At 49.1% G+C, this 57,671-nt stretch carries 44 protein-coding genes and 1 riboswitch (1 of these 45 running past the window's edge); of the genes, 12 read left to right on the forward strand and 32 right to left on the reverse strand.

Going from position 1 to position 57,671, the window contains the following annotated elements; translation table 11 throughout:
• Positions 1-443: 443 nt before the first annotated feature.
• From GON05_RS26325 to bcp, 7 genes are all read right to left on the reverse strand, one after another.
• Complete coding sequence (locus tag GON05_RS26325; protein ID WP_157323364.1) at positions 444-1,847, reverse strand: NCS2 family permease; 1,404 nt, start codon at positions 1,845-1,847, stop codon at positions 444-446.
• A gap of 142 nt (positions 1,848-1,989) precedes the next feature.
• Positions 1,990-2,090, reverse strand: a riboswitch (purine riboswitch).
• Between the two features lie 89 nt (positions 2,091-2,179).
• Entirely contained in the window at positions 2,180-3,718 is a 1,539-nt protein-coding gene (gene guaA / locus GON05_RS26330; protein WP_157323366.1) for a glutamine-hydrolyzing GMP synthase, read from the reverse strand.
• A 111-nt stretch (positions 3,719-3,829) separates the two neighbouring features.
• Positions 3,830-6,190 carry a transglutaminase-like domain-containing protein gene (locus GON05_RS26335; protein ID WP_157323368.1) on the reverse strand — a complete coding sequence of 787 codons (2,361 nt, stop codon included), beginning with the start codon at positions 6,188-6,190 and terminating at the stop codon, positions 3,830-3,832.
• Positions 6,177-7,391 carry a DUF58 domain-containing protein gene (locus GON05_RS26340; protein ID WP_157323370.1) on the reverse strand — a complete coding sequence of 405 codons (1,215 nt, stop codon included), beginning with the start codon at positions 7,389-7,391 and terminating at the stop codon, positions 6,177-6,179. Before GON05_RS26340 ends, GON05_RS26335 begins: the two co-directional genes overlap by 14 nt.
• 11 nt (positions 7,392-7,402) lie before the next feature.
• Positions 7,403-8,380, reverse strand: coding sequence for an AAA family ATPase (locus GON05_RS26345; RefSeq protein ID WP_157323372.1), 978 nt, complete (start codon positions 8,378-8,380; stop codon positions 7,403-7,405).
• 65 nt (positions 8,381-8,445) lie between these two features.
• Entirely contained in the window at positions 8,446-9,840 is a 1,395-nt protein-coding gene (locus GON05_RS26350; protein WP_221435265.1) for a polysaccharide deacetylase family protein, read from the reverse strand.
• Positions 9,841-10,975: 1,135 nt separating this feature from the next.
• Positions 10,976-11,455 (reverse strand): thioredoxin-dependent thiol peroxidase, encoded by a 480-nt coding sequence (gene bcp / locus GON05_RS26355; protein ID WP_157323375.1) that lies wholly within the window; start codon positions 11,453-11,455, stop codon positions 10,976-10,978.
• 157 nt (positions 11,456-11,612) lie between these two features.
• Between bcp and GON05_RS26360 the strand changes: the two genes are divergently transcribed.
• The 5 genes from GON05_RS26360 to GON05_RS26380 all read left to right on the forward strand — a co-directional run bounded on the left by GON05_RS26360 (position 11,613) and on the right by GON05_RS26380 (position 17,516).
• The gene (locus GON05_RS26360) at positions 11,613-12,878 is read left to right on the forward strand and encodes an S-layer homology domain-containing protein (RefSeq protein WP_157323378.1); all 1,266 of its coding nucleotides are present in this window, start codon (positions 11,613-11,615) and stop codon (positions 12,876-12,878) included.
• A 143-nt stretch (positions 12,879-13,021) separates the two neighbouring features.
• Entirely contained in the window at positions 13,022-13,717 is a 696-nt protein-coding gene (locus GON05_RS26365) for a response regulator transcription factor (RefSeq protein WP_157323380.1), read from the forward strand.
• A complete protein-coding gene (locus tag GON05_RS26370; RefSeq protein WP_157323382.1) occupies positions 13,710-14,720 on the forward strand; it encodes a sensor histidine kinase in 1,011 nt (336 codons plus the stop codon). The genes GON05_RS26365 and GON05_RS26370 overlap by 8 nt, the downstream gene beginning before the upstream one ends.
• Positions 14,721-14,818: 98 nt before the next feature.
• Positions 14,819-15,580 carry an ABC transporter ATP-binding protein gene (locus GON05_RS26375; protein WP_157323384.1) on the forward strand — a complete coding sequence of 254 codons (762 nt, stop codon included), beginning with the start codon at positions 14,819-14,821 and terminating at the stop codon, positions 15,578-15,580.
• A complete protein-coding gene (locus GON05_RS26380) occupies positions 15,570-17,516 on the forward strand; it encodes an ABC transporter permease (protein WP_157323386.1) in 1,947 nt (648 codons plus the stop codon). Before GON05_RS26375 ends, GON05_RS26380 begins: the two co-directional genes overlap by 11 nt.
• 20 nt (positions 17,517-17,536) lie before the next feature.
• Here GON05_RS26380 and GON05_RS26385 read toward each other — a convergent pair whose 3' ends face one another.
• From GON05_RS26385 to GON05_RS26405, 5 genes are all read right to left on the reverse strand, one after another.
• On the reverse strand, positions 17,537-18,457 hold the full coding sequence (locus GON05_RS26385; RefSeq protein ID WP_157323388.1) for an RNA polymerase sigma-70 factor: 921 nt from the start codon (positions 18,455-18,457) through the stop codon (positions 17,537-17,539).
• Positions 18,458-18,484: 27 nt separating this feature from the next.
• On the reverse strand, positions 18,485-19,783 hold the full coding sequence (locus tag GON05_RS26390; protein WP_157323390.1) for a phytoene desaturase family protein: 1,299 nt from the start codon (positions 19,781-19,783) through the stop codon (positions 18,485-18,487).
• A 137-nt stretch (positions 19,784-19,920) separates the two neighbouring features.
• The gene (locus tag GON05_RS26395; RefSeq protein ID WP_157323392.1) at positions 19,921-20,709 is read right to left on the reverse strand and encodes an ABC transporter permease; all 789 of its coding nucleotides are present in this window, start codon (positions 20,707-20,709) and stop codon (positions 19,921-19,923) included.
• A gap of 3 nt (positions 20,710-20,712) precedes the next feature.
• Complete coding sequence (locus GON05_RS26400; protein ID WP_157323394.1) at positions 20,713-21,507, reverse strand: ABC transporter permease; 795 nt, start codon at positions 21,505-21,507, stop codon at positions 20,713-20,715.
• Complete coding sequence (locus tag GON05_RS26405; protein WP_157323397.1) at positions 21,500-22,555, reverse strand: ABC transporter ATP-binding protein; 1,056 nt, start codon at positions 22,553-22,555, stop codon at positions 21,500-21,502. Before GON05_RS26405 ends, GON05_RS26400 begins: the two co-directional genes overlap by 8 nt.
• Before the next feature lie 205 nt (positions 22,556-22,760).
• Between GON05_RS26405 and GON05_RS26410 the strand changes: the two genes are divergently transcribed.
• From GON05_RS26410 to GON05_RS39075, 4 genes are all read left to right on the forward strand, one after another.
• The gene (locus GON05_RS26410; RefSeq protein ID WP_157323399.1) at positions 22,761-23,798 is read left to right on the forward strand and encodes an LCP family protein; all 1,038 of its coding nucleotides are present in this window, start codon (positions 22,761-22,763) and stop codon (positions 23,796-23,798) included.
• Positions 23,799-24,088: 290 nt separating this feature from the next.
• Positions 24,089-25,435 carry a glutamate-1-semialdehyde 2,1-aminomutase gene (locus tag GON05_RS26415; RefSeq protein ID WP_157323400.1) on the forward strand — a complete coding sequence of 449 codons (1,347 nt, stop codon included), beginning with the start codon at positions 24,089-24,091 and terminating at the stop codon, positions 25,433-25,435.
• A 624-nt stretch (positions 25,436-26,059) separates the two neighbouring features.
• The gene (locus GON05_RS26420) at positions 26,060-30,610 is read left to right on the forward strand and encodes a glutamate synthase-related protein (RefSeq protein WP_246239479.1); all 4,551 of its coding nucleotides are present in this window, start codon (positions 26,060-26,062) and stop codon (positions 30,608-30,610) included.
• A gap of 122 nt (positions 30,611-30,732) precedes the next feature.
• Positions 30,733-30,858 (forward strand): DUF6254 family protein, encoded by a 126-nt coding sequence (locus GON05_RS39075; RefSeq protein WP_220138883.1) that lies wholly within the window; start codon positions 30,733-30,735, stop codon positions 30,856-30,858.
• Positions 30,859-32,532: 1,674 nt separating this feature from the next.
• Here the strand turns inward: GON05_RS39075 and helD are convergent.
• The 11 genes from helD to GON05_RS26475 all read right to left on the reverse strand — a co-directional run bounded on the left by helD (position 32,533) and on the right by GON05_RS26475 (position 44,773).
• Entirely contained in the window at positions 32,533-34,938 is a 2,406-nt protein-coding gene (helD, locus tag GON05_RS26425) for an RNA polymerase recycling motor HelD (protein WP_157323402.1), read from the reverse strand.
• Between the two features lie 221 nt (positions 34,939-35,159).
• Positions 35,160-36,041, reverse strand: coding sequence for a DinB family protein (locus tag GON05_RS26430; protein ID WP_157323404.1), 882 nt, complete (start codon positions 36,039-36,041; stop codon positions 35,160-35,162).
• A 4-nt stretch (positions 36,042-36,045) separates the two neighbouring features.
• Positions 36,046-36,708 (reverse strand): bifunctional 2-keto-4-hydroxyglutarate aldolase/2-keto-3-deoxy-6-phosphogluconate aldolase, encoded by a 663-nt coding sequence (locus GON05_RS26435; protein ID WP_157323405.1) that lies wholly within the window; start codon positions 36,706-36,708, stop codon positions 36,046-36,048.
• Between the two features lie 32 nt (positions 36,709-36,740).
• A complete protein-coding gene (locus GON05_RS26440) occupies positions 36,741-37,718 on the reverse strand; it encodes a sugar kinase (protein WP_157323407.1) in 978 nt (325 codons plus the stop codon).
• A gap of 197 nt (positions 37,719-37,915) precedes the next feature.
• The gene (locus GON05_RS26445) at positions 37,916-38,776 is read right to left on the reverse strand and encodes an inositol monophosphatase family protein (protein WP_127455091.1); all 861 of its coding nucleotides are present in this window, start codon (positions 38,774-38,776) and stop codon (positions 37,916-37,918) included.
• 218 nt (positions 38,777-38,994) lie between these two features.
• Positions 38,995-39,765 (reverse strand): enoyl-ACP reductase FabI, encoded by a 771-nt coding sequence (gene fabI / locus GON05_RS26450; RefSeq protein ID WP_157323409.1) that lies wholly within the window; start codon positions 39,763-39,765, stop codon positions 38,995-38,997.
• Positions 39,766-39,866: 101 nt separating this feature from the next.
• A complete protein-coding gene (uvsE, locus tag GON05_RS26455; RefSeq protein WP_157323411.1) occupies positions 39,867-40,823 on the reverse strand; it encodes a UV DNA damage repair endonuclease UvsE in 957 nt (318 codons plus the stop codon).
• Between the two features lie 83 nt (positions 40,824-40,906).
• Entirely contained in the window at positions 40,907-41,197 is a 291-nt protein-coding gene (locus tag GON05_RS26460; protein ID WP_157323413.1) for a hypothetical protein, read from the reverse strand.
• 1,042 nt (positions 41,198-42,239) lie between these two features.
• Positions 42,240-42,557: a hypothetical protein gene (locus tag GON05_RS26465; RefSeq protein WP_157323415.1), complete on the reverse strand. Its 318-nt coding sequence runs from the start codon at positions 42,555-42,557 to the stop codon at positions 42,240-42,242.
• Between the two features lie 6 nt (positions 42,558-42,563).
• Positions 42,564-43,709 carry a D-alanine--D-alanine ligase gene (locus tag GON05_RS26470; protein ID WP_157323416.1) on the reverse strand — a complete coding sequence of 382 codons (1,146 nt, stop codon included), beginning with the start codon at positions 43,707-43,709 and terminating at the stop codon, positions 42,564-42,566.
• A 44-nt stretch (positions 43,710-43,753) separates the two neighbouring features.
• On the reverse strand, positions 43,754-44,773 hold the full coding sequence (locus tag GON05_RS26475) for an amidase domain-containing protein (protein WP_157323418.1): 1,020 nt from the start codon (positions 44,771-44,773) through the stop codon (positions 43,754-43,756).
• 322 nt (positions 44,774-45,095) lie between these two features.
• Here GON05_RS26475 and acnA point away from each other — a divergent pair, with 322 nt between their 5' ends.
• The gene (gene acnA, locus GON05_RS26480) at positions 45,096-47,813 is read left to right on the forward strand and encodes an aconitate hydratase AcnA (protein ID WP_157323419.1); all 2,718 of its coding nucleotides are present in this window, start codon (positions 45,096-45,098) and stop codon (positions 47,811-47,813) included.
• Positions 47,814-48,008: 195 nt separating this feature from the next.
• On the forward strand, positions 48,009-48,671 hold the full coding sequence (sleB, locus tag GON05_RS26485; RefSeq protein ID WP_127455076.1) for a spore cortex-lytic enzyme: 663 nt from the start codon (positions 48,009-48,011) through the stop codon (positions 48,669-48,671).
• 75 nt (positions 48,672-48,746) lie between these two features.
• Here sleB and GON05_RS26490 read toward each other — a convergent pair whose 3' ends face one another.
• Positions 48,747-49,637, reverse strand: a complete 891-nt coding sequence (locus tag GON05_RS26490; RefSeq protein ID WP_157323421.1) for a cation diffusion facilitator family transporter — start codon at positions 49,635-49,637, stop codon at positions 48,747-48,749.
• 93 nt (positions 49,638-49,730) lie between these two features.
• Positions 49,731-50,474 carry an IclR family transcriptional regulator gene (locus GON05_RS26495; protein ID WP_127455072.1) on the reverse strand — a complete coding sequence of 248 codons (744 nt, stop codon included), beginning with the start codon at positions 50,472-50,474 and terminating at the stop codon, positions 49,731-49,733.
• A 310-nt stretch (positions 50,475-50,784) separates the two neighbouring features.
• Here GON05_RS26495 and GON05_RS26500 point away from each other — a divergent pair, with 310 nt between their 5' ends.
• The gene (locus GON05_RS26500; protein ID WP_127455070.1) at positions 50,785-51,783 is read left to right on the forward strand and encodes an alpha/beta hydrolase; all 999 of its coding nucleotides are present in this window, start codon (positions 50,785-50,787) and stop codon (positions 51,781-51,783) included.
• Positions 51,784-51,843: 60 nt separating this feature from the next.
• Here the strand turns inward: GON05_RS26500 and GON05_RS26505 are convergent, their stop codons facing one another.
• The 7 genes from GON05_RS26505 to queG all read right to left on the reverse strand — a co-directional run.
• Positions 51,844-53,163, reverse strand: coding sequence for a deoxyguanosinetriphosphate triphosphohydrolase family protein (locus GON05_RS26505; protein WP_127455068.1), 1,320 nt, complete (start codon positions 53,161-53,163; stop codon positions 51,844-51,846).
• A 242-nt stretch (positions 53,164-53,405) separates the two neighbouring features.
• The gene (folE, locus tag GON05_RS26510; protein WP_127455066.1) at positions 53,406-53,996 is read right to left on the reverse strand and encodes a GTP cyclohydrolase I FolE; all 591 of its coding nucleotides are present in this window, start codon (positions 53,994-53,996) and stop codon (positions 53,406-53,408) included.
• 27 nt (positions 53,997-54,023) lie between these two features.
• Positions 54,024-54,602 (reverse strand): TetR/AcrR family transcriptional regulator, encoded by a 579-nt coding sequence (locus GON05_RS26515; RefSeq protein ID WP_157323423.1) that lies wholly within the window; start codon positions 54,600-54,602, stop codon positions 54,024-54,026.
• Between the two features lie 133 nt (positions 54,603-54,735).
• Entirely contained in the window at positions 54,736-54,945 is a 210-nt protein-coding gene (locus tag GON05_RS26520; RefSeq protein WP_127455063.1) for a YneF family protein, read from the reverse strand.
• A 90-nt stretch (positions 54,946-55,035) separates the two neighbouring features.
• On the reverse strand, positions 55,036-56,067 hold the full coding sequence (locus GON05_RS26525) for an HD-GYP domain-containing protein (protein ID WP_157323425.1): 1,032 nt from the start codon (positions 56,065-56,067) through the stop codon (positions 55,036-55,038).
• A gap of 15 nt (positions 56,068-56,082) precedes the next feature.
• On the reverse strand, positions 56,083-56,646 hold the full coding sequence (locus GON05_RS39805) for a methylated-DNA--[protein]-cysteine S-methyltransferase (RefSeq protein ID WP_157323427.1): 564 nt from the start codon (positions 56,644-56,646) through the stop codon (positions 56,083-56,085).
• Positions 56,643-57,671, reverse strand: the 3' portion of a protein-coding gene (queG, locus tag GON05_RS26535) for a tRNA epoxyqueuosine(34) reductase QueG (RefSeq protein ID WP_397370864.1). It continues 165 nt past the right edge of the window; the window shows 1,029 of its 1,194 coding nt (coding positions 166-1,194); its start codon lies off the right edge, out of view — the gene reads right to left on this strand; it ends in the stop codon at positions 56,643-56,645. Before queG ends, GON05_RS39805 begins: the two co-directional genes overlap by 4 nt.

The following is a 57,671-nucleotide window of genomic DNA, read 5'->3' on the forward strand; positions in this document are numbered from 1 at the left end:
CACGCCGCCAGCGTTCGTCCTGAGCCAGGATCAAACTCTCCATAAAGGTACCCAAAAAAAGTGACGTTAACCTCCGAAGAGAATTCCGATTACTTTCCCGGGTCCATATTTTAAGCTGAATAGCTCATTGACTTGCTAGCGAGATTTTACAATCTCATTTATAGTCGATTACTCGACTGTGCTTACTCACTCGTTGTTCAGTTTTCAAAGATCAATGACTTCCTTATTCATCCATCGCCTTCAAAAGCGACCTGATCAATATACCACATCAGCCTATTCGATTGCAAGAACTTTTTTTCAGTTACTTTCGTTCTTTCGTTCGACCGCCGAAGCGACAAGAAGTAATATAACAAATACGCAAAGGCATTGCAAGTCTTTATCTAATTGTAAAAAATGGTAACAAAAAAAGCCCCGGCGCGTCATGCACCAGAGCTTAAAGCTTTTTAACCTTGACTTCCTATAAAGATGTAACGAGCTAGAACAAGAATCGCCAATACCCACATAAGCCAGTGAATAGAATAACGCTTCTCACTTTTACCACCCAAGTTCGCTGCTGCTGCCAATACCACATAAGTAACAATCCCAAAGGAAATACCATTCGCAATATTGTAAGTGAAAGGCATCAATACAATTGTAAGGAACGCTGGAATAGCAATAACGAAGTCTTGGAAATCAATCTCACGAATCGATTGCACCATTAGAACACCAACAACGATCAAAGCAGCCGCCGTAGCGGAACCAGGAATCAACATTGCAATTGGAGCTAGGAACAGAGCAAGCAAGAAACATACGCCCGTAGTTACGGCGGTCAAACCAGTACGTCCACCCTCTGCTACACCTGCTGCGCTTTCTACGAATACAGTGACCGTACTCGTTCCAACTAATGCACCACCACTAACACCGATTGCATCAACAAACATCGCTTTACCTACACGCTTGTTGCCTTCTTCTTTATTCTTCATAATTCCAGCGCGACTCGCTGTTCCAACCATGGTGCCGAATGTATCAAACAACTCAACGAACGTAAATGTAGCAATAACGGAAACAATCCCCGTTGTCATAATCCCTGCAAAATCAAAATCACCGAATCGAAGCTTGCTTAAATCAGGAACCCATGTCGTATCTGCACTTGTCAAGGTACCGAGATTAACCATTCCCATGAAGTAGCCGATAACCGTAGTGGCCAGAATACCGAACAAGATAGCACCGCGAACGCGCAGCACCATAAAAATGGAAATCAACAGAACACCGATAATGGTTAGAATAACGCTTTTATCTTCTAATGAACCCATATGAAACACTGTTTCAAATGAAAGAACGTCTGTAAATTGATGAGCTTTGATATCATTGCCGCTTTCTACTGCAACAGTTAGAATACCGCTGTTTTTGAAACCGATCATTGCGATAAACAAGCCGATCCCCACCGTAATCGCATGCTTCAGGCCATCTGGAACAGCGACAAGAAGGATCTGACGAATTCGGGTCACAGTTAAAATAATAAAGATGATCCCCGAGATAAATACAGCTGTTAGCCCCATTGCAAACGTAAACTTACCTTGTGATGTCAAGATAATCGTTGCAAAATAAGCGTTCAAGCCCATTCCCGGCGCAAGCGCAACAGGAAAGTTAACGAATAACCCCATAGCAATCGTCATAACACCCGCAGCAATCGCCGTAGCCAAGAAAATCGAAGTCCAGTCACCACCGGTAGCTCCTGATTTAAAAGCACTCAGCACGTCTGGGTTGACTGCAAGGATGTAAGCCATTGTCATGAAGGTTGTAATCCCCGCAATGATTTCTGTTCTTACGGTCGTGCCGTTTTGTTTCAATTTGAAAAAGCGATCCATTTTTCCTACTCCTCCTAAAACGAATGGTGGGGAACAGCAAAAAACCCGGAATCATGTTGCCTGATTCCGGGTACGAAAAAGGAGCTTCCCTATGAGAGTTGCCCCTTCTATGCATAGCACAAAAAGTCATAGTAACTCACACAGATTCCGTCCTTTTTTTCGTAGCCAGATCATTTGCGGTGATCTCGTAGAAACTCTCGGGCCAATCCCCAAGATTATACGAAAAACTGTTATCCATTTCACATTTTAGTGCGGAAATAACCCTTTGTCAATAAAAAAGACGAACATTCCAGGGTTAAATTTTCCCAGAATGTTCGTCTTTTCCATTTTATCTATTCCCACTCAATTGTAGCAGGCGGTTTGGACGTAATGTCGTACACAATACGGTTTACATTCTCAACTTCGTTCACGATACGAACGGAGATTTTCTCCAGCACATCCCACGGAATACGCGCCCAGTCGGCTGTCATACCGTCGATGGAAGTCACCGCACGGATACCTACAGTGTAGGAGTACGTTCTAGCGTCTCCCATAACCCCAACGCTTTTCATGCCCGGAAGCGCCGTGAAGTATTGCCAGATCTCGCGATCCAAGCCTGCTTTCGCGATTTCATCGCGCAGGATGGCGTCGGATTCACGAACAATTTTCAGCTTGTCCTCTGTAACCTCGCCAAGAACACGAATAGCCAGACCAGGACCTGGGAATGGTTGTCTCCATACGATAGCTGCAGGAAGACCACACTCTTCGCCCACTTTGCGAACTTCGTCTTTAAACAAAGTTTTGAGCGGCTCGATTAGCTTGAACTTCATATCTTTCGGCAGTCCGCCTACGTTATGATGCGATTTAATCGTATGCGCTGTAGCTGTACCGCTTTCTACGATATCCGTATAAAGCGTACCTTGTGCCAGGAACGTAAAGTCATCGAATTTACCGGACTCCTCTTCGAATACGCGGATAAATTCCGTTCCGATAATTTTACGTTTTTGCTCCGGATCAGCTACGCCGGCCAATTTCCCGAGGAAACGTTCACGCGCATCGATTTTGACCACTTGCATATCGAATTTGCCTACAAATGTATCCATAACGCTTTCTGCCTCGCCTTGACGCAGCAAGCCATGATCAATGAACATACAAGTCAACTGTGGACCAATCGCTTTATGCAAAAGGATCGCCACAACGGATGAATCCACCCCGCCGCTAAGCGCGCAAAGGACTTTCTTGTCGCCGACTTCTTGGCGAAGCTCTTTGACCATATCCTCAACAAAGGAGGACATCGTCCAATCCCCTTCACAGCCGCAAACGCCGTAAATGAAGTTATGGATCATTTCGTTTCCTTGAAGCGAGTGACGAACTTCCGGATGGAATTGTACCGCATGAATATTACGCTCACGATGGCTCATTGCGGCAATTTCAAGGGAATCCGTGCTCGCTTCGATGACGAAACCTTCAGGAAGAACGGATACGTGGTCACCATGGCTCATCCATACCGTTTGCTTCGCTTCCAAGCCTTTAACCAGCGGGCTTTCATTGGTAAATGAAAGATCTGCTTTGCCATATTCACGCGTATGCGCGCGTTCAACTTTACCGTTCAATTGATGAGCAATTAACTGCATGCCGTAGCAAATCCCCAAAATCGGAATCCCCAAATCAAAGATTTGCGGATCAACAGCTGGTGCTCCCTCACCGTATACGCTGGATGGACCGCCAGAGAACACAATACCCTTCGGCTGAAGCTCGCGAATTTTCTCAACCGTTGTATTGAACGGCAGCAGCTCGCTGTACACGCCCAAATCACGGATTCGTCTAGCAATCAGTTGGTTGTATTGGCCTCCAAAATCTAAAACGACGATCATTTCACTCGGTTTACTCATTATCCGACCTCCTAATTTCATAGCGATTGAGGTGTCAAGGGTACCCTTGTCCTTTTACCGCTATTTATAGGTACTAATTTTAAACATTAGGTACCTAGGATGTAAAGGGGTTTAATGTGTCTTTTGAATGGCTTTCCATATTGCCACAATTTCCCGCTTCGTATAATGCGAAGAATTGACGGCATCATAGCGGATGCTTTCATAGATTAAAGCGAATGTAAGCAGCGCTTGTTTCTGACCTTGATGCTTGAAACTCAAAGCGGTGACATAGTCTCTTACGGTTTGATCCTTAGGTTTGGCGCCATATTTACGGAACAATTGGAGCCATAAACGATCCATGTAAGGAATCAGGGGATGCGGATGATTTAAGCTGTGTTTGTAAAATGGAACGAGCGCCCCGTTAAACAAGAAACCTTTTCGCTTCAGCAATAGGACAGAAGCCGCCAACGCAAGGAGGCCTCCTAATAACAGGATGAGAAGGTTACGATTTGTTTTGACATAATCGATGACGCTATGTTTCGCAGCTTGTAGCCACTCGCTTGAACTCGCTGTAAAATTCCCGGGCACCGGAATGTTCATCAGAGATGCGGTCATCGCTGATTGCTCCATAGCGGCCGTCGTTAAGGTCTCTCTTGGATGGTCAGAAGAAATCCCCGAGAATCCCGGCGTAGGTTCAAACGGCACCCACCCCATTGATGGGAAATACACTTCCACCCAGGAATGCGCATCGGAATTGCGAACCAACACTTCTTGAAGCTGATCCGCGCCGCTGTCAACAGATTGCAGCGTGCCAGGCGCGAACCCTTTTACCCAACGAGCAGGTACACCCACAGACCTCAGCATGACAACCATCGACGTTGAAAAGTGATCACAATAACCCGTCTTATCCACGAACAAAAAGTGGCTGACAAAGTCCTCGCTTCGACTCGGAGCTGTCGGCTTCTCAAGGCTGTACGTATAGGTATGGCTCAAATACTGCTCAATTGCAACGGCTTTGGCATAAGGCGTAAGCCGGTTCGCTGTGATCTGTTCGGCAATGCTGCGAACTGACCTTGGCAACGTTGACGGCAGCTGCAAATAATCGCCCGTAATCTCAGGCGGGTAGGAACCGACGTCCGAATTCAGCAAAGTCGGATCTTCCTTTACAGGTTGCACGGTTATTTTGTAATAAGACAAAGGATCTGCGATATCAGGCAAAATCACTTTACCGCTGAGTGCAGACTTAAGCAGAATGTCAGGTGATAACGGTTTCCCCTTCTCCGTCAGAAGAGAGTCCACACCCAATAGATTGCCACCCAAGAACAACTGCTTATTCGGCGACTTGTCGTTCCACAAAACTTCTTGTGTAACAAGCCTTCCAGAACCTGTTTGAACAGGCGCTGCATACGGCTCAAGGGTTTGATTCGTTTGCGTCCAGCCTTTGCCGTCATAGAAATTCTTGGACTCCCCGCGCCAATAGGTAAGCTCTGAGGTTTTGGCTGTAAATACCGGAGTCGTGTCTACTTGGAGTGGACCTCCTAAGGACGTATCATTTTGACCGTAGCCTGATTTGGCCACAGTTCCTCCAGCATGCGTCTCCTCATTGTAAAGTTCAAACAACCGATCGGACATATACGCCCAGCTTACCGGCTTCATCAGCGCCTCGGGCTCGGCCTGCTTGGCCGAATACCATCCGGCTGCGGCTAGCACCCCCACTATGGCTGCACTAACGGCAACCCACCTAAAAGCGCTTCCGGGACGAACCGAAGCAAAGCCGTAGGTTTGCTCGATTCTCGAAAGATTCAGCAGCGCTAACAGCAGCAATCCATATCCTATTGTGCGCATGATGCCTTGCACCGTATCCGCACCAAATACCAATTGTAGAACAACCAGATAACTCAATGTGGCAGCAACAAACCATAGGCTGTGCTGTCTTTGCAGCATGAGCGCCTGTATGACGGAAATAAGCAGCGACCAGCCCAGCAAAAATAACAAGGTCCTGAGTTCACCGCTGATGAGGTCGAAATGGGCCTGCATCAGATAACCAGCATCCTGAACAATTGTTCCAAGCAAGTCAAAGACCCAGGCTCCGGTGATAAAGGTTTCCCTGTCAAATAGAAATCCGACGAAAAGCAGGATCAACACGCCTTTGGCCGTCCATCCCCAAGCGTAAGGAACTTTAAAGCAATCGATGGCGATGCATAACGCAAAAACGACCAATATCGGGCCGGATTCAATCGACGTATCTGCCATCCACGCTAATGGACGGAGCCATTCTGAAATCAATAAGAACAGCAAGAGAGAGATCAAGATGTCTCGGAAAAAGGTTTGCTGGAGCGGCGATGTTGTCCCTGTGCCGGTCACTGCGCTGGCGTGGAAGATGGGCCCTGTTGGAATGGCTCCTGAAAGGTGAACCCTCTCATCTGACTTGCGAGACGAGTTCGATGATTGAAAGGGCATGCGCGAATCGCGCCGTGGTTCAAGCGGTTGCATCCGCGATACCTCCTTGCTTCGGCCACTGGCCCCGCGGGTGTGGCACTTCCGTGAAGCTGCAGCCTGCGGCTTGCAGCTGCAAAGCCCCCTCTCGCTCAGCGACCGAGAGGGAAGGCTTGGCGTGCACGTAAATCACGTGCACGGAACGGCGCCTGGTGCGCGCATCCGCAATCGCGCGCACCAGCGCCACATCCAACGTCGATGTGATACACACCATCGACGCATCCGGCGGCAAGGCCGCCGCCTCTTTCCTGACGAGGTCAGGAAAGGCCATGGCGGGCTTGCCGCCCACGCTCGCGAGTACTTCGTACGCGAGCGTTAGATCCGGGCGAATCGTCGGCGCGATTCGCCTACCGTTCGAGCTGCTGGCGAAGCCGCAGCTCTCACGCCCGCCAGCGGCGGCTTCGAAGAAGCCTGCCGCGAGGGCGACGCCCTTCTCCAGCAGCGGCCGAGCCGCTTCAGCTGGAGCCGCCGCAGGCGCCGCATCGAGCAGCAGCATCCGCTTCGCGGAGGCAGCCTGCTCGGGGTCTTTGGTCATCAGCCGGTTCAACCGGGCTGTGGATTTCCAATGAATGCGGTGATATGGGTCACCGCTGGCATAGTCACGGACACCGCTGATGAGCGGTGTCTCCGCTTTGGGACCGCGGGCGGTAGGCACGTCGCCGTCGTCCGCGTGAAAGGTCATACCGGAGCGGCCCAGCGTATCCGCCTTCGGATAAACGAGACACCGGTGAATCTCGTCCCGGCGCGTTCGGCGAACGGCGAAACCGAACATATCTCCGGTGACCGCTTCACAGCCTGCGAAACGGTATACGCCGCGCATAAGGCCCGTAATTTTATAGCGGAAAAGGATCGTAGACTGGAACCACGGGAACAGCAACTTGCTGTAAATCAGCTGAGCCCCGCTTCCTTCATGGACCCACGTTTCTTTGACGACCAGCCAAGGCATTGGCATCCGCGCACGATGTGCGATCCCGAGGCTGATCGTGATATCTTCACCCGACACAAATACTTCTCCCGACAACTGCCGGTTGATCGACAGCCCTTTGAACGCAAAGACATAAAACAATCCCGCCTGAATCCATATGAAAGTCAAACAGCATCCTAGATACCAGGCAGCAAAACCACCTTGCCAATAAACTAACAAAACCGATAGGACACACCCCACAAAGAGCAGCGACGATTTACCCCAGCTTTTCATGAATGTGCCCCCTACTTCGACGAGACATAACGAAGTACTGGAGTTTGCAAGGTAGCTAATAGATCCGCCAGTATCCGTTCCGCCGACTTGCCCGTCATCCGGGCCTCGGAGGTCAGAATAAGCCGGTGCGTCCACACAGGCAGCACCAAATCTTTAATATCATCCGGTACAACAAAAGTTCTGCCTTTCATATAAGCGGACGTTTGCGCAGCACGCATCAACGCGTGGGAGGCCCTTGGACTTGCACCAAGGTACAAATCGGTATGTTCCCTCGTAGCTAAAGCAAGGCGAACGATAAAATCTTTTAACGTATTATCGACATGAATCATAGCTGCTTCTCTTTGTAACTGCACAAACTCGTCCTGCACAATAACAGGCTTCACTTGATCAATCGGATGGCGATCCTGGAGGCGGTCTAGCATCAAAATCTCTTGATCCGGCGTCGGATAGCCTAAAGACAGCTTCATAAGGAAGCGATCCATTTGTGCTTCAGGCAGCGCGTAAGTTCCCTCATAATCTACGGGATTTTGAGTTGCCAGTAGGACGAAGGGCTTCGGCAGTTCATAGCCCACTCCATCCACCGTGACCCGCTTCTCTTCCATCGCTTCCAGAAAAGCCGACTGTGTTTTCGGAGAGGTCCGGTTGCATTCGTCCGCCAAGACGATCGGCGTCATCAAAGGTCCGGGGCGAAATTCAAAACCGCCTGTCTTCGCATTATAAACAGACACACCCGTCACATCAGATGGCAGCAAATCCGGCGTACATTGTATTCTCTTAAACTCGCAACCAATGGTTCTTGCCAAAGCGCGCACAAGCATCGTTTTTCCCACACCCGGCACGTCTTCCAATAAAAGATGACCGCCGCTTAACATCGCGATAAACGCCTGCTCGATCGTTTCTCTTTTGCCAACAATAACTTTCTCCACATTCAGGATCATCCGTTCCACGAGAGGCTGCGGCTGATCGAATATTCGCGTCTTCGACTGCATAGTCAAGAAGCCTCCTTATTTAAAGGTATGCTTCTAGTTTTTCCAGTCTTCTACTCTTTTAGACATTAACCTGCTAGGGCAAATAGAGAGTTTTTCAGAATACTATTATTATCTTTCAGAATATAGAATTGTCGGAAGGCCATTGCCACTTCCCGTCTGCCCTCTTCCATCACCGTGTCCGTAATTCTACCTCCTAGCGAATCTATCGTTTTGCGCAAGGGCACGACCATCGTCCCTTCCTGCAGCTCCATATCCGCGAGTGAGTAGGTGGCTACGTTATTTCCCAAAGCATAGGCGCGAATCGTTCTCGCCGGTAAGTCATATTGAATATCGTAAATGCCGTAGTGAGCATTAGCTGTCTTCGTTTTATCCTGCCACTGTACGTTTCCACCTAGCTTTTCAATTAAAAAACGCAACGAAAGCTCAATTCGATTCGATCGCAATTGATACTGTGCAGGCTCCAAAGTAACGCTGCTCCACTGAGAAAAATTAATCTTAAGCGGCACAGTCGGCTTTATAGCCGCCTTTGGCGACTCTGTCTCCGCTGCTGCCACCTTTTGCTTCCCTAGCTGCTCATCTGTGTTCTTAGGCTCCTCCTTGACTTGCTGCAGGCCAGGATGCGGATGTACGGTCGCATATTGCTTGGTTTCCTCCCATAACTGTTGAAAATGAGCCGCACTCATGTTTCTTGACCACTTGGATTTCCCCACCTGAAATTGCTTCGGCTTAACGTCAGTTGTCAGAGGCGCGAAAGCATAACCCAGGTTCTTATAATATTCGATCACTTTAGGCAGGATCTCTACGGTTGATTCATGCCCCGTGCCATCGTGGAATAGAACCGTCAATTCGTGCTCGAGCGGTGAATCCTTAACCGTTTGCCAAATCTCATTTGCCGGAACATGAACTCTCTTCGAATCACCGCTGTCTACATTCCAGTCCACGACAGTATAACCCGCTTTATCCATTAAATAGTAGTAATAGGCATCGAAATTGGTATAGGTCCCCCCAGGAGCGCGCACGAATTGCGGGCGGGTGTCTGCGATGTCGGCAAAAATTTCCTCACTGCGTTGAATTTGATCCCAAAACGTTTGAAAATCGCTATAAAGCTCTTTATATACATGATTATAGGAATGATTGCCGAGGGTATGTCCGTCTTTCAAAATTCTTTTCATCATATCCGGATACTCTTTGGCCTGCTCGCCCAGCGCAAAAAATGTAGCTTTCACGCCTTCTTGTTCTAAAATATCCAGAACCTTGCCCGTTAACTTGCTAGGACCGTCATCAAAGGTCAAATAAACCGTAGGCTGCTCAGGTGTTACATAGTTTTTCTCTTCCTGCTGCAGGCGTTTGCCCGTTTTGAGTTTTTGATAGATCTCCTGCTCATCTTTTGCGGAGGTTCCATCCCCTTCCGTAGCCCTAACAGGGACCGCAGAGAGAAATAGGGAAACTAGTAGTAGCATGACCATAATGAGTCGAAAACTTTTCCGTTTAATGGCTGCATGTTGAACATGAAAACGCATGCGATGATCCCTCCGCTTGTTCTATCATTTTACTAACTGATAGAGTATATGGGAGATGGACGGGGAGTATGTCTCTTGTCTTGCAGTAATTTTTAGATGAAAGGGAGTAGTGTCTGAAGAGATAAGAAAGGGAACTAGCGTCCTCTATTTCGGTGAAATCGGTCGTTCTCATGGGATAAGTGGAACTGTAGGGCCTTATTTATTGAAAAATCTAGTATTTCGCTTAAAATTGGCAAAATAAAGGATCATAGTTCCACTCCAACTAGCAAACTGCTGCTTCTAGCTGAAATAGTGGACTGTAGTTCCTCGTTGAGGAGAAAGGAATCGTTGGAGGAGTTAATTTCCCTCCGTAGTTTAGCTTGTTAAGAGCCCAGTGGGGGCGAATTTTGGCGGTGGAGAATACCCAACGCCGCTAAAAATTCAGCGTTACTGAGACATTGGGCGGAGGGGGCATCCTCATAGGAGAGGTAAACTGGCTGGCCACTTGGAGGAACTACAGGCCGCTATTCCAACAAATTAAGCCCGTTTCCGCGTTCAAGCGGAACTGCAGGGCCCTATTTGACCGCCTACCCCCGATTTCTTCAAGAAAACGGACAAATAGAGGACGTCAGTTCCCCTCCACGTGTAGAGGAGCCTATTTCAATGAAATAGGGCCCTGTAGTTCCCCTTAGGGAGGAACCGCTGGAGCGATAGTAGCGACTGTGACAGCTATGTTGTATTTTGCGCAACCATTTGGCCGTAAAGGGGCCTCACTTCACCTCTGTACTGTATTGCACTTTATACAACGATTGTTGCATTTAAATCGCTTACAATTCACCTTTTGCAACAAATGGTTGTATGATGTGCAACGAAAGATCACAATCGCGATCTGACCACACCATTACGTTGTATGTAATGCAACGTAGCCCATCAACTTTGCTGCACAGCTGTCTTTACAACGAAAAATATTTGTTTGAGTAGATTCGATTCCATACTTAGATTTTAGCAACAAAATTAAATAAAGGTTGAGCTTTCGCTCAACCCCAAAACATTCTTTCCAAAAAAAGCCGCCGAGAACCTCTCGACAGCCTTCCACTTACAGCGCTTCAACCGCTTCCAGCACCAACTGGACATGGTTTTTTATCCGCACTTTGCTCCATTCCTTCACGATGTAGCCTTCCTCGTCAATGAGGAAGGTCGAACGGACAATGCCCATGTACTCACGGCCATACAGCTTTTTGAGCGCCCATACTCCGTATTTTTCAGCTACCTGGTGGTCACTGTCAGAAAGCAGCAGGAAAGGCAGCTCATATTTCGTGATAAATTTATGATGAGCGTTCAGCTCATCAGGACTAATGCCGATGACCTCGACCCCGAGCTCGGCGAACTTGCCGTTATAGTCGCGGAAATCGCAGGATTCCTGCGTGCAGGTCGGCGTATTATCTTGCGGGTAAAAGTAGATAACCACCTTTTTACCTTTATAGTCATGCAGCGACACGCTGCTGCCACTCGATGCTGGCAGTGTAAAATCAGGGGCAGGACGTTTGACCGTCTCTTGCTCTTTTTTCTTAGCCATTCTATGAACGCTCCTCTATCCATTCCTTCTTCTCTTCACTCATTATGCGATATTTGCAGCCTCACATCAAACCGCCATGTCCAAAACTAGCATATAACATGAAAATCATGGTAGGTTTAATAGGATGGTATAAAATTTAAAGGAGTGAAGAATCGTCATGCATCCTATCCAACGTATGTCATTACTCTCCACATTGGGACTGACACTAGCCCTCCCTACTCTATCAGTCTCTGCCGCAGCAGCGGATGATAGTGCACTTATTACACGCGGACAATTCATTAAACAAATTACCGACGAGCTGAAACTGACACCTTTGAATAAGATGACTGTCCTGCCAACCGACGTCAGTCCGGATTCTCCCTATGCGGACACCGTACGCATCATGCGTGAACGCCAAATCCTGCAAGGATATTCAGACGGCACATTCCGCCTGGACCAGGCCGTTAGCCCCGCGGAGGCTTCCCTCATTCTGGGGAGATTTCTAGGTCTGGCTGACAGTAAGGCGAGCACTGTTTTGAAAAGCGATTATAGCGTTGATTTCAGCGGTCAAACCGCCGGCATTACCCTGGGTACAGCAGGAGCCGCTATCAAAAACGCACTAGCGAACGACCCTTCGGTGTCCTCCTGGCTCGTTACTGATCCAACTTCACCAACAGATCTGAAAACGTTCCGCGGTCACATGGAGATGGGCATGCATATTCTGTTTCATCCAAATGCTGGATATCCGCTGAAAAACCTGCAGACAACTGTTAAGTCAGACATCAGCTATAATAAGGTTCAAGGCCTTCATCAATCCATTACAACTGCCGCCCCTGGTCCCGATATGGCCATGAAAACGATCAACATGGAGCAATACATGGTTAGTCAAGGGACTTTCATGTCGATGCCTAATGCAACAAATGACGGCGTCGAGTGGTATGATATGTCCAAACAAGTGCCATTTACCTTCGAGCAGGTGATGGAGCTGCAGGAGAAAAACATGGACGTAAGCAAAACCTTGGTAACGCCTTATTTCTTCTACAAGGATCTTGGCACGACGGAGAAGGATGGGCAGAAACAGCGCAAGGTCTCTATTCGAGGCAAACTAACCAACACTGCCGATATTGTCAAAACATTAAGTGGACTAGGCGGCAGCCAAGATGCATTCAAAGAGGTGCTTAACTCGCCTGCGATTGCAGGAATGAGCGTTTCCTTATCTGCTGTGCTTACGTTAGATGAGCAGACCAAACTTCCTGTCAGCATGGATGGCGATTATATCGTCGAATATGGCGAAGATCCAACTAATCCGATTGAAGAAATAGATATGACCATGGCTATGACCTATCAGGATGTGAATCAACCGATCAATATTCAATTACCAGAGGAAGCTAAGAAAGCGAAACCTCTTCCTGCTCCTACTACTGTTCCTACGCCTGCTGAATAAGCGTTATAAAAAGGACCTTGATTCTCACGTTTCGTGAGGATTAAGGTTCTTTTGTGTTGGCAGGTGGACACTGGCCATTCGCACTCCTCTCGTTTATCCATTACAATGAATGTTAGAAATTAGTCGCAAGCAGGTGATTCCTTATGTTTAAAATATTGCTGATCGAAGATGATGCCACACTTTTCGCAGAAGTGAAGGACCGGCTCGCTCAGTGGTCCTACGATGTGCATGGCATCACGGATTTTGCCCGGGTCATCGAGACTTTCGCCGCCTTGAAACCGGATCTCGTGATTATTGATATTCAGCTCCCGAAATTTGACGGGTTCCATTGGTGCCGAATGATTCGAACTCACTCCAATGTCCCCATTGTCTTCTTGTCCTCACGCGATCATCCCACGGACATGGTGATGTCGATGCAGCTTGGCGCTGATGATTTCATCCAGAAGCCGTTTCATTTCGACGTGTTGATCGCCAAAATTCATGCGATTCTTCGCCGGGTCTATAACTACAACACGGAGCCTCTCAAACTGAAAACCTGGTGCGGCGCTACGATTGATTACGAGAAAAATACGGTGACAAACGAAGCTGGCACGATCGAATTAACGAAGAATGAAATCTTCATTCTCAAGTTGCTGATCGAACGCAAGAACACCATCGTTAGCCGGGACGTCATCATTAACAGCCTCTGGGACGACCAGCGGTTTGTCAGCGACAACACTTTAACCGTCAATGTTAATCGTTTGCGGAAAACACTGGACGAACTGGGGTTAGGGCGTTTTATTGAAACAAAGGTCGGGCAAGGTTATATGGCCACAGAAGAGGCTCATTTCCATGATTAGACGCTATCTCGTCGAAAGAAGAAGCTGGCTTCTTTTCTTTATTTCCGCACAGGCTCTTGTTCTGCTTATTGCCTTTTTGGATAAGGCCATTCCCTTTGGCCCTATTCTTTACATCGTTTTTCTAACGACAACGTTATTTCTGATTTTTTTCATTTTTCGCTACAACAAAGAAACTCGCTTCTATAAACAGCTTGAGGAACGAGACAACAATCTGGATCTCTCCGCCTTAGCTGGCGCGGATAGTCCCTTGGAGTCTGTCGTAGAGACCAGCATGATAAATCTGGCAGAGCATCTCCGTCAATCCGCGTCCAGGCATCAGGTCGCACTGGAACAGGAGAAGGACGATTTGCTTGCATGGATTCACGAAGTCAAAACACCGCTCACCGCCATGCGGCTCATGATGGACCGTCTGGAAGATGAGACGATGAAGACCGCTTTAACCTACGAATGGCTGCGGATTCACCTTCTCCTGGATAAACAGCTTCATCAGAAGCGGCTCCCGTTCATGGAGAACGACCTGTATATCGAACAGGTGAATTTGGAATCATTGACCTATGCAGAAATTAAGACGCTACAGACATGGTGCATCCAAAAAGGCATCGGCTTCGATCTTGATTTCGAAGTGACGGACGTGCTGAGCGACGCCAAATGGCTCGCTTTCATTCTGCGTCAGCTGGTGACGAACGCCGTGAAGTACAGTGACCCTCATGCTGCGGATATCGTTATCCGAACGCGCCGCCGCGACGAAAGGACGATCCTTGAGGTCAGCGACCATGGCCGCGGGATCGAACCGAAAGATTTGCCGCGCATCTTCGATAAAGGCTTTACCTCCACAGCCTGGCACCAAGACAGTGCCGCTACGGGGATGGGCCTCTATTTGGCGAAGAAAGCCGCCGAATCGATGCTGATTCACATCGCCGTGAGCTCGGAGCCGGGCGCTGGCACCACCTTCACCCTCACCTTCCCCCTGCCGAATGAGGTCATGCGCATTACAGGCATGTGACAATTTTGTCACATGCCTCTCTTCTTTGTTCGCCCGATCGCGGGAGAAACCGGGCAGCTCTTTTTATAATAAAGCTATCGAATAAAGGAGTGTGTGAAATGACAATTCTGGAAGCAGTGAAAATACACAAAAGCTACGGCAATAAATTCAACAAGCAAGAAGTTCTGAAGGGGCTCGATATCCGAATTGAAAAGGGAGAGTTCGTCAGTATTATGGGGGCGTCGGGCTCGGGGAAAACCACGCTGCTGAATGTGCTTTCCTCCATCGATAAGGTCAGCCAAGGCTCTATTCAAATCGAGGGCAAAGAGATTACGACTTTGAAGGAAAAGCAATTAGCTGAGTTTCGCAAGCGGCATTTGGGGTTTATTTTTCAAGACTATAATCTGCTTGATACCTTGACCGTCAAAGAAAATATTCTTCTGCCGCTTTCTATTGCTCGAACTTCCAAACAGGACGCCGAGTCCAAGTTCCAAGCCGTTGCCACGGAGCTGGGCATCTATGAAATCAAGGATAAATATCCCAATGAAATCTCAGGCGGGCAAAAACAGCGGACCTCCGCGGCCAGAGCGTTCGTTCATGAGCCGGGCCTTATTTTTGCAGATGAGCCAACCGGGGCGCTCGACTCCAAGTCCGCATCGGATTTGCTGCATAAGCTGAGCGATATGAATGAAAAGCGCACAGCAACCATCGTCATGGTCACTCACGACTCCGTCGCTGCGAGCTATGGGAGCCGGGTTATTTTCATCAAAGACGGTCAAATTTATACGCAGCTTTATAAAGGGCTGGAATCGAGACAAGCGTTTTTTCAAGATATCATGAAGACGCAAGCAGTTCTAGGCGGTGTGCAGAATGAGCATTAACCAGCTGATCATTCAAAATTTGAAAGCGAACATCAAGCACTATTATTTATATATATTCGCTTTGATGTTCAGCGTCGCGCTGTACTTTGCTTTCGTCACTTTGCAGTACGATCCCGCTTTGGATCAGACCAGAGGCTCCATTAAAGGAGCAGCAGCCATCAAGTCTGCCTCAGTTCTGCTCATCGTGATTGTCGCCATCTTCAACCTGTATGCCAATAACATCTTTGTAAAAAGGCGCAGCAAAGAAATCGGCTTATTGCAGCTGATCGGCATGACGAAAACGTCCATTTTCCGGATCCTCAGCACAGAGAACTTCATCCTGTATTTCAGCTCGCTTATTGTCGGAAGCTTTATCGGCTTCTCCGTATCGAAGCTGATTCTGATGATATTGTTCCAAATCACGGGAGTCAACGCAATCGCAACGCTCCACTTTTCGACCCAGGCGCTAGTCCAGACATTCATTGTTTTCGTGGCCGTCTATTTGCTAATTATGCTGGTTAACTACGTTTTTATAAAAAGACAAACCATACTGTCCTTGTTCCGCGTTTCCACGTCAACCGAAATCAAAGTAAAGCGGCTATCCCTTGCAGAAGCAGTCCTTGGATTGATTGGCATTACGCTCATCTTGCTCGGGTATTATGTTTCATCCATGCTGTTTAGTGGCAAATATACGACAATGGTCGAATTGTTCACAGCCATGATCTTTATTTTGGCTTCGGTTATTATCGGCTCTTATCTGTTTTATCGAGGCTCCGTTCGTATGCTGCTTAACATCATCCGCAAGAAGAAAAACGGCTACTTGAATGTTCGCGAAGTCCTCTCGCTCTCTTCCATTATGTTTCGAATGAAGTCCAATGCTCTGCTCTTGACTGTCATTACAACCGTATCGGCATTAGCCATCGCTTTGCTGTCATTAAGCTACATTTCGTATTATTCTGCGGAAAAAACAGCAAAAAACGATGTGCCGTCCCACTTCGCTATCACCCTGAAGGACGATGCCGACAAGTTCAAGGCGGCGCTGGATGCCCGCCACATTTCGCATAAGGATACTACCATTGAAGTGCTACAGACTAAAGCCAACCTAGAAGGAATTTTATCCGGCAAAATGAATGGGCTTATGGCGGATCCAAGGGATATGACGCTTTCCGTGATTAGCGATGCCAATACGCCTTCCTACGATTTGAAGCCTGAGCAAACTCTGTTTACCGGCACCAACGATCTGTTGAGTAAATTTATGAGCTTCAAAGATTCCGGGCAGATCGAGTTAGCCGGACAACACAACGTTACCCCGCTCACCTATTTAGGTTCAAAGAAACAATCCTTCGTCTCTTGGTACTTCACAAACGGCGGTATGCCCGTTGCCATCGTAGACGACTCCGTCTTCCAACGGCTAAAGCAGGATCTGGTGCCATCGTTGCAAAAGAAGTCCTCCCTCTATCAGGGCATCGATATTGTAAACGAAGCTGAGCTGCCAACCGCCAATCAGATTTTTGGAGACTTAGGCCTTGATAAAGACGATCGTGGTGACTCCCGGCTGGATAGCACTTTGAACCAAAAAAATAGAATGGGACTTATGATGTTCATCGTCGGCTTTCTCGGCCTTACGTTCCTGATTACATCAGGCTGCATCCTGTATTTCAAACAGATGGATGAAAGCGAAGACGAGAAGCCAACCTACACGATTTTACGAAAACTGGGCTACACGCAAGAGGATTTATTAAAGGGGATTCGCCGCAAACAGCTCTTCAGCTTCGGAATCCCGCTTGTCGTCGGCCTTGCGCATAGCTACTTCGCCGTTCAATCCGGCTGGTTCTTGTTCGGAGCGGAACTCTGGACACCCATGATCGTGGTCATGGTGCTTTATACTGCTTTGTATTCCGTCTTCGGATTTCTTTCCGTGAAACATTATAAGAAAGTCATTCGCCAAGCGCTTTGATAGACGATTGATTTAGCTCCTTAAACACCCAACTCCGCTACATGCCTCAGCTTATCAGGGTTCGCAACCAAATAGACAGCCGCTACTTGACCATCTTCAACATGGAAAGTCACCACATTGTTCGGCTGTCTATCCTGATAGGACACAACGCCCAATTGTCCATTTACGGTCGCCATTTTAAAGCTAAAGCCACTCGGAACTTTGGACAGTACCCCAAATAAAAACAGTGCAATGCGCTCCGCTCCCTCAATAGGCCGTATTGCCGCTCTGACTTTGCCCCCACCGTCCGAATATAGGACAGCCTCTGTTTTGACAACACTCAGCAACTGAGCCATATTGCCGGAAGCTAAGGCTTGAACGAATTGCTCCACAATAGCGTTAGCCTGATCCTCCACTGGCTGCTTGGGTCGTACAACATCCTCGGCGTCCTGACTGGCAAAGGTGCTGATCGAACTTTTGGCTCTGCGGAAAATTTGGCGGCAGTTCACACTGCTTTTATCAACAATTTCAGCAATTTCCTCATAGTCGTATTGCAGCACTTCCCTTAATACGAATACCGCCCGCTCTACCCAGGAAAGCTGCTGCAGCAGGAATAGGTACGCTGTGGATAACGACTCTTTTTGCGTATAAAATAGTTCTGGCATATCGCCCTGGTTCTCCGTCGCCACAAGTGGTTCCGGCAACCATGGGCCTACATAGACTTCGCGTTTTTTGCTTGCGGAACGCAGCTTGTCGATGCAGCGGTTGGTTACCATTTTGCATAGATAAGCTTTAGGATTCTGAATGCCCTGTGGATTTTTTTCATTAAAATATAGAAAAGTTTCTTGGACGACATCCTCGGCATCCATGACACTCCCCAGCATCCGATAAGCTAATGCAAACAAAAGCGGTTTATACGACGTGTATATCTGTATCTGTTCGGCATCCCTCGCATTTTCCATCGTCTACACCTCCTGCTTATTTCCATTTTACGCCATCACATAGTTCTTTAAAATAGCGTGCGCCGCGCGCTTGGCACTTGCCGCTGAAGCATCGGCGAGCATTTCGCCGTGCGTAACCCAATCTCCGGCCACATAGAGGCCGCGGACTCCCTCAACGGCCGGCCCTGTGAACCGGCTGGACCTTCCCCGATGCAGCGTGTCATGGACAACGGTGATATTCGGCAGGAACTGCCGTGCCACAACCTCATTTTCCCAACCTGGATGAAGGGTGTTCATAGCTTCGGTGAGCAAGCGCTCGTCGGCCTTCGGATCACTTTCTCCCGGGCCGTTGTATTTCACCAAATGCACAACCAAGGTTCCGTTATCGCTCAACTGCGTATTCAGCGTATGGTGAGAGAAGAAAATCGGTTGATCGAGGCCCATAGCCACGTTTCGCCCGCCTTCCGGCAATTTCTTCAACCCAAGATCCAAGCATGCCGCCATGGACGGACGAGCTTGATCCTTCCATTGCTTGAGCAAAGTACGGTCAGCTGTATCACTTACAAGCTTATAAGTTTCAGACGGTGAAGCGGTGCTGATAACATTAGAGGCTTGAATATATTCGGCTCCGGCCAGCAACAGTTTCTGAACCCTGCCATTTTCAAGTGCAATTTCTTTGACATCTTTGCCGCTTACGATTTGCACACCTGCTTTGACAGCTAGTTCTCTAAGCTGATCCACGATCGTTTGCCAGCCGCCATGGAGGTAAAGGACACCTTTTAACGCACGCTGCAACTGCGCAAGCACCGGTCCCGCCAGCTGAAAATCGGTATCCTGCGCGTAAGTAGCTGTTCTGCATAGCGAGTAAAAAACGTGACGGACCATCGGATCCGAAATTTCCGCCTCCGCCCAGTCTCTTAGGCTCCTGTCAGGGATGCGGCTTGCATCCATTTTGGAAAGCTTCATCACGAGTTGCATGAGCTGCATTTTACCCGACCATGTCAGCAGCTTCGAAGTCAGCATGTTGGTTAGATTCGCAGGCATGGGAACGATTTGGTTGTTCCACAACGCCATGATCTTGGAGGACGGACTCCCCCCGTCCAGCCGCACTCCCAGCTCCGTCAAAATCGCGTACGCCTGACCAGCACGATATATGGCATGCCCGCCTAGATTGAAGAAGGCGCCGTTCTTCTTATTCGTCATCGCGCGGCCTCCCAAGCGTGCCGCTTTTTCCAAAATAGTGACCGATTGCCCGCCCTTTGCTAATTCGATCGCCGCGATTAGACCGGCCAAGCCACCGCCGATTACAGCTGTATCGTATTGCCCCAGTTTATGCAACTCCGTCATGTTCCATCGCCTCCGTTTTGTCTTTTCAGTACATATGGCGAATGAGGCTTGTGTTTTGTGACAAAAAGGCGTGAAGTTGGGCCAGCGCAGCGCAAAAAAGCCTCCAACCCGCATATGCAGAGTTAGAGGCCTGAGCATTACGATCCCGCGCCGCGGTACCGTTTCACGCCAATATTCCAAATCGTAATACCAATAAAGCAGAAAACCACGCCCATAATCGGCGTTAGCAGCGCGAACCACTTCCAGTTCGCCGGATCGATGAAATACGCCGCAGGATAAAAGCCAACGAACGCGAACGGCAAAATCCACGTCAAAATGCTGCGAAGCAGCTTATTGTAAATCGTGGCCGGATAACGCCCGTAGTTCTGGATGTTCCAAATCAGCGGCAGGATGCCGGTTGGCGCATCAGAGTAAAAACCAAGCGCCGTCAGCGAGATATACACGCCAGCATAGATGAGAATCGAACCCACAACCATCAGGATAAAAATCAGCGGATCATGCCAATGGAACGGAAGCCCTAGCTTGACCCAAGAGTAGATCATAACAATCAACCCGGCCAACGCACTGAACAAAGACGATGGACTGAGATTCTCCAGCATCAACTGCCATAAGTTATAAGCCGGACGGGTCAGGATACGATCCATTTCCCCTTTAACAATATATCGTTCACTGAAGCCCCACAGATTAAAAAAAGTGATGAATATGCCATAGGGGATCATAAAATAGCCGTAAATGAACAAAATTTGTTCTTGATTCCAGCCGCCAAGCGATTGCGTTTGCAAAAAAACGACGAGAATGAAGAATAAGTTGAGCCCATTGAACATCAAATCGGAAATCACATCAATCCAGAAGTCGGATCGGTAGGTGAGGCGGGTTTTCATGTAGTTTTTCAGATACTCAGCAACTAGGGAGATGTAGAATGTCATGTGTTAACCCCCCTGCACGAATAAACGCGTTTTGGATTTGACCCAGAGAACAACCATGGGAACGAGCAGCAGCACGAACCACAGAACCTGTACGCCAAGATTTTGATAAATAGCCGCACCTGCAATTTTCCCTGTGAACACGGCGCTCGGCAAGTACGTAATGGCTTGAAACGGAAGCCACTCTAGAATGGACTTGGACCACCCCGGGAAAAAGGAAATCGGAATAATAAGCCCTGAAAACAAATCGACCGCAACGCGCTTCATGCGCATCAGACCTTCGTTATTTTCAAGGAAGAATGCAAACAACCCGGTAATGATATTAAGCTGCGTATTAATTAGGAAACTGAAAAACAACATCACAAAGTAGATCACCCATAGTCCTGGATCACTAGGAAATTGAATCGGCAGTAACAGCCAGATGAAAATCATGCCAGGCGTTGTAAAAAGCAGCAAACGGAAGACGCCTTCACCGAGTCCCTGCATCATTTTCACAAATACATAATTATACGGCCGAATGAATTGAATCGCCACGCTGCCGTCTCGAATTTCATTGGCAATTTCCCGGTCCAAGTTATTGAAGTAAAAGGCGCGCCCCATCCAGGAAACCGCTACATACGTCGTCATTTGGCCCAGTGTCAGACCGCCAATCATCTCTTGCCCGCCATAAATGGCTTTGTAAACAAAATAATAGGAGCCAATATTGAGTGCATAGATCAAAATGCCGCTGTAGTAGTTCACCCGGTAAGCAAGCATCATGAGAAATCGCATGCGAATAACTTCCAGATAAGCACTAAGCATGTGTGAAGGCTCCCTCTGGCTGCTTGGTTTCCTCTGGACGTTTCACATCAGCTGAACCTGCTTTATAGATTTCTCGTACGATGTCATCTGTGTTGGTTTCATTGATTTTGATATCTTGAATCTGCACCACGCCGACCACTCGGCTTAGCACTTCAGATACGTTCGCACGTTCGTAAGGAATGAACACCTTGGCGGACAATTCATTCTCAAGCTGCCACGCCACATCCAGTCCTTTCGTCAGCTCTTGCAGACGCGGCAGTGTGATTGGATGCTCGAACTGGAGCACAACTTCCTTGCCTTTGCCCCACTTGGCTTTCAGTTCTTCCAGGCCGCCGTCATAAATAATCCGGCCGTCATCGAGCATAATAACACGCGAGCAAAGCGCCTCAATATCCTGTAAATCGTGCGTAGTCAGCAGGATCGTTGTCTCATAGCGCTGATTGAGTGATTTCAAGAATTCTCGAATCTCTGTTTTCACGACGATATCCAAACCAATGGTTGGTTCGTCTAAGAAGAGAATCGCCGGATTATGAATCAGCGAAGCGGCAAGCTCACAGCGCATCCGCTGCCCCAGACTCAATTTACGGACAGGTCGTGACAGTAAATCAGCTAGTTGCAAGCGGTCGACAAGTTCGTCGAGGCGCTTTTTGTAGTCGGCTTCAGAGACTCGGTATACCTTTTTCAACAATTGAAAAGATTCCACGACACCGATATCCCACCAAAGTTGACTACGCTGGCCGAATACGACGCCGATCTCGGCAACGAACTTCTCGCGCTCTTTAAATGGAACGAAACCATTGACCTTGATATGTCCGGAGGTCGGTACGAGGATGCCGGTCAGCATTTTGATCGTGGTTGATTTACCGGCGCCATTTTCACCGATATATCCGCAAATTTCGCCCTTTGGAATTTGAAAGCTAATGTCCTTCACGGCTGTAACATGTTTGTACTCTCTATGGAATAAATCTTGAAAGGCGCCCTTCAGGCCCCCACGGCTCTGCTGAACTTGAAATTCTTTGCGAAGCATTTCTACATCAATGGCTAACATGAACTTCCTCCTGTCTAGGTAGACTCGGCTACACTTGGCTACATATAACGGCAAAATTCGCCGTAACTTGCTATCGAAGTTTCGTAGCATCTATAATATGGATCATAAAGATAAAATGTACAACAAGGCACCAAACCCATGATACATGAATTCTGTAAGAAAAAAAAGTACAGATTATCCCTACCTTAGAAAGGAGCGCAGAACCATGAGAATTATTAAACGAACCTTGCTCCTGATCGGCTTACTCCTGATAATGGTGGCTGGTTATTATTCCTATTCCTTTTATCATTTTGCGCAAAATATTTCCAACAAACCGGATGCGCCGAAAGGCAGCACCCCCCTTATCGCCCAGACGGTCAAAGACAAGGGTGAGAAATACACCCCTCCCAAATGGGAAGGCAAGAATCGAGTGAACATTTTACTCTTAGGCGGAGATTCCCGCGGCATGGTGAAGAATGAACTGCCCCGGTCCGACAGTATTATGCTCGCGTCGATTGATCCGGTAACGAAGAAGGCTCACCTCTTCTCGATCCTCCGTGATACATATGTGAAAATCCCTGGCGAAGGCGAAGATCGCATCAATACAGCGATTACGACAGGCGGTCCGAACTTAGCAATGAAAACCGTCAGCGACTTGCTCGGCATCCCGGTTCAGTATTATGTCTATACCGATTTTAAAGGGTTCATCGCTCTCATTGATGCCGTGGGCGGTATTGATATCGACGTTGAAAAAGATATGAAGTATACCGACTCGGAAGATGACCATGTCTATGATATTAATTTGAAAAAAGGGCTACAGCATCTCGATGGCAAAACAGCCCTGCAGTATGTACGCTTCCGGCACGACGCTCTATCGGATTTCTCACGTACAGAACGCCAAAGGAAATTCCTGACGGCCGTTGCGCAGAAAATGCAAACAACATCTTCTCTCATTAAACTGCCAAAGATTTTGAATGCAATGGATCCTTACATTGACACGAATCTAAGCGTGACAGATATGCTGAAGCTCGCTTCTCTAGGCTTTGAAGCCAAAGCTGATGGCATCGTCTCCTCCCAGCTTCCGCCGACGGATCTGGTCGTCGAGAAAAACGTCCGGGGAGCTGCCGTCATTACGGCAAACAAAGATAAGCTGCAGCAGTATGTGAAGGACTTATTTGCCGGCAAGGCGGACGCAGACACTGGTCCAACCAAACCATCGCCTTCACCAACGCCGAAGTCTTCTGTGAAAACTACGGCGAAGTAAGAGATTAAGGATTACGAAGGAATAAAGTGAGCGGCTAGAGGCTTTCGACGAAACTACGGCACAGTGAGCGACTGGTGGCTTACGAAGATATAACGGCAAAGCAAGCGACTGAAGATTTACACGCCTCTACTTGGTACAGGGCTTTAGCCCCTCAAGTAGGGGCTTTTTATGAGATCAGTGAGGGCTCCGTTACATCCAATATTTACGCTCAATAGTGGAAATAACGCCTCCTGAGTCCGTTAGTTACCGTCCAATATACATACTACTTAATAAAGGAATGATTACTTCTTATGAATCGCAAAAACTCCGAGCAATTATATCAAGAAGCACTGCAACACATCGTGGGCGGGGTCAACTCCCCTTCCCGCTCATTCAAAGCCGTCGGCGGCGGCGCCCCCGTCTTCATGAAGCGTGCGCAAGGCGCACACTTCTGGGATGTAGACGGGAATCGCTTCATTGACTACCTCGCCGCCTACGGCCCTATCATTACCGGTCACGCGCATCCGCACGTGACCGAGGCGATTTGCCGCGCCGCACAGAACGGCACGTTGTACGGCACCCCGACCGAACTCGAGATCGAGTTCGCGCGAATGCTGAAGTCCGCGATTCCATCGCTGGACAAAGTGCGCTTCGTCAACTCCGGCACCGAGGCCGTGATGACGACGATCCGCGTGGCGCGCGCCTACACCGGGCGCACCAAAATCATTAAGTTTGCCGGGTGCTACCACGGCCACTCCGATCTAGTGCTTGTGGCGGCCGGCTCCGGGCCGTCCACGCTCGGCACGCCGGACAGCGCCGGCGTGCCTGCGAGCATCGCGCAAGAGGTCATCACCGTGCCGTTCAACGACATTCCGGCACTGGAAGCCGCGCTCGCGCGATGGAACGGAGAGATTGCCGCGGTGATGGTGGAGCCCATCGTCGGCAACTTCGGCATGGTCATGCCCCATGCCGGCTACCTCGAGCAGCTCTGCGCAGCTGCTCGCAAACACGGGGCCCTCGTCATCTACGACGAGGTCATCACGGCGTTCCGCTTCCACTATGGAGCGGCACAGACTTACCCCGGCCTCCCTCTCGTGGAGGGCGGCACAGCCGAGGCGGCGGCGCGCTTCGCCGCCGTCGAGCCAGACCTTACGGCCCTGGGCAAAGTGATCGGCGGCGGACTGCCGATCGGAGCCTATGGGGGCCGCAAGGCCGTGATGGAGCAGGTCGCTCCGCTCGGACCTGCGTATCAGGCCGGCACGATGGCGGGGAACCCCGCCTCCATCTCGGCCGGCATCGCCTGCTTGGAGGTGCTCCAGCAGGCAGATGTGTATGCCAAGCTCGAGCAGCATGGCGCGACGCTTGCAGGCGGCATCGCGGAATCCGCTGCGAGACACGGCATCGCCTTGACGCTGAACCGTATCGGCGGCGCATTCTCCACCCACTTCTGCGATCATCCCGTCACGAACTATGACGAAGCGCAGGATACGGACGGCGAACGCTTCGCGGACTTCTTCCGGCTTATGCTGGAGCAAGGCATCAACCTCGCTCCTTCGAAGTATGAAGCTTGGTTTACAACCATTGCCCACACGGAAGATGACATCGCCCAGACTCTGGATGCCGTGGATCACGCTTTTAAAATAATGAAAACTCGCTAATGTTTAAATTTTTTCGAAAATACACACAATTACTACGATTGCGTATAAAAAAACATGAAATCATGCCCCGGTGCACAAGGTATTTTCTGCTATCCATATTTGCTAACATGTCCCAGAAACGAACTATGTTCCTAACAAGAACATAGTTCGTTCGTATTTTAAGAGGGAGCCAAGCATTAAACAAATTACCTTTATTCACCATTATACACGAAAGGTAACGCTTACATTTTTGTTTTCGCTCTGCAACTATTGTCGGATGAACATTTTCGTGCTATTCTAAGATTACTTTTACCCTTTTAACGAAAAGTCTTGTTTTCGCAGTATTTTCCTAGAAAGTTAGGGCATGATTTACAAATTCACGTTCGTTTTTTGTGTGTGATGCCTTACTTTATGACGGGTCGATTCTTGACTGATTTCAAGGGAGCCATTTCCTCGAAATTGGCATGCTATTCAGTTAAATTGCATTTTTATTCAAAATCTCGCATATTTCGTTTTTGATCGGTTTCCGGTCATCCATTGAAAATGCTAAGAGTTGCGGGCTCATTAATGCTAAAATGCAAGCAAAGTAGTGAAAGAGGAGTTAAATATATAGGGGAGGTGACGGTCAGGCGACTGACCTGAGCAATGAATGAAATTATGCGTAATGAAGGCCGTTTTCAAGATCTACTAGGAACCGAACACGACAGCTGCGGAATTATTTGTATTATTGAAAAGAACGGTCATCCTACCCGTGAAAACATCCAAAAAACGATTGATGCCCTTGTAAAAATGGAACATCGCTCAGGATTTATTAACGGTGAAGGCGACGGTTGCGGTATTTTAACTGACATTCCACGCGCTCTTTGGGAAAAGAAATTAACAGATGCGGGTCTAGACGGCAAACTTGCTTATGATAACCGTTTTTCTGTTGGACATATCTTTGTTCCGCGCAAACTTGACCTGACCGTTACCGAGATTCAGAATGGCATCCGTGAGCTATTTGCTTCCCACGATGTGTCCATCATTCTCGAGCAAGAAAACCAAGTAGATAGCAACGTTCTTGGTCCTAACGGTTTAAACGATGAGCCTACATTCTGGCAAATCGCTGCAATCAGCAACAAAACAGAAGGTCAAGTGGCAGATCACCTTTTTGAGCTGCATATCGCGATTGAAGACCGCTACAACGTTCACGTTGCAACATTAAGCAATGTAACTTCCGCTTACAAAGTGTTGGGCGCTGCAAGCATTCTTCCGAAATATTTTAACGACACACGCGATCCGCTTTTCGCTTCCCAAGTTACAATCGGTCACAACCGTTATTCCACGAACACACTGTCCAGCTTCTTCCGCGTTCAACCATTCTCCCTGCTAGGGCACAATGGTGAAATTAACACCGTTAAAAAACTTCGTCTCGAAGCAGATATGGTTGGCGTTCCGCTCGTTAGTGGTGGTTCCGACTCCCAAGACATGAACAGAACGATTGAAACATTCATTCACCGTTTTGGATTATCACTTTTCGAAGCCATGGAAATGGTTTTCCCTCCTATTATTAATGAAATGAAACAATTCCGTCCGGAACTTCAAGATCTTTATGTTTACTTCCGTCAAGTTTGGGGCCACTTCGCTCAAGGTCCTGCAGGTATCGTTTCCCGTTACGGCAACGAATGTATTTTCAGCGTTGATGCTCTTGGTCTACGTCCTGTTTGGATGGTTGAAAGCGAATCTTCCCTGTACTTCTCCTCGGAGCAAGGCGTTATCACGGTTGGCGACATGGTTGCTGATCCGAAGCCTATCGCACCAGGTGAGAAAGTCGGCGTTGTGCTTACACCAGGTGAACATGTTCAAGTCATTCCTTACCATGAAGTACAGTCACTTGTTTATGAGCGCGCAAGCAAACGTTTGAACATTAACGGACTTCGTAAATATCTGAACCCTTCCAAAACAGACACGCAAGCCGAGCTCAACGATAATGTTGTAGCAACGGATCAATTGTACAGTGCGTTTGGTTGGGATCGCGACGGTATTTCTTATATCGAAACTATGTCCGAAACTGGCGCTGAGCCAATCCGCTCCCTGGGCCACGACTCCCCTCACGCTGCTATTGCATGGGAACGTCAAAACGTGCCTGACTTCATTAAAGAGAGCGTTGCAGTTGTTACCAACCCGGCGATTGACCGTGACCGTGAAATGGAACATTTCTCGACTCGCGTGATTGCAGGTTCGCGTACACCGGTTTACTCTCAGGTTGATAGCAATCTGCGTCTTGAGCTTCTTGCTCCGCTTGTACTCGAAGGTACGAACGGTGTAGATAGCGAAGAGCATCTGTCCCAACCTTCCTATGAGCAATTGGTTGCTTTGTTCCGTGCACAAGGTGAAAATGCTGTAGCCGTGCTTTCCACGACTTTTGCAAGAGGAACATCTCTTGGCGCTGGTTTGGACGCTTTGGCTGCTGACGCTATCGCTGCTGCTCGTGCTGGCGCTGCACTTATCATTCTTGACGATTCAGAAGCTCACCAAAACGATCGTTTGTGGCTTGAGCCTCACTTAGTTGTATCCAAAATCGATATCGCACTTCGTGCGGAAAAGCTTACTTTCGGCGACAACCTGCGCCGTCACGTGACATTGGTGCTTCGTTCCGCAGCGATTCGCAACCTGCATGATATCGCGGTAGCTTGTGGTCTTGGTGCCGACGTGATTTCACCTTACCTGTTGTTCTCCACTGCTTCTGATAAAGAAGGCAACGCAGCAGCAGCACGTAAAGTTTATGCAGCTCTTACGAAAGGTCTGGAGAAAGTAATCTCCACGATCGGAACACATGAGCTTCGTGGTTATACACGTTTCTTCTCCTCCATCGGCTTCCACCCGGAAGTGGCAGAGGTGCTTGATATCGTGAACTACCTGGGTAGTGAAAAAGGTGGAACAGGCTTTGCACAGCTCGAAGCTGAAGCAGAAGCTCGTTACAACGATTACACGAATCCGAAAGCAAAAGCGGCGAAAAACTTCCGTTTCTTCCAACGTATGTGGAAAGCGCTAGGCGATGCTGCTTCAGGAGCCGCTTCTTACGGCGACTACCGCGACAAACTGCGTGAAGAAGAGAAGAAAAACCCGATCTCCATTCGTCACATTGCTGGATTCAATGTTGAGAAAGCACTTGGAGAAGGCCGCAAGGCGCTTGATCCATCGAAGGTTGATATCTCCATTGGCGGTCATTCCTTGCCGATGCTGATTTCCTCCATGTCCTTCGGTTCACAGAACGAAACAGCTTTCCGTGCCTACGCTGAAGCCGGCGAACGCCTGAACATGGTAACCATGAACGGCGAGGGCGGAGAAATTAAAGATATGCTTGGACGCTACAAAAAAACGCGCGGTGCACAAGTGGCATCCGGACGTTTCGGAGTTAACGTTGAACTGGCTAACGCGGTTGCATTCCTTGAGATCAAAATCGGTCAAGGTGCTAAACCGGGTGAAGGTGGTCACTTGCCAGGCTCCAAAGTTACAGCCAAAATCGCTGCAGCTCGTAATGCAACAATCGGCTCGGACCTGATCTCCCCTTCGAATAACCATGATATCTATTCGATCGAAGATTTGGCTCAAATCATTTCCGAGTTGAAAGAAGCTAGCGGTCGCAAAGCGAAAATTATCGTAAAAATCCCAGTCGTACCAGGTATCGGTACAATTGCGGTGGGTGTTGCCAAAGCAGGCGCTGACGTTATTACGCTTTCCGGTTTTGACGGCGGTACAGGTGCGGCTCGTATTCACTCCTTGACACACGTTGGTCTTCCTACAGAAATCGGTACTAAGCTTGCCCACGTGGCTTTGATTGAAGCTGGTCTTCGTCACCGCGTAGAGCTGTGGTCTGATGGCGGTCTGAAATCAGGCGCTGACGTTGTTAAAATGGTTATGCTCGGTGCGAACCGCGCCGGATTTGGTAGTATCGCAATGCAATCGATCGGTTGTACAACATGCCGCGGCTGTCACTTGGACACTTGCCACGTTGGTATCGCAACGCAAATCGATTCTATGGAAGAAGCTGAGGAAAAAGGTCTTCGCCGTTTCGTTCCTCGTCAATTTGACGTTGCTGTTGACAGCTTGGTTCGTCTGTTTGGCGGTATTGGCGAAGAAGTACGTGAAGTTGTTGCTTCCCTCGGATTCACTAGCTTGCAAGACCTGGTAGGACGTTCTGACCTGCTTGAGCAAATCAGCCACTTGGATCGCATTGATCTGTCTGACATTCTTCGCCCTGCTCCACTTCAGTTCGTTTCTGATGCTGAAAGAGCGATGGAAGAAGCAGCAGTATCCTCTGATATCCGTATCGCGGCTGGTGCAGAAGGTCTGGAATTCTTCCCTGAATCCTTGGCGTTTGACGCTCCAATCGTTCGCAACTGGTCCAAAGTGGATGCTGAGTCCCGTATTCTCGGAACTCGTTATTCCAGCCATCGCGTAAGAGACCGTTTCGACGGCAGCTACGATGAACTGCCAGCTATCGCTTTGAACCTCGTTGACGGTTCGGTTCCAGGTAACGGCTTAGGTGCCTTCAATGCCCGCGGCGTTGACATTACCGTTCAAGGTGGTGCCGAAGATGGTCTGGGTAAAATGGCGTTCGGTGGTAAAGTAGCCATCGTGAAATCACTTGGCAAAAACAACACATTCATCAACGGTAGCGTTGGTAAATCGTTCGGTTACGGTGCACAAAAAGGCTTGTTCTTGATTCAAGGCAGCGCAGATACACGTGCATGTATCCGTTTCTCCGGTGCAGATGTTGTATTCGGCGGCGAAATCACGACACCTCTGCGAGATGAGCTCGGCGGACTTGCCGCTCGTGCGAACCTCAAAGGCTTTGCGTTCGAATACATGACAAACGGCCGTGCCGTTGTTATGGGCGATCCGGGTCCATGGATTTGTGCAGGGATGACAGGTGGGGTTATCTACCAACGTCTCGTACCAGAAATGGGTCTAGACCAAGCAGCTATTGAACGTCGTATTGCCAAAGGCGCAAAAGTTAAAATTGAGTCAGTTGGCGTACAAAGTATCAAAGACCTTACTGAATTGCTCACAGCTTACCGCGCAGAGCTTGCTAACTCCGGTCAAACGGATGCCGCAGCCAAAATCGACGGTCTGCTAAGCAATCTTGAAGCTAACTTCATCCGTATCTCCCCGGTCAACATGCAAGCTGACCAATCCGTTGCTACGGAATAGATAAAGCAAAGCTCCACAGGACCCTTGAGGTCTTGTGGAGCTTTTTTTCTGCATAAAAGAACCCTACAAATCACACGTTATAAGTGCAACACCCATCCGCATACCATAGGAGGTTTTTTGCTATGAGCCAATCGAAACGCCGCGAAGAAGCTGCATGGAAAAGCCGCAAACAAGCTAGACATCCACATGGTAAGGTGAAGTCTCTGGCCGAATTCGCCAGTGAGTACGACGCGGAACGCAGCAAGTAACGCAAGCCCCCTCCAACGTCAGAAAGAGGGACCAACTCAAAGCAACCCGGTTATCGCGCATCCTAAGATGTGCGATACCGGGTTCTTTGAGTTTGCAATTCGCGGCTCGCGTAGCTATTGGTATTATCCCATTCGCACAAGGGAGTATCAGCTCTACTTACAAACTGAAGGGTCGCTATAAGCACTATCCCTCTCACTCAGGAGCGCACCTTCTCAACTCACACAACCTGAAGCGCAGCTATAGACACTATCCCTCTCATTCAGGGACTCTCCAACTAACTCACACACCCGAAGCGCAACTATAGACACTATCCCTCTCACTCAGGAACGCACCAACTCAACCCACACAACCTGAAGCGCAGCTATAGACACTATACCTCTCACTCAGGAACTCACCGACCAACTCACACAACCTGAATCGTACCTATAGACACTATCCCTCTCACTCAGGAGCTCACCGACTCAACTCACACAACCTCAAGTGTAGCTATAGACATTATCCCTCTCACTCAGGGACTCACCTACTCAACTCACACAACCCGAAGTGCAGCTATAGACACTATACCTCTCACTCAGGGACTCATCTACTCAACTCACACAACTTGAAGCGCCAGCTATAGATACTATCCCTCTCACTCTAAGGCGCACCAACCCAACTCACACAACCTGAAGTGCCAGCTATAGACACTATCCCTCTCACTCAGGGACTCACCTATTCAACTCACACAACTTGAAGCGCCAGCTATAGATACTATCCCTCTCACTCAGTAGCTCACCGACTCAACTCACACAACCTGAATCGCAGCTATAGACACTATCCCTCTCACTCAAGAGCTCACCTTCTCAACTCACACAACCTGAATCGTAACTATAGACACTATCCCTCTCACTCAGTAGCTCACCGACTCAACTCACACAACCTGAAGTGCTGCTATAGACACTATCCCTCTCACTCAGTAGCTTCTGAGCGTCACTCACAGATACCGATCAATTTGTTATCCACGATAAGCTCCTCCTGATTCTTGGGGATAGTGCCGATAGTACCTTCCCCGGTTTACTGCGCCCCCCATGATGTGCAGTACCGGGTTCTTTGAGTCCGCGGGTTTGCGGTTCTCGATGGCTATTGGTACTATCCCTTTCACTCAGGAAAACCTCCCAACCCAACACAACCCGAAGCGTAACTATAAACACCATCCCTCTCACTCAGAAGCTTCCGAAACGTCATTCACAGATCCGATTATTGTTGTTATCCACGGTAATCTCCTGACTCTTGGGGATAGTGCCGATAGTACCTTTCCCAGATTACTGCGCACCCTATGATGATCGGTACCGGGTTCTTTGAGTTCGCTGATTCGCGGTTCGCGATGGCTGTTGGCACTATCCCTCTCACTCAGAAACTTCCGAACGCCATTCACAGATACCGATCTCTGTTATTATCCACGGTAATCTCCTGACTCTTGGGGATAGTGCCGATAGTACCTTTCCCAGATTACTGCGCACCTTATGATGATCGGTACCGGGTTCTTTGAGTTCGCTGATTCGCGGTTCGCGATGGCTGTTGGCACTATCCCTCTCACTCAGAAACTTCCGAACGTCATTCACAAATACCGATCTCTGTTATTATCCACGGTAATCTCATGACTCTTGGGGATAGTGCCGATAGTACCTTCCATCCTAACTAAAAACATCCTCACCGCTGTCCGTAAGCACATAAGTATCCTGCGGCTGGCTCGTGATGAAATGACACGGGTCCCCCAGCGCGAAAATACACAACTCGTGCATAGCCCGGGTGCAAGCCGTGTAAAACAGCTTGCGCTCATTCTCATGGCCGTACTGATGATGGGAACCATCATAAAGGAGTACGGCATCGAATTCGACCCCCTTCGCCAAATACGAAGGGATGACGAGCACGCCCGACTCGAACGTCGGGCTGTGTTTGGTGACACGCCCCAGCGGTACCTGCATAAGGGGCGTAAGGGCTTGATGCGCGAGCTCAGCCTCGCTCGCGGTCTTGGTAATGATCGCGATGGAGGCATAGCCTTCATCCAGCAGCCGCGCTGCTTCGGCTGCCAGCAGGCTATGCAGCGATCCGCGATCGCTGGCCTGGATCACCCGCGGCTTGCTGCCTGCGCGGGTGAAGGGCTCTATGGCATCGCCGCCAGGCACGATGCCGCGGGTGAACTCCACGATCTCGCGCGTGGAGCGATAGCTGCGGACCAAACGGATGACTTCCGTTTGGTCCGGCCCATACAGAGCGGCGATCGGATCGATTTCGCTGTACGCGGAAGCGTGCGAATAGATCGCCTGGCTCAAATCGCCGAGCGCTGTCATGCGGCAGCGCGGGAAGAGCCGTTTCAGGTAAGCCAGCTGAAACGGAGAATAATCTTGCGCCTCGTCGATAATAACGTGGCGCACGGCACTGTTCGTCTGGAAGCCGCAGACAGCTTCCATCAAGTACAAGAACGGCGGAGCGTCCTCGTAAGGCAGCCTGGTATGCGCCAGCTCCTCCAGCGTCCGCCCGCAGATTTCGGACCAATAGCGCGGCTTGTCGGCTATCAGCTCCCTTTTATCCGCTTCCTCCCTAAACAACTGCCCATAAAGACCGATCATATCAACGAATTTAAGCTGCTTCACCGCGCTTCGAAGAGGCTTTAGATGCTCTTTCAGGACGTTTCGAGCAAGCAAATGCCGTTCCTGGTCATAATCGTCGAAAGAGGAATCACGTTCCCCCTCCATTTTGCGCAGCTTAATATACGCACGATGGTACTCATCACTGCTGAGAAGCTCTATCTCCTCATCAAGCCAGGCTTCCTCAATTTCTACTTTTGCGAAGAGCTCCAGCTGCCCTAATATCCATTCTTTCATCAGCTCCAAACGGTTAGGAAGCCGAATGGTGGAATCATAGCTGTAAAATTGCTGCACCAAACGAGCCGCGCTAAGCACCTCTTTGTCGCGAAACTTAATAGGGTTAAATAACATCCCCATTTGCTCTAGCTGCTTCTTATAAGCCTCTATTACGGCAAGAAAAGCAGTTGAAGATTTATAATAAATTCCGCTCAAACGAGCTTCATAGGCTTCCTCCATCACTGGCGTTCTCTCAGACACATGTTCAAGACCACCCCTCGTCAATACGTATTCCAATTGTGTAAAAGAATCTTCTACCTCAAACATCTCGCCCAAACGGTGCTCCAAATAAGCTTGGTAGGTCGTTTGCTGCATATTTTCTTCGCCTAGCTCCGGCAGCACGGTAGACACATAATGATTAAACAGCGGATTTGGCGAAAATAAAACCATCTGATCCGAGCTCAGCTTATCCCGGTGCTTATAAAGGAGGTACGCGACTCTTTGCAATGCGGCTGATGTTTTACCGCTTCCTGCTGCCCCTTGTACGATCAACATTTGGGCGCTGTCGTTGCGGATAATGCGGTTTTGCTCTTTTTGAATCGTAGCAACAATTGTCTTCATTTGCGCATCCGAACTACGGCTGAGCACTTGCTTTAGCAGTTCATCGCCGATGGTCACGCCAGTATCAAACATCAGATGGATGTGACGGTCACGAATGACAAATTGCCGCTTCAAAACCATTTGACCCTCTACCGTGCCATTCGGTGTAGTAAATGCGACTTCTCCCGGTGCAAAATCGTAATACAAGCTGGAGATGGGAGCCCTCCAATCGTAGATAAGATACTGACCTGCTTCCTCATCCAGAAAAGACGCAATGCCCAGATATACAGCCTCTTCTTCCCGCTCACCGCGTTCAATGAAATCGATCCGACCAAAATAAGGCGACTGGACGAGCTTTCTCAGCTTGCCTAATGTTTTGGATGCCTGTCGATGCGTTCGTTCTCGCTCGGAAAGCACCTCTGATTGCTGCCTCATGCTGGCGATAGATTCTACCGCATCTTCCGCCGTACTCATATCCATCGTGACTTCGTCCCAATAATGTTTACGAATCTCAACAACATCAGATTGAACTAGACCGACCTGCTCCTCCAGTTCCGTGATTTTGACGGTTATCTTCTCTGTAACTTCCTGCACTCTTTTCTTTTCTGCTGCTTTTGCTTGATCTGTCAGACTCATCCCAACGCCTCTTTTCTTACCATTTTATTACGATTTGACATGGAGGTGGTTTTGGTGCTATAATTAAATTAGGATAAAACTGTTTACAATTCAAAAATATTTGAATCAATCTTTATTTTAACAAGTTATGTTCCAAAAATCAATAAAAACCCTAGGTCTAGGACCTGGGGTTTTCTGGCATTCTTTTTCACTTCAATTTCTAGCCTCTGACTCCTCGTTTGTCAGCAATCATGCCGCTCACGAATTTCATTCACAGCTCGGATATGATGCTTAGCGTGGCCTGCCATCATTTTTAGCAACTGTGCCACAGACTCATGACGATCTTTCGTGGTGACGGTTCTCTCCAGGGCATCGGGCAAATGCTCGCACAGTCCAAGAATATGCTGCCTCATAGCCCGGAACAACTGGACTTCAACATGAATCGGCCGATTCCGGTAATCCAATCCTATGCTCCAATCATCCTGTGAAAAGCTGTTGCCTTGATAGGCACGCCCTGGCTCCGCCAAAGCGAATTTTACTTTGTGCAGCGTAACCAGCTCTAGGTCGATCAAATGTAGGACTTGCTCGCGAATAGTCCATTTACCTGGGGCTAGCGACTTGTTCAACTGCTCCTCTGTCAATCCCGCTATTGCGCTTTCTAATTCGTCAGCACCCGCAGCATACATGTCTACAATTTCAGCATGGGTAGCCGGCAGCTCCTCCCAGTACACAAACGTATGTCCATCGATGTCTGGTGCAAAAAGTTTACGAATGTGGCCTGGATTTTCTTCTTTTCGCAGCTCCTTACAGCCTTTGGCTTGGAGATTACTCTCCACAGCATTCACTGAAGCTACGCCGATGTAGATGAGATCTCCCTTCTTGGGAGTAAAGTGTTTGTTCTGCAGCCAGCCTGCTGCCAGTTTAGTCTGTGCTTCCACCAGAAGCTGAGCAGAGGGTGTTTGCTGAATCAATACAGCCTCATAATCTGTCGTTACTCGCAGTAATGCAACTGGACCAGAAGCCGCTCTTTCGAGCAGCTCCCAGCCCAGTTGTTGTGTATAAAAGGCAATCGATGCCTGAAGATCATCTACCTGCAAAAGCAGCTTCGCCCCGTTATGTGCCATCGTTCTACTTCTTGGCCGCTCGATAGGCCTCGATGTATTGGGCTGCCCGCTTGGCCACCAGGCTGTAATCGCCTGTTTTGACCGCTTCGCTGGTCAAATCGGAGCCGATGCCGACGGCTACAGCGCCGGCCTGAATCCATTCGCCGAGGTTGCTCAGCGAGACCCCGCCTGTTGGCATAATGTTCGCCTGCGGCAGCGGACCTTTAATGGCCTTAATCATTGCCGGCGAGTAGAGATTGCCGGGGAAGAGCTTCACGATATCGACGCCAAGCTCCAGCGCCGTTTGAATCTCTTGAATCGTCATGCAGCCAGGCATGACGGGTACACGGTAACGGTTGCAGAGTGCAACCGTGTTCGGGTTAAGCGACGGGCCGACAACGAACTCGGCCCCGCTCAGGATCGCTGCACGCGCTGTCTCCGGGTCTAGGGCCGTGCCCACCCCGATAATCGCGTATTTGGAAGCGTCCTGCGTTGTACTCGAGTAGCGCTTCGCCAGCTCCTCGATTGCGCGCAGCGCGAACGGCACCGTCATCGTGACTTCGATGACTTTGATGCCTCCCGCAATGGCTTGATCCGCCATTTCAACTACTTCTTCCGGCGTCTCTCCACGCAGGACGGCTACGACGCCTTCACTTGATATTTGCTGAACAAGTTTCAATTTTTTCAATGGAATCTTCCCCTTCTTATGCAAGCATGGAATTAGCGTTCTATATGTTTAACATCGTTAAGAATTGCGTCTACTTGCTCCCAAGTCGGAGCGCCTTCCCAGTCTCCTTCGGTTTGCACAATCAAGGAGCCCACCAGATTACCGATACGCACCGCTTCCGCATAGTCGTACTCTTTGGACAAGCCTACCAAAAATCCCGCACAAAAGCCATCGCCTGCGCCAACCGTATCCACCACTTGCTCCGCTTTAAAATATGGAACCGCTGTGATCGAATCTTTGGTTACGACATAAGTTTCGTTCTCTCCGCCTTTGACGATGGAAACAGCGGACAATTCACGCAGCTTGCCCACAATGACATCCCAGTCCTCCGTCTGGTAGAGCAGCTTCAGCTCATCAAGGCCCGGCAGGAAAATATCCGCCAGCTTGGCAAGCTCAAGAAGCACAGGACGAGCTTCGTCTATCCCCCAAAGTTTCAACCGCAGGTTAGGGTCGAAACTAACTTTGACGCCATGTTTGCGAGCCAATCGAACCGCTTCAAACGCAGCCTCTTTGCAGGACTCGCTGAGCGCCGGTGTGATACCCGTGATATGAAGGATTTTCGCTCCAGCAATGTAGCCTTCATCCAAATGCTTAACGCTCATCTGGCTTGCCGCTGAGTTTTTGCGATAGTAGTAGACGGACGTTTTGCCCATGAGCATTTCGCGCATCATAAGCCCGGTCGGTGCTTCTGCCGTCAGTTCAGCACGGGAAACATCGACACCTTCGCCGCGAATTTTTTTGTAAATCAAACGGCCCATCGGGTCTTTGCCAAGACGTCCAAACCAGCCTACTTTGCCTCCAAGGCGGGATACTCCGATCGCCACGTTGCTTTCCGCCCCGCCAAACAAGCTATGCAGTTCAGACGAGTACTCCAATCCTTTGCCGTTGGAAGGCATCAGCAGCGCCATTGTTTCGCCAAAGGTAATAATGTCAGGTCCGGTAACCGCTTGCGATTGTGAATTCGTCGTCATATAAGTTCTCCATCCATTTCCTGATCGTTAGTTGAAACGTTTAAATAATGCATATATTTCATATTATAGTGTATAACCACCGTTTGTACCAGATAGTAAGATTAGAATCTGACGAGAGAGTATTTTCTCTATGTATAGGGGAACTGAAGAAAAAACCCAAGACGTATGTCTCAGGTTTCTTCTACCTCATAGAATAGCTAAAATCCGGTAGCTTCAGCTTTCACCAACTCTTGCCGCAGCTCATCATGAATCTGGCTGTTAGTAGCCAGTATGTTGCGAACCGCCAGATTGTAAGGTCTGCCTTCGGTATCGGTCACCTTACCGCCTGATTCTTGGATCAGCAACGCGCCCGCTGCAATATCCCAAGCATTCAGACCAATTTCCCAGAAGCCGCTCAGGCGTCCTGAGGCTACATAAGCCAAGTGAAGCGCCGCGGAGCCTGCGATCCGGAGGTTGCGCACTTTGGGAGATAACGCTTGAATACCTTTCAGGTTAATCGGTAATGCGCCGTTGCGATCTGCTGGAAGACCTGTTGCAACCAGACTGCTGGACAGCTGTCCATCGAGCGATACGACTGTCTTTTTGCCGTGCATATAAGCACCTTTCCCCTTCTCGGCAACGAAAAGCTCGTCACGAGACGGGTCATAAACGACACCGACAATAATCTCACCTTTGTGCGCGAGTGCAATCGAAACTGAGAAGAACGGGAACCCGTGAACAAAGTTCGTTGTTCCATCGATAGGATCTACGATCCATAAGTATTCTTCCTCGCTCATGGCTTGAAGTGCTTTGGCCGATGCTTCCGGACCGGGCTCTACGCCTTCTTCACCGAGAATGGAATGATCCGGGAAATGCGTCATGATCAAGTTGCGAATAAGCTTTTCCGACCCTTTATCCACTTCGGTCACCAGGTCCTGAGAAGAAAATTTCGTATCAATACGGCTGATATCGCCCATTTTGCTCTTGATCCATTGCCCAGCCTTGGCTGCCGTATTGATAGCCACTGCCGTAAAACTCTTACTGCCGATGACGAACGGCTCCGCCTCACCATTTACCACTTATATCAACTCTTTCTTTTTAATTTATTTAGATTTAGAAGTAAGTTAAGTATAGTAAATTATACGTTTTAAATACTAGTGCGTTTCATCCCAAAATATTCGTACATTTATACATTTATTAATAAAAAAAGGAGATTTTCAGACATTTTACAAATAAAAAAACCATACTGCCGCGTAGGCAATACGGTTTCTTGATTATCATTAGACATTATAATGGCTTAAATTCCAACGATGTGGTAACCACCGTCAACATAAATAACTTCACCCGTGATGCCTCGGGACAGGTTGCTCATCAAGAACATCGCTGTATCGCCAACTTCTGCTGTTTCCGTCGTTTTGCGCAGCGGAGCTTTCTCTTCTACTTGACGCAGGATCGAGTTGAAATCTTTGATGCCTTTGGCAGCCAAGGTACGAATCGGACCAGCCGAAATACCGTTCACGCGAATGCCGAATTGACCGAGGTCAGCCGCCAGATAGCGAACGGAAGCTTCCAATGCCGCTTTGGCAACGCCCATAACGTTGTAGTTCTTCATTGCTCGCTCAGCGCCAAGGTAGGTCATTGTCATGATGCTGCCGCCTTCTGTCATTAGCGGATAAATGCGTTTGGAAACGGCAACAAGGGAGTATGCGCTGATGTCATGCGCTAAGGCAAAGCCATCACGCGATGTGTCAACGAACAGTCCGTCCAATTCTTCCGTTCTTGCAAAAGCAATGCTATGTACAAGGCCATGAACGACACCGAACTTCGCTTTAAGCGTATCAGCCAGCGTATCAATTTCAGCGTCTACCGTTACGTTACAAGGCATAAGCATCGAACCTGGAATTGTATCAGCGAGCTTGCGCACGCGTTCCTCAACACGCTCATTTTCAAACGTAAAGACCAAATTTGCTCCTTGTGCCGCTAAAGATTGAGCAATCGCCCATGCGATGCTGCGATCATTGGCAACACCCATGACAAGTATATTTTTTCCTGTTAATAGTTGACTCATGGCCGTGAAAAACCCCTCTCAACATTGGATTAAACGTCATTCATACCCAATCTCAAAAGTACCCCATTTTGCCAAACAATTCAAGAAATAAATCTGAAGCACTACAGCTGGATCGAGGCTTGATCGAGCACAACGATTCCTTCCTCGAGTTTAAAATCCTCCATAAGACGAAATAGCGCTTCATCCTTCATTTTGGCTTCAATCATAATATCGAGCCTTGGGGTAACAGGGGCAATCGCACGCAGAAAAACAAGAAGCGGCCCTGCTTCCACGTAATCGGCATGGCTTCTTGGATCGGTCTCGCTTTTGGGGCTTGAGACGTGAATCTTCGGCGGGAGTCCGTTTGTCCAGGTTTGTTGTATACGCGGCCACAATTCAGCGGCATCTTCGCCCTCGTTATTCACGGCATGATGGTGAACATCCAGAACCATTGGCGCTCCTACTGTTTCAGCAATTTCCAATGTCTCTAGCGCATTGAATGTTTTATCGTCGTTCTCCAGAGTAATCCGCTTTTGAATCTCGGGGCGCAGCTTGGAAAAGTTTTGGATAAATCGCTTTGCCGCTTTCTTTTTATCCCCGTACGAACCGCCTACATGAATGTTGCACATAGCCTCTGAGCCAAGTCCCATCGCATTCAGCATCGCGTTATGCCGCTCCAGATCAAGGATGGATTTCTGCAGGACGTCCTCTCTTGGAGTGCTCAGGACCGTGAAGTGGTCCGGATGAAAGCTCACGCGCATACCTGCTTGCTTCGCATAGGCGCCTAACTCCTCGAACTCCGCCGACAGCGTCGGGATCGGGTCCCAGTCCTCTAACATTTCATGCCCTATAAGGGGGATGAATCTAGAAGAGAAACGGAACACCATGATATCGTGAGCCCGGTTATGACGTAGCAATCTTAATGTATTATGCAAGTTTTCCGCACCTAAGCGTTCCAGCTTCCGGATGGCAGCCTCCCGATCCAGCAGCTTGCTGAAGTTCGTGACTGTCATTGTTTTAGACGGTGAAGCATTTTTGACAACCGTCGACATCGCCACATACCCAAGGCGAATAATCATGCACATGTAACCCCCAAGAAAGTTCAGGTAAAAATCCTGTGTTAGGTTACCCTTTTTCCAGTGGCCACATGCATTAAATGCTGCTAGGAAAGTGCAGCAATGATTTTAAAACCGCAAAAAGCCGTTATGGCTATAGGTAACGGACTTAGCGCAAGCATGCCGAGCTTAGTGGCGCGGTCCTCTTTTCGCAACGTTAGCAAATTGCCAAACAGCCATACAAGAAGATACAGGAGCAGTGCCCCTGCCGCCATGTACTTTTGTTCGGTTGAAGAAGGAGCCATGAATCCGTAGAAGCCGAAAATCATATAAATAAGCACATACGGCGTCGGTATGCCGAGCACGATATTAAAAAGCCAGTAGGCGGTAAATTTCATCCTGTTCATCCCCTTGCTGTGAAGTCTACTGCTTTAATTGTAGCTCTGGCTGGATTGGAGAATAAGTACTAATTTCTTATAGTACCTATCTGTGAGGAAGATCTTGTGGAGGGTTTTCTCCGGAAAATTGCTCGCTGTATCGATGTAAAACACGTTTATCTATCGTTGTATCGCCCAGGGCTGACGTACCCGTTCATGTTAGCGTTGTTTTTCGACGTTCAGCTAGCCGCGAACGGTCTTCGGCTCTTCCGACGAATCTTAGCTTGTTTTTACAACCTTAACGCAGACTCTTGGCACATTGAACTCATATTAGCGTTGTTTTTCGACGTTTCAGCTGGCCACGAACGGTTTCTGGCCCTTCCGAGGGATCTTAAGCTTGTTTACAACGTTAACGCAGACTCTTGGCGCATTGGATACATGTTAGCGTTGTTTTTTGACGTTCAGCCGGCCGCGAACGGTTTTTGGCCCTTCCGACGGATCTTAAGCTTGTTTAAAACGTTAACGCAGACTTTTGGCGCATTGGACACATGTTTGCGTAGTTTTCGGCGCTTCAGTGGCCACGAACGGTTTTTGGCCCTTTCGACGGATCTTAAGCTTGTTTTACAACGTTAACGCAGACTTTTGGCGCATTGGACACATGTTTGCGTAGTTTTTTCGGCGTTTCAGTTGGCCTCGTTGTACTTTATGCAACATAAGTACCACAATTCCCCCTCAACCCTCTCCTATATTGTACTCTGTGCAACATTAGGGCCTGCAAACTGTAGTTTTTGGGCAACAAGCGCCAAAATGAGTGTACTTTGTGCAACGAAGGCAGCCATAGCGAGCAATAATCCGCTTTCATATTGCACAAAGTGCAATGAAGCACAGCATGACGCCCAGGGAAGGCCGAGGGGTGCCAAAATGTTTGCACTCTGTGCAGCGAAGCACACCCCTAAAGCCCCACGGGCTTCGAGGAGCCGCCAATCAAAAAAAGACACCGTCCCTAACGGACGATGCCTGCCTCTTTCTCTTCCTCTTTCTCTTCCTCTTCCTCTACCACCAACTAAGCCTGCTCACCGAAAAACATCTCATGAGCAAGCTTCGTCTGTACCTGCGCCTCTTCCTCCGTCAGCCGACGAACGAGCTCCATCTCCACTTGCGTTACTTCTTCGCCTTGGAAATTGATTTCCGCGATCGAAGCAAGGATTTTGACGATGGCGATCGCTTGATTATCAGGCGTGTAGGCAATGACCTTCTGCCCTGTCGGGAACACGCGGAAGCCGCTTTTCACCATTTTGCCGCGGCCGTACTCCAGCAGCTCGAAGAGCTCCTGCGCGGACTTGAACTTACAGACCGAGTTAAACTCCGTTTGGAATCCCATTAGCATCTACTCCACATCAAAAGAATATTGGATACTTTGCTTCGCTGTATGCCGCTCAACTGCCAGACGAATGAGATCATCCAGCAATTCGGTATAAGGTTTGCCGGATTCCTGCCACAACAGTGGATACATGCTGTAAGGCGTGAAGCCTGGCATCGTATTGATTTCGTTGATATAGATCTTTTGATCAGCTTTGCCTAGGAAGAAGTCAACGCGGGATAAGCCGCTGCCATCAACAGCAAGGAAAGCCTGAACGGCCAGCTGTCTAACTTGCTCAGCTGTTTCGGCCGGAATATCTGCCGGGATGACCATCGCGGATTTACCGTCGACATATTTGGCTTTGTAGTCGTAAAATTCGTTCGAGGATACAATTTCACCGACAACTGACGCTTGAGGTTCATCATTCCCAAGAACAGCAACTTCAATCTCGCGGGCATCAATATTTTCTTCAATAATGACTTTGCGATCGTATTGGAAGGCGAAACTAACCGCCTGAATTAACTCCTCTTGATTTCTCGCTTTGGAAATACCGACGCTGGAACCCAAATTAGCCGGTTTCACGAAGCACGGATAACCAATCGCAGTTTCCAGCTCAATGAGGTGATACGCGCGGTTCTTTTCCCACTCCGTCCGTGTGAAATGACGGAAAATACATTGCGGAAGTCCTTCTTGCGCAAAAACTTTCTTCATCATGACTTTATCCATACCGACGGCGGAAGCAAGCACGCCTGCTCCTACGTAAGGAATATTCGCCATTTCCAATAAACCCTGAATCGTCCCGTCCTCACCAAATGTACCGTGTAAAAGTGGGAAAACAACATCTATGCTCGCTTCCTTCGTTCCAGCTGCCGCGGCGGAAGAGATCGCTACATCGCCTTTCGCATGAACAGCCCCGAAAATAGGTGCCAGAGCATTAGAAACAGGTGCATTGGCGGAGTCTCCGCTGCTGAAGGTCAATTCCTCTTTCGATGCAACGGGTGCCAAGAGAGGTGCGCCGCTTTTCCACTCCCCTTTTTTGGAAATGTAAAACGGTACCACTTCATATTTGGTGAAGTCTACGGCTTTCATAACGGCCATTGCAGTTTGCAAAGAAACGTCATGTTCCCCCGATTTCCCCCCATAAATTAGTCCAACTCTTATTTTGCCGCTCATTGCGTACCTCCGTCTAGTCGTTCTATTCCTTCAAAATATTACGTTCACATTTCATCTGCAACCCGAACGAAGAAGTATTTGGTCCGCTCCGTCCATGCTGGCGAATCTTTATAAGCCCAGTAACGATTGCGGCTATTATACGTGTGTGCATTGACTAGTGGCATGCCATTCGCATCTTTGCCCGTCACAATAACATTATGCTGAAACCGGCCATCGCCGTCCCAGTCATAGCAAATCGTGTCGCCAGGCTGCAGTTCGCGCGGGTCATGAACCTCATGACCGTGCAGCCCTTTGCGGCTATGCGCCAAAAAAGATTGCAGGCTATTGGCAACCGCCCAACTGAAGCTCCATAACTCTTGGTTGCCCCTTTTGCCAGCGTACCACCAACCCAAATCCCTTTTCCCAGTATAGTCCATTGGAGCCCCACCTGCAAAGAGGCATTGAGACACATAATTGGTGCAATCCACTTCGAATTGCTCATATTTCGGGTTGGGCGTCTGCCACCACGTTTCCGCATATTGGACGGCTTTGTCGCGGTTATAAATGATTTTGCGCGGAACGAATTCCTGGGCTCCGCTGTTGAGTATACTATGGTTGATATACGGCAGTGAGGGTGCTCTGCGAAGGCCTTCCACAAAATCCACCTGCTCAGAGAAAAAGACGCTCCGCGGCTTGTTCGGAAGCGATTGTTCTCCCTGCAGGGACTCTGTACTTCTGACCTGCCAACGATTCGCTGCGCTGTCAATCACAACTCGCTCCGGCTCGATGCGCTCCTCCAAGTGGTCGATGGAACCGATGCGATAGTGGATAAACCGGTGCAACACAATATCCGCAATAACGCCATGCGCCGATTCTCTAACGCCGGTAAGGCGCAGCTTCGTTTCCCCTCGCACCAGCTTGGCATCGCGATCGCGAAAACTTTCCAGGAGCCTGCGAACCCTGACCTCCTGCTTACGTACATAAGCGCTGTCTGATAAGTAGGCTTGGAGCGGTGCTGCGGAGCCTTCGAGCTCTGACTGATTTTTAGCATGGACGTAATTGTAGAGCGCTGTTTTCCAGGACATCGGGGTTACCCTCCTAAAAAGTTTTGGCAGGAAAGTTGTGTGCGAGTTGTGTGCGAATTGTCTACGCCGTCGCTTACCGGGTTCAAGCTTTATTGAAACTTTTATTTATGGAAAGTACATGTTTGCGGCAAAATAACAGTCATCATAGGACGAGCCCGATTTGCTTTGAATTGATTCAATATATGACATTTGGATGGTAAAAATGATTGAAATAAATCTTTACTCAAACACAGCGAAACGCTATACTTGAGTTAGGGGATTAATGAAATTGAGTTTCATTAGATGAAACCAATGGATGAAGATATTAAAGGAGGAATTATCCATGTCCAACAAGGACACTTTTTCTGTGCGTAAACAGTTAACTGTCGGAACGAATTCGTTCCAATACTACAGCTTGCCTGACTTCGAAAACCAAGGTCACGGTACAGTTAGCAACCTTCCTGTTTCCATTCGCGTTTTGCTTGAAGCAGCTATCCGTCAATTTGACGGCCGTGCGATCACAAGCGAACACGTAAAACAAATCGCCGGCTGGGCTGAAGGCCGTGACGACAACAAAGAAATTCCTTTCATTCCTGCTCGTATCGTTCTTCAGGACTTCACAGGCGTACCTGTCGTCGTTGACCTTGCGGCAATGCGTGCGACAATGGCTCGTGAAGGTGGAGATCCTAAACGGATCAACCCGCTTGTTCCTGTAGACCTTGTAATCGACCACTCTGTCATGGTTGACGCTTTCGGTTCCCCGGATGCGCTTGACATGAACATTAACTTAGAATTCGAAAGAAACGAAGAGCGTTACCGTTTCCTTCGTTGGGCACAAACAGCATTTGATAACTTCCGTGCAGTTCCACCTTCAACAGGTATCGTTCACCAAGTTAACTTGGAGTATCTTGCTTCTGTTGCAGCTACAAAAACAATTGATGGTGAAACGGTCGTTTATCCGGATTCCCTCGTAGGTACTGACTCCCATACAACAATGATCAACGGTCTAGGTGTTGTAGGTTGGGGCGTCGGCGGTATCGAAGCGGAAGCTGGTATGCTTGGACAACCTCTTTACTTCGTAGCTCCAGACGTTGTTGGTTTCAAATTGACAGGCCACTTGGCAGAAGGCGCTACAGCTACTGACTTGGCTTTGACAGTTACACAAATGTTGCGTAAAAAAGGCGTTGTTGGTAAATTCGTTGAGTTCTTCGGTCCTGGTCTGAGCAACATTTCCTTGGCTGACCGCGCAACGGTTGCGAACATGGCTCCTGAGTACGGCGCAACAATCGGTTTCTTCCCAGTAGATAGCGAAACATTGAACTACTTGAGATCAACTGGCCGTGAAGAAGACCAAATCGCGCTTGTAGAAGCTTACTACAAAGCACAAGGCATGTTCCGTACGGATTCCACACTAGATCCAGTATTCACAGATGTTATCGAACTTGATCTTGGATCCGTAGTACCAAGCTTGGCTGGTCCTAAACGTCCGCAAGACCGCGTTGAGCTTACGAACATGAAAGAGTCCTTCAACTCCATCATCCGTACGCCAATCGACAAAGGCGGATACGGTCTGACGGAAGAGAAAATCAACGAAGAAGTTGATGTTGTCTACCCGAATGGCGAAACAGTTAAAATGGGAACGGGTTCCGTTGTAATCGCAGCGATCACTTCCTGTACAAATACATCCAACCCAAGCGTTATGCTAGGTGCGGGTCTTGTGGCTAAGAAAGCCGTAGCTCGCGGTTTGAGAAAACCTGCATTCGTGAAAAGCTCCTTGACGCCAGGTTCCCTGGTTGTTACTGAGTACCTCAAAAAAGCAGGCTTGCTTGAGTCCCTAGAAGCACTTGGTTTCCACGTTGCAGGTTACGGCTGTGCAACTTGTATCGGTAACTCCGGTCCGCTTCCTGAAGAAGTAAGCAAAGCAGTAGCTGACAACGATATGACAGTAGCTGCCGTTATCTCCGGTAACCGTAACTTTGAAGGCCGCGTTCATGCTCAAGTAAAAGCTAACTACCTTGGATCACCTCCACTTGTTGTTGCTTATGCCCTTGCAGGTACAGTAAACATTGATTTGGCTAACGATCCTATCGGATACGACCAAAGCAATCAACCTGTCTACCTCAAAGACATCTGGCCTACAAACCAAGAGATTCAAGAAGCTCTTGGCGTAGCAATGAGCCCTGACATGTTCCGCGACAAATACAACAACGTATTCCGCGCGAATGAGCGTTTCAACGAAATCGCGATTCCAGAAGGGGATCTGTACGAATTCGATACGAATTCCACTTACATTCAAGAGCCTCCGTTCTTCACTGATCTGGGCACAGTTCTTGACGATATCGCGGATATCCGCAGCGCGAAAACTTTGGCACTCATGGGCGATTCCGTTACAACGGATCACATCTCCCCTGCAGGTAACATCAAAGTTGACAGCCCTGGAGGCCAATACCTGATCAACCATGGTGTAAAAAGAGAAGACTTCAACTCCTACGGTTCCCGTCGTGGTAACCACGAAGTGATGATGCGCGGTACGTTCGCGAACATCCGTATTCGTAACCAAGTGGCACCAGGAACAGAAGGCGGCGTAACAACTTACTTGCCAACTGGCGAAGTAGAGTCCATCTACGATGCATCCATGAAATATCAAGCTGCAGGACAAAACCTTGTCGTTATCGCAGGTAAAGAGTACGGAACTGGAAGCTCCCGTGACTGGGCGGCTAAAGGTACATTCCTACTAGGCGTTAAAGCCGTTATCGCGGAAAGCTTCGAGCGTATTCACCGCAGCAACCTTGTAGGTATGGGCGTTCTTCCGCTTCAATTCCTTGAAGGAGCAAGCTGGAAAACTCTCGGTATCACAGGTCGTGAAACATTCGATATCACAGGTTTGAGCAACGATGTTCAACCGGGTTCAACAGTAAAAGTGACAGCTACTCGTGAAGATGGTACAACTTTCGAGTTCAGCGCACTTGTTCGTCTGGACAGCTTGGTTGATGTGGATTACTACCGTAACGGCGGTATTCTGCAAACCGTTCTTCGCCAAATTTTGGCTGAGAAAAACTAAGATAACCATCAAGAAAGCAATACACACACAGCTAAGAAATCCGGGATTGCCGTATGGCATTCTCGGATTTTTTGCATTTTTGGAGACGGCTGTATCCTTAGAGCCGCAAGTGATTGACTTACATTGGTAATAACTGCGGGTTGAGCCCCCTATCCTGCCCACCTATAATGGGTAACAGCGAAAGGGGAGATGAAGATGAACTCATTAAAAAGGCTCGTCCTAGTCATGCTGATCGCTTCGATTGGTCTAGGTTTTTCAGTAAGCGAATGGAGCCATCCAACAGCAGCCGCAACGGCTGAAACGTTGCAACCAGGCAGTGAGAACGGAGACGTCTGGGATGCTCAATTCCGTCTTAAAATGTTAGGCTATTACCAACAGCCGCTAGATGGTGTGTACGGTCCTGTTACCGCCGCAGCTGTACGTAATTTTCAATATAATTATGGCTTAACGATTGATGGTATTGTTGGTGCTAATACATGGCAGAGCTTACGTAAGTATTCGGTTAATCAAACGGATCTTGATATGCTGGCGAAAGTGATCTACAGCGAGGCTCGCGGTGAGTCCTATGAAGGACAAGTCGCAGTAGGAGCGGTCGTTATGAATCGTCTGAATTCAAGTGAGTTTCCGAATACAATCGAAGGGATTGTTTTTGAATCTGGCGCTTTCACGGCCGTAGATGACGGGCAATACTGGTTGACGCCGGACAGCACGGCATACAAGGCTGCACAGGATGCTGTACGCGGCTGGGATCCAACCGGTGGTGCTCTCTACTACTTCAATCCAAAGACAGCGACAAGCAAGTGGATCTGGTCACGTCCGCAGACGGTTCAGATCGGCAATCATATTTTTGCCAAGTAACAATGAAAAACACCTCTCATCTGGCCGCTTCGAATTGGAGCCGCTGATGAAAGGTGTTTTTTCATTTTTTATAAGTTACGTAGACTCCTTGTACCAAGGATTCAAATGCACCAGTACTTCGTCCACATCGCTATGCGCAGATTGGATTTTGTGTTTAATGCCGCGAATAATATCGTGGCCTTCCTGGATGGTCAATGTACCCGATACGCCAAGCCGCGCGTCGATTAATATGTAATGACCGTGCTCGCGTGCTCTCAAGCGGTCAATCCGCTTGATCTCGGGTACAGAGCGGATTAGCGACGCGTACTCTTCAATCTGTGTCGAGCTTACGCTCCGCTCCATAAGAATACCGAATGAGTCTTGGCCCATTTCGTAAGCCAGCTTCAAGACTAGAATGGAGACGATAATCCCGGCTACAGGGTCCCCATATGCGAGAAATCCGTAGCCAAAATGATCCCCGAGCAGCGCCAGCCCGATTCCGACTGAAGCGGCAATCGACGCGTAGACATCCGCCAAATGATCATAGGCCGTGGCGATCAATCCTTTGCTGTTCATTTTACGGCCAACCCGCATCGTGTACACATAAAGAACTTGCTTCCAGATGAGCGAGATGACCGCTGCGATAAAAGCAATCACATGCGCCTCACCGGCTGGCTCGAATAAGGCATGAATAGAATGATAACCAATGTATACGGCGGCTCCAGCTAAAATAATCGCAACGATAAAAGCGCCAAGCACCTCCGCTTTGCCATGCCCGTAAGGATGGTCCACGTCAGCGGGCTTAGACGAAACACGCATAGAGCTGTATGCCGTCGCCGTAGCAATGACGTCTCCGGCATTATGGATGCCATCGGCAATAAGCACCTGGCTATTGAAAAGAAGGCCAACGATAATTTTGATGGCAGTCAGTACGATATTGCTGGCAAGACTAATCCAGATCGCCAGCATCGAGGCGGTGTTCTTCATACTTGCCACTCCCTTCCCTCTTCTAGTATGGCCTCCTAGAAGCAAAAAATCCTCTATCCAAGTACTTGGATAGAGGATTACGGGGACGATGCGCTAGCGCAGCATCGTGCCCATGCGCCGCGCCGCTTCCATAATGAGCGGCGCCTGCTCTTGCATCAGCTCCAGCGTAAGCCGGTTCGCTGGGCCTGATACGGCGAGGGCGGCCACCAGCCGGCCCCCGCGATCAATAATCGGCGCGGACACGGCCGCCGCACCGGGCTCGCGCTCTTCCACGCTCGTGGCGAAGCCAGCGCGTTTGGTGTCGCCCAGCTGCTGCAGGAACGCCTGCTGATCCAGCCCGGTCGGCCAGTCGGCCGAGGCTAGCAGCTGCTGCTGCACAGCGGGCTCTGCGAAGGCGACGAGCACCTTGCTCGAGGCGCCGACGTAAAGCGGCATTCGCGCCCCTACAGGGGCCACACGGCGAATGGCGTGGTTGCTCTGCACGGCTTGGATGCGGATACGCTCCAGGCCGTCCTGCACGTACAGCGAGATCGTCTCGCCGAGGAGATCACGCAGCCTTTCCATCTCCGGCAGCAAAATGATGCCGGGGTCTCCCTCCTGCGAGAGGTTCGCGGACAGCTCCCACAGCCGGTAGCCCAGTCTGTATTTATCTGTCGCGGCATCGCGCATAATAAAACCCTTGCCTTCCAAAGAAGCAAGCAGCCGATGCACCGTACTTTTATGTAAATCAACACGACTTGCAATTTCTGTTAACGTCAATTCGGTCGATTCGGTAAAACAGAGCATAATATCCAAAGCACGCTCTACAGCTCGCACCGTCAGTTTATTATCTTCCATGACGAACACCACTTTCATAGTCAACTGTCTGCGGAAGCATCAAATAGTTTCACTATATGAAACCCAGTTATATCTAGTATAACCAAACTCCAACGTTGCGTAAAGGTCAAACATCTGTTTCTTGAATTGTTACAGAAAGGTTACAGTGACTTTACATTTCCCGCACCCTCATTGACTTGTAAGCGCATACAGAATAAGATTAAGATAATAGATTACTTATCTGAAAATTTAGATAATTATTCCTTTCTCCTTATAACTTCTCAGAGCAGCCCATTTGAACACACTACTTTTCTGGAGGGAGGGTACTGCGATGTCATCAACATCACTATCCCCAGGCTCAATTCAACCTACGCTCGAACAGGTCGTTACCCGTCCGCTTTTGCGCAAAAAAAGGCTGGTTCTCACCATCCTGATCTCATTCCTGACGTTATGTACCTCGTTGTTGCTGGCTTTTCACGCCTATATTGCATGGACGCTGGCACGGCCGCATATTGATCCGCTTCATTCGGATCCCATGAGAGCCGTTGGTCTTCCTTACAGCAGCATTACGTTCCCAAGTCTGAACGGAACTTCGAATTTAGACGGTTGGTTCATTCCCGCTCCTTCCAACAAAACCGTGATCTTCTCGCACGGCTATGGCGGTAATCGCGAGGAATTGTGGGTTCCACTCTATAATTTAGCCCGTGAGCTGCATTTGCAGAATTACAATGTACTGATGTTCGATTATGGCTATGTTCAACCAGGCAATGAACGCATCATGACCGGTGGTATTCAGGAGTCACAGGAGCTGCTGGGAGCGATTAACTATGTTAAGCATTTATCCAATGGTCCTATTTATATCTGGGGCTTCTCAATGGGTGCTGGAACGGCGCTGCAAGCCGCTCTCCAAAATGGTAAAGATATCTCAGGGATGATTCTGGACAGCACGTTCATGCTGAATCCGGATACGCTCTATCACAATATGAAGCAAGTAGTGAATGTTCCGAAATTCCCGTCTCTACCGCTCGTCCGCTTATTTTTCCCTCTATTGAACGGGGTAAGCTTGCATGAGGTTCCTTATAAAAAGGTCACTTCAACCGCTTATTCAATGCCCATTTATTTCATTCATGGAACGGAAGATTCCAAAGCTCCATATGAAATGGTAGAGGACATTTTCAAGGTGCAAGACAACGCGCAATCCAAACTTTGGATTATCCCCAAAGCCCAGCATGAATTGTTATACCGCGCAGAGCCCAAAAAGTATGTGCGCACTTCTCTCAGCTTTCTTAATGGTCTGACGCCGAAAGAAACTGTAGCAGCTGTTAACTGACGCTGGTATTCCCTCCTCCCTATAAAATCGACCCCTTGCGGGGTCGATATTTTTTTTCGCCTAGTCCATCTCATAGATCGAGCCGGACTTGCTCGCGAACAGCTCTGCATACACCTTTTCCGCGTATGCGTCGGTCATGCCGGATATATAGTCCGCGACGAACCGCGGCCAGCTCCAGTTACCCTTCCGGCGCTCATAGCTATCGATCCAATCAGGCGGAATGATCCACATTCCCCTGTCTTGATCGATAAAGCTTTCCCACAGCCGCTCGACGATGATCTCGCTCCGCTTCTGGAGGCGCAGCACCCGGAAATCCTTGATCAGCGTGACCCACGCCAGCTTCTTCAAGATCTCCATGGTCCGCAGGAGATTCATATCCTCCGCTCCGTCTTTGACGAGCGCAACCTTTTTCCAGCCTCGTTCAGGATCGTCCAGAATGTCCAAACGACTAGCAAAAGAGCTGACCCAACGTGCTTTCATCTCTCTGCGCGTACGCGATTCTTCGCGATTGCATTCGACGAAAATCTGCTGCCACTGCTCGAGATAGTCGGTCAGCACCTTCTTGACCATTTGCTCGATGTCGACGTGCTCCCAGCCGAATTTGTGTTTATTGGGATCATTCAAAATTTCCATTACCAAATGGCGGATCAAACGTTGATTCTCAAAAAACGTAGCGTTCATCTGGATCTTGCCAGCACGAATGCCGTCTTCAATATCATGCGTAGAGTACGCGATATCGTCGCATAAATCCATCAATTGCGCTTCCAATGTGGAGCAGCCTTCCGGCATGTTCCACTCTCTCCGCAGCTCCCGAATAATCTCCCACTCGGAGGCGTATACCCCCTTAAGCCGGCCTTCTTCCTCCAGCAGGAAAGGATACTTATTAATGCCAAGCAGCACAGCCGCGGTAAGATCCAGACCGCTTTCACTGCCCGCCCTTTTTTCAAGAAACATCAGGATTCGGAAGTTCTGGGCATTGCCCTCATATTTCAAACCATGATCCTTCAGCAGGATGTGGTTCAGCACCTCTTCCCCTTTGTGACCGAAAGGCGGGTGGCCGAAATCGTGCGCAATCGACGCACACTCCACAACGGTAGGGTCAATGATGAGACCCGGATGCTCTCTTTTTTGCAGAAAAGGGTTCGTCCGCTCCAGACGTTTCGCCACTTCTCTGGCAATTTGGGCAACCTCCAGCGAATGGGTCAGCCGCGTCCGGTAATAGTCACCTGAACCGGCTCCGAACACCTGCGACTTGCCCTGCAGCCGCCGAAAGGTCGGTGATTGGATCAGCCTTGCGTAATCCCGCTCAAATTCATCCCGTTCTTCACTCACTTTAGAGGAAGCGGCCTCACCGGGCCGAAATTTTCGTATGTTTTTCATCAGCTTGCCCCCTCTGGTGATCTCGTGCTCTTGCCAACCCCCGGAATTGTACACCTAGCGATTCGTATACTTGCTATGATCAGTTTATGCTATAGCATGTACGCTAGTCACCCTGGGGCCATTTATTTATAAAAGAATACTATATTCCTCTATTCGGCAACAAGTCATGCAGCCACATTCTCCATAAAAAAAGGGATGCTGCACAAGACATTTGTCTTCATGCACACCCCTTTACTCACGAATTACCTATTGATCAATGATAAAAACTCGGAACGCAGCGTTGAATCCGTACGGAAAGATCCGCGCACCGCTGATGTGATCGTCTCGCTGCCGTACTTTTTGACCCCTCTGGAGCACATGCACATATGCTCGCCTTCCACAACGACCATCACGCCGTGCGGCTTCAGCACTTCATCGAGAATGTCGGCGATTTCGGACGTTATTCTCTCCTGCACTTGCAATTTGCGGGTGATGACATCGACTAAACGGGCAAATTTGCTTAACCCTGCGACTTTCCCGCTCGGCAGGTAGCCAACATGCACTTTGCCGAAAAACGGCGCCATATGATGCTCGCATTGGCTGTAATAGATGATATCTTTAATGATCACCAATTCTTCATGCTGCTCATCAAAGGTTACACCGAGCACGTCCCGCGGGTCCGCGTCGTAGCCCGAAAAAATTTCTTCATACATGCGCGTTACGCGTGCAGGTGTGTCCAACAAACCTTCGCGGTCCACATCTTCGCCGATCAATCGCAAAATTTCGCGCACATGCTTCTCAATCAGCTCGCGATTCTCAGCTACTCTCGTATTTCTGTATTCAACGGATGCCAACTGCTCCACTCTCCTCATTCATATCCTTTAACCCATGCAGACTGTCAAAACCTTGATTCCATCTCTCATAGCCCTGCTGTCCTTATGCGTTTTGGTAAGCAGCATGCCGCCCTGCCAAAGAGAGACGATAGGTGCAGCAAGCTCGACTGGGGCTAGCCCCTGCAGCGATAGCTCGCCTTGTCTCCGGCCTTCTTTCAGACAAGCCTCAATCTCAGTCTCCATCTCGCTGAAAAAGCGGCTGAGCGGCTTACGCAGCTCCTCTGAGCAATCGCTAAGCTCTAACGCCAAGTTACCGAAAAAACATCCCTTGCGGCACTCGTTCTCATCACAGAAACTTAGCATGCGTTCAAACAATTCCAGCACGCGCTGCTTTGGCGATAGTTTAGTATTCCCCAGACTTGGCTCCAACACGGATTGCCGCATTTCGTCTACCTTGCGTTCAATGACCTTTAAGCCCAGTTCTTCTTTGCTTTTAAAATGATAATAAAAATTGCTTTTACATACCCCGCTGCTCGACAAAATGTCCTCTAGTCCCGTTCCTTGGTAGCCATGATCATGAAATAGATCCATCGCAGCTTCCAGAATGCGGTCTTTGTTGCTTGCCATCGACTAGCCACCTCTGAATCGTACTGGTATGTCCTAATTTTACAAAACCTGACTATAACACGAAGGGCTCCTGCTGTCCTCCGATTGTACGGTTAGACAGCAAAGCCCTCTGAAGGGGTCTCGAGCCCCACTATTATTTCCACTTTTGGTTTTTCATCATTTGCTGCGCTTTGTTTAACTGCTGTTTATTCATGTTGTAGCCCATTTGCTTCGCCATTTTGGCCAGCATCTCGGGATTATTTTGCATGGATTCCAACTGCTTTTTCAAGTAAAACACGCCGATAAAAAATCCGCCGACTAAGCCCACAATCAAAGTGAGAATAGGAATAAGATAACTCCACATAACGTTGCCCCCTGCAAGTGTTGATTGGTTAGATTGCTTGCCTTATCATACCATTTCTACTCATCGCTTTACAAATGACTTGGCCATAAATCATAGAACTTGTTCAATAAAAACGGTAGTATGTTTTGCCAAATCGATTTCCTTAATATCCAGTTCTCTGTCCATCTGATCCTGCTTGACGATTCTCACAATCGGGCGGGTCGGTAATCCGCGATGCTGACCGACAACAACGCCGGTCTCGCGATTCGATAGACGGACGGAAGCCCCGGTCGGATAGATGGAAACAGTTTTCAGAAAATGAATCAAAACCTCTCGATCCAGCTTGGTTCCAGCCAACGCCATCATATGCTCGCATGCCTCGTAGGGCAGCATCCGGCGTCCCATAGAAGTATCGAAGAGCAAGTTATCGTACATATTTGCGACAGCTGTAATTTTGGCATAAATATGGATGTCGTCGCTGGTCAAACCTCTCGGAATGCCCTGGCCGTCCAATGCTTCATGATGTTGGAAGGCTACATGGGCAATGAGCAGGCTGAGTTCGCGCTTTGTTTTCAAAAGCTCAAACCCGCGCCATGTATGATGCCTCCTGCTGTCAGAAGACTCATCGTCACAGGTGAGCTCAATTTTCCCCACGTCATGCAGTAGGGCGCCAATGGCAAGCTCTTTCAGTTGGCTCTCATTGAACCCCATATTAATGCCTACAAGCACCGCCATCATACAGACGTTGGTCGCATGGACATACATCTCGTTATCCTTGGTCCGAATGTCGGTCAGTTGGACGAGCACATCCCGATTCTTCATCACCTCGTCGAGCAAAGTGTTGATCGAAATGCTCATAGCGCGGGAGTTAAATTCCTTGCCGGATCGGAGCGCAGCGAAGGTTTGTCCCATCTGCTGCATCACGATACGTTTAGTTTCTTCTGAAATGATTTCGGGAATCTCCACATCTTCCAGGTTCGGATCCTTGATGTAAACCATCGTAACACCGATTCGATTGAGCGTATTGATCATAAAAACCGTTAACTGCACGCCTTCCGAAAGCAGAATCGAACCGTTGCTGGCAAATATCGTACGGCCTAAATATTGACCCGACTCAACGGAATCCAAATGTACATATTTCATAGGATCACTCCACGGTTAGTTATTCTTTGGATTCATATGGGGGTGTTCTTCACGTTCCAAATCAAGTAAATGTATTTTCATGTCGAGACCCCCGGCATACCCTACCAAGTCGCCGCTTGCACCAATGATGCGATGACAGGGAATGATTACGGGAATCGGATTTTTATTATTTGCGCCGCCTACTGCTCTTACAGCTTTCGGTGATTGAATCGCCTCGGCAATGTGCTTATAGGAAGCTGTCTCTCCGTATGGGACGTCCAGCAGGGCAGTCCAAACTTTTTTCTGAAAGTCCGTACCCTGCAAATCCAATTCCCCATCAAACCTTAGCCGCTCTCCTCTAAAATACTCCTCCAGCTGTTGCACGATTGGCGCAAGTGTTCCTACATCCTCCTGGAGCTCTGTCCCCTTGCCAAACCAACGGATGACCCACTCTTGCAGGTCCGCTTGATTCTGGCTCATGGTGCCGAAAGCAACTCGGCAAAGTCCTTTCGGACTTGTAATGAGAACAAGCGCGCCTATAGGCGTAGCAACTTCCTTATAGATCAATTTGTTCGCAGCGGATTGCTGATTATATGTCATGTCGGATTCTTCTCCCCTGTCTGCGAGCTTGCATGATTCGCTTGCCGGATGGCCGTCATCGCCTTCTCAATATCTTGCTGCACCGCCGGTTCCTGCTCGGCCCCTTGGGCCTTATCCAGCGCTGTTGCGGCATCGTCGCCCCCTATGCGCCCCAGCGCCCATGCAGCCGTTGCCCGAATCTCAGGCCGCGGATCCTTGTGCAGCAGCTCCGTAAGGACAGGCACAGCGGAGCTGTCCCTGAAGTTGCCCAGCGCGATGATTGCGTTGCGCTGGATGGGCCTTTTGCCCCTCCAGGACGCCGCGATACGTCCGTATTGCTCTTTGAAGTCCTTGTTCGTCATAGTGAGCAAGGGAATCAGAAGCGGCTTGACCTTCTCAGGGTCAGGCTCGAACTCCGGATGGTGCGTCCAGTTCATCCCCTTGTTCTTCGGGCAGACGATCTGGCACGTATCACAGCCATAGAGCCGGTTGCCGATCTTAAGCTTGTACTCATCCGCGATGTATCCCTTCGTTTGGGTAATGAAGGAGATGCAGCGGGATGAGTTGAGCTGTCCCGGGCCAACGAGCGCCCCCGTGGGACAAGCATCGATACAGATCGTGCAGTCGCCGCATTGGTCCATTATCGGCGTATCAGGGCGGAACGGAATATTGGTGATGATTTCGCCCAAATAGACCCATGAGCCCCATTCCGGCGTAATGACGGCGCAGTTCTTACCGGACCAGCCGATGCCGGACCGCTCCGCAACAGCGCGGTCGACCAGCACGCCGGTGTCGACCATGCTTTGCAATCGCGCATCCGGCATGCGCTCCGCAATGAAAGCCTCCAGCTTCGCTAGCCGGTCGCGAAGCACATCATGGTAGTCGCTCCCCCAGGAGGAGCGCGAAATGATCCCCCGATACGCTCCTGGCTCGGATCGGGGCGGGTTAGCCAGCTTCGACGGGTACGCGACCGCGATGGAGATGATCGAACGCGGCGCGTCGAAGCTCAGCTCGGGATGCACCCGCTTCTCGATATCCGGCTCCTC

The organism is Paenibacillus anseongensis (genome assembly GCF_009757995.1).
Taxonomy (GTDB): Bacteria; Bacillota; Bacilli; order Paenibacillales; family NBRC-103111; genus Paenibacillus_E; species Paenibacillus_E chondroitinus.

Coding starts and splice junctions, on each gene's coding strand:
- GON05_RS26325 (WP_157323364.1), bottom strand. CDS start 1,847: ATGGATCGCTTTTTCAAATTGAAACAAAACGGCACGACCGTAAGAACA.
- guaA (WP_157323366.1), bottom strand. CDS start 3,718: ATGAGTAAACCGAGTGAAATGATCGTCGTTTTAGATTTTGGAGGCCAA.
- GON05_RS26335 (WP_157323368.1), bottom strand. CDS start 6,190: ATGCAACCGCTTGAACCACGGCGCGATTCGCGCATGCCCTTTCAATCA.
- GON05_RS26340 (WP_157323370.1), bottom strand. CDS start 7,391: ATGAAAAGCTGGGGTAAATCGTCGCTGCTCTTTGTGGGGTGTGTCCTA.
- GON05_RS26345 (WP_157323372.1), bottom strand. CDS start 8,380: ATGCAGTCGAAGACGCGAATATTCGATCAGCCGCAGCCTCTCGTGGAA.
- GON05_RS26350 (WP_221435265.1), bottom strand. CDS start 9,840: ATGCTACTACTAGTTTCCCTATTTCTCTCTGCGGTCCCTGTTAGGGCT.
- bcp (WP_157323375.1), bottom strand. CDS start 11,455: ATGGCTAAGAAAAAAGAGCAAGAGACGGTCAAACGTCCTGCCCCTGAT.
- GON05_RS26360 (WP_157323378.1), top strand. CDS start 11,613: ATGCATCCTATCCAACGTATGTCATTACTCTCCACATTGGGACTGACA.
- GON05_RS26365 (WP_157323380.1), top strand. CDS start 13,022: ATGTTTAAAATATTGCTGATCGAAGATGATGCCACACTTTTCGCAGAA.
- GON05_RS26370 (WP_157323382.1), top strand. CDS start 13,710: ATGATTAGACGCTATCTCGTCGAAAGAAGAAGCTGGCTTCTTTTCTTT.
- GON05_RS26375 (WP_157323384.1), top strand. CDS start 14,819: ATGACAATTCTGGAAGCAGTGAAAATACACAAAAGCTACGGCAATAAA.
- GON05_RS26380 (WP_157323386.1), top strand. CDS start 15,570: ATGAGCATTAACCAGCTGATCATTCAAAATTTGAAAGCGAACATCAAG.
- GON05_RS26385 (WP_157323388.1), bottom strand. CDS start 18,457: ATGGAAAATGCGAGGGATGCCGAACAGATACAGATATACACGTCGTAT.
- GON05_RS26390 (WP_157323390.1), bottom strand. CDS start 19,783: ATGACGGAGTTGCATAAACTGGGGCAATACGATACAGCTGTAATCGGC.
- GON05_RS26395 (WP_157323392.1), bottom strand. CDS start 20,709: ATGACATTCTACATCTCCCTAGTTGCTGAGTATCTGAAAAACTACATG.
- GON05_RS26400 (WP_157323394.1), bottom strand. CDS start 21,507: ATGCTTAGTGCTTATCTGGAAGTTATTCGCATGCGATTTCTCATGATG.
- GON05_RS26405 (WP_157323397.1), bottom strand. CDS start 22,555: ATGTTAGCCATTGATGTAGAAATGCTTCGCAAAGAATTTCAAGTTCAG.
- GON05_RS26410 (WP_157323399.1), top strand. CDS start 22,761: ATGAGAATTATTAAACGAACCTTGCTCCTGATCGGCTTACTCCTGATA.
- GON05_RS26415 (WP_157323400.1), top strand. CDS start 24,089: ATGAATCGCAAAAACTCCGAGCAATTATATCAAGAAGCACTGCAACAC.
- GON05_RS26420 (WP_246239479.1), top strand. CDS start 26,060: ATGAATGAAATTATGCGTAATGAAGGCCGTTTTCAAGATCTACTAGGA.
- GON05_RS39075 (WP_220138883.1), top strand. CDS start 30,733: ATGAGCCAATCGAAACGCCGCGAAGAAGCTGCATGGAAAAGCCGCAAA.
- helD (WP_157323402.1), bottom strand. CDS start 34,938: ATGAGTCTGACAGATCAAGCAAAAGCAGCAGAAAAGAAAAGAGTGCAG.
- GON05_RS26430 (WP_157323404.1), bottom strand. CDS start 36,041: ATGGCACATAACGGGGCGAAGCTGCTTTTGCAGGTAGATGATCTTCAG.
- GON05_RS26440 (WP_157323407.1), bottom strand. CDS start 37,718: ATGACGACGAATTCACAATCGCAAGCGGTTACCGGACCTGACATTATT.
- fabI (WP_157323409.1), bottom strand. CDS start 39,765: ATGAGTCAACTATTAACAGGAAAAAATATACTTGTCATGGGTGTTGCC.
- uvsE (WP_157323411.1), bottom strand. CDS start 40,823: ATGATTATTCGCCTTGGGTATGTGGCGATGTCGACGGTTGTCAAAAAT.
- GON05_RS26460 (WP_157323413.1), bottom strand. CDS start 41,197: ATGAAATTTACCGCCTACTGGCTTTTTAATATCGTGCTCGGCATACCG.
- GON05_RS26465 (WP_157323415.1), bottom strand. CDS start 42,557: ATGGGATTCCAAACGGAGTTTAACTCGGTCTGTAAGTTCAAGTCCGCG.
- GON05_RS26470 (WP_157323416.1), bottom strand. CDS start 43,709: ATGAGCGGCAAAATAAGAGTTGGACTAATTTATGGGGGGAAATCGGGG.
- GON05_RS26475 (WP_157323418.1), bottom strand. CDS start 44,773: ATGTCCTGGAAAACAGCGCTCTACAATTACGTCCATGCTAAAAATCAG.
- acnA (WP_157323419.1), top strand. CDS start 45,096: ATGTCCAACAAGGACACTTTTTCTGTGCGTAAACAGTTAACTGTCGGA.
- sleB (WP_127455076.1), top strand. CDS start 48,009: ATGAACTCATTAAAAAGGCTCGTCCTAGTCATGCTGATCGCTTCGATT.
- GON05_RS26490 (WP_157323421.1), bottom strand. CDS start 49,637: ATGAAGAACACCGCCTCGATGCTGGCGATCTGGATTAGTCTTGCCAGC.
- GON05_RS26495 (WP_127455072.1), bottom strand. CDS start 50,474: ATGGAAGATAATAAACTGACGGTGCGAGCTGTAGAGCGTGCTTTGGAT.
- GON05_RS26500 (WP_127455070.1), top strand. CDS start 50,785: ATGTCATCAACATCACTATCCCCAGGCTCAATTCAACCTACGCTCGAA.
- GON05_RS26505 (WP_127455068.1), bottom strand. CDS start 53,163: ATGAAAAACATACGAAAATTTCGGCCCGGTGAGGCCGCTTCCTCTAAA.
- GON05_RS26515 (WP_157323423.1), bottom strand. CDS start 54,602: ATGGCAAGCAACAAAGACCGCATTCTGGAAGCTGCGATGGATCTATTT.
- GON05_RS26520 (WP_127455063.1), bottom strand. CDS start 54,945: ATGTGGAGTTATCTTATTCCTATTCTCACTTTGATTGTGGGCTTAGTC.
- GON05_RS26525 (WP_157323425.1), bottom strand. CDS start 56,067: ATGAAATATGTACATTTGGATTCCGTTGAGTCGGGTCAATATTTAGGC.
- GON05_RS39805 (WP_157323427.1), bottom strand. CDS start 56,646: ATGACATATAATCAGCAATCCGCTGCGAACAAATTGATCTATAAGGAA.